58 protein-coding genes (2 of these 58 cut by a window edge) are annotated in these 56,723 nt (G+C 55.8%); 27 read left to right on the forward strand and 31 right to left on the reverse strand.

The window, feature by feature from the left end; genetic code table 11:
- From FQ179_RS18795 to FQ179_RS18810, 4 genes are all read right to left on the reverse strand, one after another.
- Positions 1-567: the 5' portion of a 1-acyl-sn-glycerol-3-phosphate acyltransferase gene (locus FQ179_RS18795; protein ID WP_149398860.1), read on the reverse strand. The gene continues 207 nt to the left of window position 1, outside the view; the window shows 567 of its 774 coding nt (coding positions 1-567); the start codon lies at positions 565-567; the stop codon falls past the left edge of the window.
- On the reverse strand, positions 564-986 hold the full coding sequence (gene ruvX, locus FQ179_RS18800) for a Holliday junction resolvase RuvX (protein WP_149398861.1): 423 nt from the start codon (positions 984-986) through the stop codon (positions 564-566). The genes FQ179_RS18795 and ruvX overlap by 4 nt, the downstream gene beginning before the upstream one ends.
- Complete coding sequence (locus FQ179_RS18805) at positions 979-1,545, reverse strand: YqgE/AlgH family protein (RefSeq protein WP_149399427.1); 567 nt, start codon at positions 1,543-1,545, stop codon at positions 979-981. Before FQ179_RS18805 ends, ruvX begins: the two co-directional genes overlap by 8 nt.
- 67 nt (positions 1,546-1,612) lie before the next feature.
- Complete coding sequence (locus FQ179_RS18810) at positions 1,613-1,777, reverse strand: rubredoxin (RefSeq protein ID WP_137237571.1); 165 nt, start codon at positions 1,775-1,777, stop codon at positions 1,613-1,615.
- Positions 1,778-1,921: 144 nt separating this feature from the next.
- Here FQ179_RS18810 and FQ179_RS18815 point away from each other — a divergent pair, with 144 nt between their 5' ends.
- The 3 genes from FQ179_RS18815 (at position 1,922) to hemL (ending at position 4,893) form a co-directional block, all read left to right on the forward strand.
- Complete coding sequence (locus tag FQ179_RS18815) at positions 1,922-2,728, forward strand: bifunctional hydroxymethylpyrimidine kinase/phosphomethylpyrimidine kinase (protein WP_149398862.1); 807 nt, start codon at positions 1,922-1,924, stop codon at positions 2,726-2,728.
- Positions 2,725-3,471 (forward strand): thiamine phosphate synthase, encoded by a 747-nt coding sequence (locus FQ179_RS18820; protein WP_149398863.1) that lies wholly within the window; start codon positions 2,725-2,727, stop codon positions 3,469-3,471. Before FQ179_RS18815 ends, FQ179_RS18820 begins: the two co-directional genes overlap by 4 nt.
- A gap of 141 nt (positions 3,472-3,612) precedes the next feature.
- Entirely contained in the window at positions 3,613-4,893 is a 1,281-nt protein-coding gene (hemL, locus tag FQ179_RS18825) for a glutamate-1-semialdehyde 2,1-aminomutase (protein ID WP_149398864.1), read from the forward strand.
- A 62-nt stretch (positions 4,894-4,955) separates the two neighbouring features.
- Here hemL and FQ179_RS18830 read toward each other — a convergent pair whose 3' ends face one another.
- The 6 genes from FQ179_RS18830 to FQ179_RS18855 all read right to left on the reverse strand — a co-directional run bounded on the left by FQ179_RS18830 (position 4,956) and on the right by FQ179_RS18855 (position 12,355).
- Complete coding sequence (locus FQ179_RS18830) at positions 4,956-5,357, reverse strand: RidA family protein (RefSeq protein WP_149398865.1); 402 nt, start codon at positions 5,355-5,357, stop codon at positions 4,956-4,958.
- 10 nt (positions 5,358-5,367) lie between these two features.
- Positions 5,368-7,017, reverse strand: a complete 1,650-nt coding sequence (locus tag FQ179_RS18835; protein ID WP_149398866.1) for an AMP-binding protein — start codon at positions 7,015-7,017, stop codon at positions 5,368-5,370.
- 35 nt (positions 7,018-7,052) lie between these two features.
- Positions 7,053-7,904, reverse strand: a complete 852-nt coding sequence (locus tag FQ179_RS18840) for an enoyl-CoA hydratase family protein (protein WP_149398867.1) — start codon at positions 7,902-7,904, stop codon at positions 7,053-7,055.
- 33 nt (positions 7,905-7,937) lie between these two features.
- Complete coding sequence (locus FQ179_RS18845; RefSeq protein ID WP_149398868.1) at positions 7,938-8,717, reverse strand: SDR family NAD(P)-dependent oxidoreductase; 780 nt, start codon at positions 8,715-8,717, stop codon at positions 7,938-7,940.
- Positions 8,717-11,056, reverse strand: a complete 2,340-nt coding sequence (locus tag FQ179_RS18850; protein ID WP_149398869.1) for a bifunctional salicylyl-CoA 5-hydroxylase/oxidoreductase — start codon at positions 11,054-11,056, stop codon at positions 8,717-8,719. Before FQ179_RS18850 ends, FQ179_RS18845 begins: the two co-directional genes overlap by 1 nt.
- 213 nt (positions 11,057-11,269) lie before the next feature.
- Complete coding sequence (locus FQ179_RS18855) at positions 11,270-12,355, reverse strand: M14 family metallopeptidase (RefSeq protein WP_149398870.1); 1,086 nt, start codon at positions 12,353-12,355, stop codon at positions 11,270-11,272.
- 189 nt (positions 12,356-12,544) lie between these two features.
- Here FQ179_RS18855 and FQ179_RS18860 point away from each other — a divergent pair, with 189 nt between their 5' ends.
- The 6 genes from FQ179_RS18860 to proB all read left to right on the forward strand — a co-directional run bounded on the left by FQ179_RS18860 (position 12,545) and on the right by proB (position 18,009).
- Positions 12,545-13,063, forward strand: a complete 519-nt coding sequence (locus FQ179_RS18860; RefSeq protein WP_255475068.1) for a MarR family winged helix-turn-helix transcriptional regulator — start codon at positions 12,545-12,547, stop codon at positions 13,061-13,063.
- Between the two features lie 348 nt (positions 13,064-13,411).
- Entirely contained in the window at positions 13,412-14,638 is a 1,227-nt protein-coding gene (argJ, locus tag FQ179_RS18865; RefSeq protein ID WP_149398871.1) for a bifunctional glutamate N-acetyltransferase/amino-acid acetyltransferase ArgJ, read from the forward strand.
- A 358-nt stretch (positions 14,639-14,996) separates the two neighbouring features.
- Positions 14,997-15,308 (forward strand): 50S ribosomal protein L21, encoded by a 312-nt coding sequence (gene rplU, locus FQ179_RS18870; protein WP_149398872.1) that lies wholly within the window; start codon positions 14,997-14,999, stop codon positions 15,306-15,308.
- Between the two features lie 37 nt (positions 15,309-15,345).
- Entirely contained in the window at positions 15,346-15,606 is a 261-nt protein-coding gene (gene rpmA / locus FQ179_RS18875) for a 50S ribosomal protein L27 (RefSeq protein WP_149398873.1), read from the forward strand.
- 106 nt (positions 15,607-15,712) lie between these two features.
- Positions 15,713-16,819, forward strand: a complete 1,107-nt coding sequence (gene obgE, locus FQ179_RS18880; RefSeq protein ID WP_149398874.1) for a GTPase ObgE — start codon at positions 15,713-15,715, stop codon at positions 16,817-16,819.
- A 53-nt stretch (positions 16,820-16,872) separates the two neighbouring features.
- Positions 16,873-18,009, forward strand: a complete 1,137-nt coding sequence (gene proB / locus FQ179_RS18885; protein ID WP_370459900.1) for a glutamate 5-kinase — start codon at positions 16,873-16,875, stop codon at positions 18,007-18,009.
- Positions 18,010-18,166: 157 nt separating this feature from the next.
- On the opposite strand, the gene FQ179_RS18890 is transcribed toward proB, so the two are convergent.
- Complete coding sequence (locus tag FQ179_RS18890) at positions 18,167-18,655, reverse strand: Lrp/AsnC ligand binding domain-containing protein (protein ID WP_149399431.1); 489 nt, start codon at positions 18,653-18,655, stop codon at positions 18,167-18,169.
- 249 nt (positions 18,656-18,904) lie between these two features.
- Here FQ179_RS18890 and FQ179_RS18895 point away from each other — a divergent pair, with 249 nt between their 5' ends.
- The gene (locus FQ179_RS18895; RefSeq protein WP_149398876.1) at positions 18,905-20,158 is read left to right on the forward strand and encodes a D-amino acid dehydrogenase; all 1,254 of its coding nucleotides are present in this window, start codon (positions 18,905-18,907) and stop codon (positions 20,156-20,158) included.
- Between the two features lie 34 nt (positions 20,159-20,192).
- On the opposite strand, the gene FQ179_RS18900 is transcribed toward FQ179_RS18895, so the two are convergent.
- Positions 20,193-20,951, reverse strand: a complete 759-nt coding sequence (locus FQ179_RS18900) for a winged helix-turn-helix domain-containing protein (RefSeq protein WP_149398877.1) — start codon at positions 20,949-20,951, stop codon at positions 20,193-20,195.
- A gap of 154 nt (positions 20,952-21,105) precedes the next feature.
- Here FQ179_RS18900 and FQ179_RS18905 point away from each other — a divergent pair, with 154 nt between their 5' ends.
- The gene (locus FQ179_RS18905) at positions 21,106-21,501 is read left to right on the forward strand and encodes a helix-turn-helix domain-containing protein (RefSeq protein ID WP_149398878.1); all 396 of its coding nucleotides are present in this window, start codon (positions 21,106-21,108) and stop codon (positions 21,499-21,501) included.
- A 257-nt stretch (positions 21,502-21,758) separates the two neighbouring features.
- Here FQ179_RS18905 and FQ179_RS18910 read toward each other — a convergent pair whose 3' ends face one another.
- The 6 genes from FQ179_RS18910 to FQ179_RS18935 form a co-directional block, all read right to left on the reverse strand.
- On the reverse strand, positions 21,759-22,418 hold the full coding sequence (locus FQ179_RS18910) for an OmpA family protein (RefSeq protein WP_188074661.1): 660 nt from the start codon (positions 22,416-22,418) through the stop codon (positions 21,759-21,761).
- 130 nt (positions 22,419-22,548) lie between these two features.
- Complete coding sequence (locus FQ179_RS18915; protein ID WP_149398879.1) at positions 22,549-23,559, reverse strand: tripartite tricarboxylate transporter substrate binding protein; 1,011 nt, start codon at positions 23,557-23,559, stop codon at positions 22,549-22,551.
- Between the two features lie 67 nt (positions 23,560-23,626).
- A complete protein-coding gene (locus tag FQ179_RS18920) occupies positions 23,627-24,367 on the reverse strand; it encodes an amino acid ABC transporter ATP-binding protein (RefSeq protein WP_149398880.1) in 741 nt (246 codons plus the stop codon).
- A 54-nt stretch (positions 24,368-24,421) separates the two neighbouring features.
- Positions 24,422-25,450, reverse strand: a complete 1,029-nt coding sequence (locus FQ179_RS18925) for an amino acid ABC transporter permease (protein WP_370459917.1) — start codon at positions 25,448-25,450, stop codon at positions 24,422-24,424.
- Between the two features lie 71 nt (positions 25,451-25,521).
- Positions 25,522-26,706 carry an amino acid ABC transporter permease gene (locus tag FQ179_RS18930; protein ID WP_149398881.1) on the reverse strand — a complete coding sequence of 395 codons (1,185 nt, stop codon included), beginning with the start codon at positions 26,704-26,706 and terminating at the stop codon, positions 25,522-25,524.
- Between the two features lie 236 nt (positions 26,707-26,942).
- On the reverse strand, positions 26,943-27,959 hold the full coding sequence (locus tag FQ179_RS18935) for an amino acid ABC transporter substrate-binding protein (RefSeq protein WP_149398882.1): 1,017 nt from the start codon (positions 27,957-27,959) through the stop codon (positions 26,943-26,945).
- Positions 27,960-28,167: 208 nt separating this feature from the next.
- Between FQ179_RS18935 and FQ179_RS18940 the strand changes: the two genes are divergently transcribed.
- Genes FQ179_RS18940 through mutY form a run of 3 tightly spaced genes read left to right on the forward strand, consistent with a single transcriptional unit; the run spans position 28,168 to position 31,006 of the window.
- Complete coding sequence (locus tag FQ179_RS18940; protein ID WP_149398883.1) at positions 28,168-28,842, forward strand: cell division ATP-binding protein FtsE; 675 nt, start codon at positions 28,168-28,170, stop codon at positions 28,840-28,842.
- A complete protein-coding gene (locus FQ179_RS18945) occupies positions 28,839-29,753 on the forward strand; it encodes an ABC transporter permease (RefSeq protein ID WP_149398884.1) in 915 nt (304 codons plus the stop codon). The genes FQ179_RS18940 and FQ179_RS18945 overlap by 4 nt, the downstream gene beginning before the upstream one ends.
- Entirely contained in the window at positions 29,753-31,006 is a 1,254-nt protein-coding gene (gene mutY / locus FQ179_RS18950; RefSeq protein WP_149398885.1) for an A/G-specific adenine glycosylase, read from the forward strand. The genes FQ179_RS18945 and mutY overlap by 1 nt, the downstream gene beginning before the upstream one ends.
- Here the strand turns inward: mutY and rodA are convergent.
- From rodA to FQ179_RS18975, 5 genes are all read right to left on the reverse strand, one after another.
- On the reverse strand, positions 30,985-32,121 hold the full coding sequence (gene rodA, locus FQ179_RS18955) for a rod shape-determining protein RodA (RefSeq protein ID WP_149398886.1): 1,137 nt from the start codon (positions 32,119-32,121) through the stop codon (positions 30,985-30,987). The two genes, mutY and rodA, sit on opposite strands and share 22 nt — an antisense overlap.
- Entirely contained in the window at positions 32,118-34,181 is a 2,064-nt protein-coding gene (mrdA, locus tag FQ179_RS18960; RefSeq protein WP_255475069.1) for a penicillin-binding protein 2, read from the reverse strand. Before mrdA ends, rodA begins: the two co-directional genes overlap by 4 nt.
- 16 nt (positions 34,182-34,197) lie before the next feature.
- A complete protein-coding gene (gene mreD, locus FQ179_RS18965; RefSeq protein WP_149398887.1) occupies positions 34,198-34,776 on the reverse strand; it encodes a rod shape-determining protein MreD in 579 nt (192 codons plus the stop codon).
- Complete coding sequence (gene mreC / locus FQ179_RS18970) at positions 34,754-35,644, reverse strand: rod shape-determining protein MreC (protein ID WP_149398888.1); 891 nt, start codon at positions 35,642-35,644, stop codon at positions 34,754-34,756. Before mreC ends, mreD begins: the two co-directional genes overlap by 23 nt.
- An 89-nt stretch (positions 35,645-35,733) precedes the next feature.
- Positions 35,734-36,777, reverse strand: coding sequence for a rod shape-determining protein (locus tag FQ179_RS18975; protein ID WP_149398889.1), 1,044 nt, complete (start codon positions 36,775-36,777; stop codon positions 35,734-35,736).
- Between the two features lie 229 nt (positions 36,778-37,006).
- On the opposite strand from FQ179_RS18975, the gene gatC reads away from it, so the two are divergent.
- The 5 genes from gatC (at position 37,007) to FQ179_RS19000 (ending at position 42,804) form a co-directional block, all read left to right on the forward strand.
- The gene (gene gatC, locus FQ179_RS18980; protein ID WP_149398890.1) at positions 37,007-37,315 is read left to right on the forward strand and encodes an Asp-tRNA(Asn)/Glu-tRNA(Gln) amidotransferase subunit GatC; all 309 of its coding nucleotides are present in this window, start codon (positions 37,007-37,009) and stop codon (positions 37,313-37,315) included.
- A 12-nt stretch (positions 37,316-37,327) separates the two neighbouring features.
- Positions 37,328-38,854: an Asp-tRNA(Asn)/Glu-tRNA(Gln) amidotransferase subunit GatA gene (gene gatA, locus FQ179_RS18985; protein WP_149398891.1), complete on the forward strand. Its 1,527-nt coding sequence runs from the start codon at positions 37,328-37,330 to the stop codon at positions 38,852-38,854.
- Positions 38,854-40,308, forward strand: coding sequence for an Asp-tRNA(Asn)/Glu-tRNA(Gln) amidotransferase subunit GatB (gene gatB, locus FQ179_RS18990; RefSeq protein WP_149398892.1), 1,455 nt, complete (start codon positions 38,854-38,856; stop codon positions 40,306-40,308). Before gatA ends, gatB begins: the two co-directional genes overlap by 1 nt.
- 460 nt (positions 40,309-40,768) lie before the next feature.
- Positions 40,769-42,430 carry a hypothetical protein gene (locus tag FQ179_RS18995; RefSeq protein ID WP_149398893.1) on the forward strand — a complete coding sequence of 554 codons (1,662 nt, stop codon included), beginning with the start codon at positions 40,769-40,771 and terminating at the stop codon, positions 42,428-42,430.
- A complete protein-coding gene (locus FQ179_RS19000; RefSeq protein ID WP_149398894.1) occupies positions 42,418-42,804 on the forward strand; it encodes a hypothetical protein in 387 nt (128 codons plus the stop codon). The genes FQ179_RS18995 and FQ179_RS19000 overlap by 13 nt, the downstream gene beginning before the upstream one ends.
- Positions 42,805-43,124: 320 nt before the next feature.
- Here the strand turns inward: FQ179_RS19000 and FQ179_RS19005 are convergent, their stop codons facing one another.
- From FQ179_RS19005 to pyrE, 4 genes are all read right to left on the reverse strand, one after another.
- A complete protein-coding gene (locus FQ179_RS19005) occupies positions 43,125-43,847 on the reverse strand; it encodes an rRNA pseudouridine synthase (protein WP_149398895.1) in 723 nt (240 codons plus the stop codon).
- 185 nt (positions 43,848-44,032) lie between these two features.
- A complete protein-coding gene (locus FQ179_RS19010) occupies positions 44,033-44,437 on the reverse strand; it encodes a GNAT family N-acetyltransferase (protein ID WP_149398896.1) in 405 nt (134 codons plus the stop codon).
- Positions 44,438-44,480: 43 nt separating this feature from the next.
- Positions 44,481-44,810, reverse strand: coding sequence for a hypothetical protein (locus FQ179_RS19015; protein ID WP_149398897.1), 330 nt, complete (start codon positions 44,808-44,810; stop codon positions 44,481-44,483).
- Positions 44,811-45,087: 277 nt separating this feature from the next.
- Positions 45,088-45,759 (reverse strand): orotate phosphoribosyltransferase, encoded by a 672-nt coding sequence (gene pyrE / locus FQ179_RS19020; RefSeq protein ID WP_149398898.1) that lies wholly within the window; start codon positions 45,757-45,759, stop codon positions 45,088-45,090.
- 241 nt (positions 45,760-46,000) lie between these two features.
- Here pyrE and FQ179_RS19025 point away from each other — a divergent pair, with 241 nt between their 5' ends.
- The 6 genes from FQ179_RS19025 to FQ179_RS19050 all read left to right on the forward strand — a co-directional run bounded on the left by FQ179_RS19025 (position 46,001) and on the right by FQ179_RS19050 (position 51,312).
- A complete protein-coding gene (locus tag FQ179_RS19025; RefSeq protein ID WP_188074662.1) occupies positions 46,001-46,408 on the forward strand; it encodes a DoxX family protein in 408 nt (135 codons plus the stop codon).
- Positions 46,409-46,473: 65 nt separating this feature from the next.
- Positions 46,474-47,286 carry a class III extradiol ring-cleavage dioxygenase gene (locus tag FQ179_RS19030; RefSeq protein WP_188074663.1) on the forward strand — a complete coding sequence of 271 codons (813 nt, stop codon included), beginning with the start codon at positions 46,474-46,476 and terminating at the stop codon, positions 47,284-47,286.
- A 20-nt stretch (positions 47,287-47,306) separates the two neighbouring features.
- A complete protein-coding gene (locus FQ179_RS19035; RefSeq protein WP_149398900.1) occupies positions 47,307-48,095 on the forward strand; it encodes an exodeoxyribonuclease III in 789 nt (262 codons plus the stop codon).
- Between the two features lie 86 nt (positions 48,096-48,181).
- Positions 48,182-50,179 carry a choline BCCT transporter BetT gene (locus FQ179_RS19040; protein ID WP_149398901.1) on the forward strand — a complete coding sequence of 666 codons (1,998 nt, stop codon included), beginning with the start codon at positions 48,182-48,184 and terminating at the stop codon, positions 50,177-50,179.
- Between the two features lie 75 nt (positions 50,180-50,254).
- Positions 50,255-50,587, forward strand: coding sequence for a YnfA family protein (locus FQ179_RS19045; RefSeq protein WP_149398902.1), 333 nt, complete (start codon positions 50,255-50,257; stop codon positions 50,585-50,587).
- Positions 50,588-50,607: 20 nt separating this feature from the next.
- On the forward strand, positions 50,608-51,312 hold the full coding sequence (locus FQ179_RS19050; RefSeq protein WP_149398903.1) for a glutathione S-transferase N-terminal domain-containing protein: 705 nt from the start codon (positions 50,608-50,610) through the stop codon (positions 51,310-51,312).
- 164 nt (positions 51,313-51,476) lie between these two features.
- Here FQ179_RS19050 and FQ179_RS19055 read toward each other — a convergent pair whose 3' ends face one another.
- Genes FQ179_RS19055 through FQ179_RS19065 form a run of 3 tightly spaced genes read right to left on the reverse strand, consistent with a single transcriptional unit; the run spans position 51,477 to position 54,633 of the window.
- Positions 51,477-52,724: a muropeptide transporter gene (locus tag FQ179_RS19055; protein WP_149398904.1), complete on the reverse strand. Its 1,248-nt coding sequence runs from the start codon at positions 52,722-52,724 to the stop codon at positions 51,477-51,479.
- A 2-nt stretch (positions 52,725-52,726) separates the two neighbouring features.
- Positions 52,727-53,395, reverse strand: a complete 669-nt coding sequence (metW, locus tag FQ179_RS19060; RefSeq protein ID WP_149398905.1) for a methionine biosynthesis protein MetW — start codon at positions 53,393-53,395, stop codon at positions 52,727-52,729.
- Positions 53,392-54,633 (reverse strand): homoserine O-acetyltransferase, encoded by a 1,242-nt coding sequence (locus FQ179_RS19065; protein WP_149398906.1) that lies wholly within the window; start codon positions 54,631-54,633, stop codon positions 53,392-53,394. The genes metW and FQ179_RS19065 overlap by 4 nt, the downstream gene beginning before the upstream one ends.
- Positions 54,634-54,916: 283 nt before the next feature.
- On the opposite strand from FQ179_RS19065, the gene FQ179_RS19070 reads away from it, so the two are divergent.
- Complete coding sequence (locus FQ179_RS19070) at positions 54,917-55,150, forward strand: LuxR C-terminal-related transcriptional regulator (protein WP_255475091.1); 234 nt, start codon at positions 54,917-54,919, stop codon at positions 55,148-55,150.
- On the opposite strand, the gene FQ179_RS19075 is transcribed toward FQ179_RS19070, so the two are convergent.
- Positions 55,077-55,487 carry a hypothetical protein gene (locus FQ179_RS19075; RefSeq protein ID WP_149398908.1) on the reverse strand — a complete coding sequence of 137 codons (411 nt, stop codon included), beginning with the start codon at positions 55,485-55,487 and terminating at the stop codon, positions 55,077-55,079. The two genes, FQ179_RS19070 and FQ179_RS19075, sit on opposite strands and share 74 nt — an antisense overlap.
- A 165-nt stretch (positions 55,488-55,652) precedes the next feature.
- Here FQ179_RS19075 and gshA point away from each other — a divergent pair, with 165 nt between their 5' ends.
- Positions 55,653-56,723: the 5' portion of a glutamate--cysteine ligase gene (gene gshA / locus FQ179_RS19080; RefSeq protein ID WP_149398909.1), read on the forward strand. Its footprint extends 588 nt past the window's final position; the window shows 1,071 of its 1,659 coding nt (coding positions 1-1,071); the start codon lies at positions 55,653-55,655; the stop codon falls past the right edge of the window.

Below are 56,723 nucleotides of genomic sequence, written 5' to 3' on the forward strand. Positions count from 1 at the left end.
CGATACATAATCACTACGTTCGCCACCGTGCAAAAATCGCAATGCGACAGGTTGAATATCGATGCCAGCTTCAATCGCCACCTGAAACAGGCTGGAATGAAACGGCCCGACATCAAAGCCTGGCGACGTCGTGCCTTCTGGAAACAGCCCTACGACATGGCCGCGCTCCAACCGTTCTTTGATCTGATTGCTGGCTTTGCTGAGCGCGCTACGCATGCCACGTTGAATAAACACCGTGCCGGTTCCAGCCGCCAGCCAGCCCAACAATGGCCAGCGCCGAATTTCACTTTTGGCGACGAATGACGTGGGGCATACGCTGTTAACGACAAAAATATCGACCCAGGACACATGATTAGCAACCAGCATGAAAGGCTGACTGGTACAGGGATCACCCTTGACGACGACACGTATGCCGCAAAACCGCATAAGTGCACGCGACCAGCCCTGGGTCACGCTGGCGCGCAAACGCTGGGAAACCAGCGGAAACACAGCGAGCACCCATAACAACGCGGTAACTATCCATAAAATTAACAGTACCAGCCTGGGGACGAAACGCAACAAACTCAACGCTGACCTTCTGGTTCTGCAGACTGGCCCAATGCGTCGAAGTATCGCTGCAATATCACGGCTGCCGCCAAGGCGTCATCAGGCTGGCTATTACCTAGAATTTCCTGAGCTTCGACGCTGGATCCGCGTTCGTCCACCAGCACGACGTCAACACCAAAGCGCCCATGCAACTGATTAGCAAAACGCCGGCACCGCAGGCTGTGATATTGCTCGCCACCCTCTGTGGTCAGTGGCAGACCAACGATGATACGGTCGGGCGCCCAAGCTTGCAGCAGTTTTTCGATTTGCTCAAAACGCTGCACCCGGGTGTGCGGTGTGAGCACCTCGAGAGGCCGCGCATAACAGGTAAGTGTGTTGCCGATGGCAACACCAATTTTTTTCAAACCATAGTCAAACGCCAGTAAGGTCTGGTCAGGCATGGCCAGCTTCGCCTGCCAGCATCAGCGGGTCTATGCCCAACTGACTGAGCGCTATCTGATAACGGTTTTCGGCAGGTGTTTCGAACAAAATATGATTGGTACTGGCGACATTCAGCCAGGCGTTTTGGGACATTTCGCTTTCAAGCTGGCCAGCTCCCCAGCCTGCATAGCCTAGCGTAATTAACAGATGCAGCGGCCCTTTACCCACGGCCACGTCTTGCAAGATATCGCGCGACGTCGTCAGCGCGACATCGCCCAGCACAATGCTTGAGCTGTAGCCACCAATTGGCGCATGGAGCACAAAACCCCGATCGGTTTGCACCGGGCCACCAAAAAACACAGGGGTGCTCTGCACATCGCCGGTTTCTTCGGTGAGATCGAGGTCGATGCGCCTGAGCAGGTCTCCGACCGTGATGTCAGTAGGGCGATTGATAACCAGCCCCAACGCGCCATCAGGTGTATGTTCACATACAAAAATAACGGAATTGGCCAGATCACCCGATACCTGACCGGGCATGGCCAGCAGCAACTGACGCGACAGGTTTACGGTAGAACCCATGTCAGTATGTTTAGCGGAAGAGGTCAAGAACTCTCCTGGGCCCCGTCGGGGCAGTCAAATGCAACAATTAAACTTCGATCAGCTCAAAATCTTCTTTTCGGGCACCGCACTCAGGACAAACCCAGTTAGGGGGGACATCTTCCCAGCGCGTGCCCGGAGCAATCCCTTCTTCGGGCAAGCCCGATTCTTCGTCGTATATCCAGCCACAAATCAAACACATCCACGTACGCATCTTTTGTTACTCTCTGAAATTTGCCAGCTCCTGACACAACAGGCCCGGAGCGCTTCTATTAGAATGGGGGCATAGCTGTAAAACCCAATAGCTTTAGCCTGATATTAACCAAAGTTACTTTCACCACTACGCAGCCCAGGTATCGTGCACGCAACCAACCCGCCACTTGTCTTAATTTTCGGCCCATTCGACCCTAGCGGGTCGGGTAGCCTACCCGCCGATGCGGTTACTCTTGCCGCATTGGGTTGCCATGCGCTCAGTGTATTAACTGCCGTGCAGGTGCACGATACGGCAGATATTGAGAGCATTGAGCTGCTGTCACCCGAAATTATCGACGACCAGGCACGATGCATGCTCGAAGATATGACGGTACAGGCCTTTAAGGTGGGGCCGCTGTACACCACGGAAGCCGTAAGTGTACTCGCTCAGATCGCGGCCGATTATAGCCATGTCCCACTGGTACTGCAGTTGTCGGCGGCACCCACCGAGTCGCTGCTCGAAGACACGGACGCCGAAGATGTACACATGGCCATTTGCGAGCTGTTACTGCCGCAAACCGACATCGTGGTCGCCGATCACATGCTGCTTGAGCGCATGCAGTCTCAAGGCCTGCTTGCAGGCGCTCGCGGCACCAATGGTAGCCCGGCCAAAGCATTGCTCAATTTCGGTGCGGCATGGGTGCTCAGCACCGGCGCACCGCTGCGTCCAGGCCAGCAAGGCTATGTGCTGCAGGGCCAGCAACGCGAAACGTCAAACTGGCCATGGACTGCGCCGGCTGCGCGCACGGCTGATGCAGATGGCCCGCTAGCCTGCGCCATAACCACCCAACTCGCCAGAGGCGTGCCTGTTGTCCAGGCTGTTGATGCCGCCATTGCTCTGGCAGGGCCGCTTTCCCGGCGCGTGTTTCAGCCCGGCATGGGCCAACGTCTTATCAATCGGTGCGCTTCATGACAACCACACTCCGCCTGCCCCGCGGGCTCTACGGCATAACCCCCGAGTGGGATGACACTGAGAAACTACTCAAGGCCATCAGTGCCGCTGTGGCTGGCGGCATGGCCGTGCTGCAATGGCGACGTAAAACCATTGCCAATGAAGAACGTGTCGCCCAGGCTCGCCGGGTGGTGGAGCATTGCCGATCTCTGGGCATACCCTGCATCATCAATGACGATTGGCGGCTGGCGGCACTGGTCAACGCCGACGGCGCACATATCGGGCGTGAAGACGGCCAGTATGCCGAAGCCCGCATGGCGCTGGGCGCCGATCGCATTATTGGCTGCTCTTGTTACAACCAACCGTCGCTGGCCAGCCAAGCCCTCAAGGCAGGCGCCGACTACGTCGCGTTCGGCGCCATGTACCCATCCATCATCAAGCCTGAAGCCGTACAGGCCACACTTGAAGACATCGAGCAAGGGCGCATGCTGGCCGAGGCTCACCGTACGCCAGCGGGCCAGCCAGCCAGGCAAGAACAGGCATCGGCCCTGGGCCAACGCAACACCACAAACGATACCGAGTATTCATCCCAAAACGGCCAACAGTGGCAGCGACCGACCGTCGTCGCCATAGGTGGCATTACCGTCGACAATGCCCTGCCTCTTTTACACGCGGGGGCCGACTCCCTGGCCGTCATCAGCGGTCTGTTTGAGAGCCACGACATCAAGGCCACCGCCCAGCGGTTCTCGGCATTGTTTTTCTAGCTTGGTATCCTATAGTGTGTGCGCTGTACGATAATGAGCAGCGCTTTTCCAGGTTGTCGCGCAGCGTCTGGGGCCATTTTCGCAAAAACTGGCCGGGCAGCCTGTCGATTTCTCATCCCTGTTTATATAGAGTCCTGATACATGTCCCGCAATTCTGAACTATTCGAACGTGCCTGCAAGACGATTCCCGGTGGCGTCAATTCGCCCGTGCGGGCATTCCGCTCGGTGGGCGGTGCACCCCGTTTTATCGAGCGTGCCAACGGCGCGTACGTATGGGATGCCGACGGTACCCGCTATATTGATTATGTTGGTTCATGGGGCCCGGCAATTCTTGGCCACGCCCACCCTGAGGTGGTGCGCGCCGTACAAGAAGCCGCTGTGGGTGGCCTGTCATTCGGTGCCCCGACCGAAGGTGAAATCGAAATCGCTGAAGCCCTGGTAGCGCGCATTCCCTCCATTGAAAAAGTACGCCTGGTCAGCTCAGGCACAGAGGCCACCATGTCGGCCATCCGGCTGGCACGCGGCGCCACCGGCCGCTCCAAAATCATCAAGTTCGAAGGCTGTTATCACGGGCATGCCGACAGCCTGCTGGTCAAGGCAGGCTCAGGCATGCTGACCTTTGGCAATCCCACCTCGGCAGGCGTGCCGGCCGAGTTTATTCAGCACACCCTGGTGCTTGACTTCAACGACAACGAGGCCGTCGAGGCTGCGTTCAGGCAGCATGGTGCCGAAATCGCCTGCGTCATCGTCGAGCCCATTGCCGGCAACATGAATCTGATCAAACCACAGCCAGGCTTTCTCGAAGGGCTGCGCTCGCTGTGTACGCAGCATGGTGCACTGCTTATTTTCGACGAAGTCATGACGGGTTTTCGTGCGGGGCCACAAGGGGTTCAGGGGCTTACAGGCATCACGCCTGACCTCACTACGCTGGCCAAGGTTATTGGCGGCGGCATGCCTGTGGGCGCATTCGGTGGTCGCGCCGATGTCATGGAACATATCGCCCCGCTGGGCGCGGTGTATCAGGCTGGTACGTTGTCGGGCAACCCCGTTGCCGTCGCGGCAGGGCTGGTTACGCTACGTCTGCTTGCCGAGCCCGGGTTTTATGAACACCTGTCCGAGCAAACCCGCAAGCTGTCAGAGGGCCTGGCGGCAGCCGCCAAAAAAGCAGGCGTGGCCGCCAGCACCGATTATGTTGGCGGAATGTTCGGGCTTTATTTTGCAGAATCAGTGCCCACTACGTTCGCCGAGGTCTCGCGCTGCAACGTGGATCACTTCAAGCAGTTCTTCCACGAAATGCTGAACCGAGGTGTGTATCTTGCGCCTTCGGCTTTCGAGGCCGGGTTTGTGTCGGCTGCTCATGATGACGCCATTATTGACGCTACCCTGGTTGCTGCTGAAGAAGCCTTCGCCGCACTAAAGTAAACGCAACGCCCACCTAGCTCTTGAATGCCTGCCCGATTTGTTACGGGCAGGCCCTACCACTATTAGGGCACCACTGCCGTCACCTCGATTTCTACCTTGGCCCGATCTTCAATCAGGTCAGCCACTTCTACCGCAGTCATGGCAGGAAAATGCCGGCCTATGGTATCGCGGTAGTGTTGGCCAATATCACGCATGGCACTGGCATACTCTTTCTTGTCGCACACATACCAGGTCATGCGGGTAATGTGCTCGGGCCCCGCCCCGCCCTCAGCCAAAATGGCGACAATGTTTTCAAGCGTTTGCTTTACCTGACCGGCAAAGTCATCGGTCTCGAACTCTTGCTGCGCATTCCAGCCAACCTGACCGCCCACAAACAGCAGCCGGCTTCCCGCTTTCATCTCAGTCATAATGCCATTGGCATAGCCACGGGGTTCGCGCCAGTGCGAGGGTTGCAGTATCTGCATGCTGTTTTCCTTATTCACGTGCTTTCTGCCTTAATACAAAGCGTTGCAGCTTGCCGGTTTCGGTACGCGGCAGACTGTCTACGAATTCAACTTCACGGGGGTATTTGTAGGGTGCAATGGCCGTCTTGACGAAATCCTGCAAACGTTTGGCCATTTCAGGCCCTGCGTCGTGCCCTTGCTTAAGCACCACAAACGCCTTGACCACATTGCCCCGTTCGTCATCCGGCTTGGCCACAACCCCGCATTCGGCTACTACCTCATGGGTCAGCAGCACGTTTTCGACTTCGGGGCCGGCCACGTTGTAGCCGGCAGTAATAATCATGTCGTCATTACGTGCCTGATAATAAAAATAGCCGTCTTCATCCATGGCAAATGAATCTCCGGGCAGATTCCAGCCATGCTGCACAAAAGTATGTTGACGCTCATCCGCAAGGTAACGGCAGCCTGTCGGGCCTTTTACCGCCAGCCTGCCCACCTCGCCATAGGGCAGCGGCATAAAGTCTTCGTCCACAACCTGCGCCACGTAGCCTGGCACGACTTTGCCTATAGCCCCGCGCCGCACTTCAGAGGGCGGGCTTGAGACATACACGTGAATCATTTCGGTGCCACCTATGCCATCGATCATCTCAATGCCTGTCGCCTTTTTCCACAACTGGCGGGTGGCATCAGGCAACGCCTCGCCTGCCGACACAGAATTCTTCAGCGTGGAGAGATCGTAATTGCCGACCAGGCTGGCCATCCTGCGATAAAACGTCGGTGCAGTAAACGTCATGGTTACGCCGAAGTCCTGAATGGTTGCCAGCAGGCCATCAGGCGTCAGCCTTTCTTCAAGCACGGTAGACGCGCCGACACGCAATGGAAAGCAAAGCAAACCGCCCAGCCCAAAGGTAAATGCCAGCGGTGGCGTACCGCAGACGATTTCATCGGCATTCATGCTTAGCGTATAACGGGAAAACGTATCGCACATGGCCAACACATCGCGGTGGAAGTGCATGCAACCCTTGGGCTTGCCCGTGGTGCCGCTGGTAAAGGCAATGAGGCACACATCGTCAACGGCGGTATCGCATGACACGAATGTGTCAGTCTGGGCTGCTGCCAGCGTGTCCAGGCTGTCAGGGCCGTCGTCATGAAAATAACGAACCTGCTTAAGCGTGGGGCAGAACGACGGATGGTCTGGGGCGAGACAATATTCCAGCTCTTCAGCCAAACGGCTGTCACACAGCGCGGCTTGCACCTCTGCTTTGTCTATGGCTTTTTTGAGCTCGGCCGCTCGCAGCAACGGCATGGTAGGCACCGTAATCAACCCGGCCTTGATCGCACCCAGCCAGGAAGCCGCCATCATGACGTTGTTGGGGCCCCGTAGCAGAATACGATTACCGGGCACCAGCCCCATATCGTCAACCAGCACACCCGCGATGCGATTGGTAAGCGTCATCAAGGCCTGGTAGGTCATGCTGCGCAACGTGTCACCATCGCGCCAGCGCAGCGCAACACGATCACCGTGTCCCTGCAAGACCATGTTATCAACCAGCATCTGCGCACAATTGATACGAGCGGGGTAATCCACATCAGGATTGCCCTCGAGCAATAGCTCCGGCCAATCTTGCTGTGGCGGCAAGTGGTCACGTGCAAAGCTGTCTTTATGAGCAGATACTTCCATGGTCTCCTCCTGGTTGCCGATGAGCGAGTTTCGCTTCAATCACCTTCAAACACCGGCTTGGTCTTGCCGGCGAAGGCCTCGTAGGCACGTCTGAAATCTTTGGTCTGCATGCATATGGCCTGTGCCTCGGCCTCGGCCTCGATGGCCTCGTCAAGCCCCATGTTCCACTCTTGATGCAGCAGTTTTTTGGTCATGCCGTGGGCGAATGTTGGCCCGTCAGCAAGCTGGCGCGCCAGAATCTGGGCGGCAGACAACATGTCATCCGGCTCGGCCAGGCTGCTGAAAAACCCCCAGTTCAAGCCCTCATCGGCAGTCATGGAGCGACCTGTGTACAGCAACTCTGATGCGCGGCCCTGCCCTATCATGCGCGGCAATAAGGTGCAGGCCCCCATGTCAGCCCCGGCCAAGCCTACGCGGGTAAACAGAAATGCAGTCTTGGCGCGTGCCGTGCCGACACGCATGTCTGAAGCCAGTGCGATCATGGCGCCCGCCCCCGCACATATGCCATCAACGGCTGCAATAATTGGCTGCGGGCAGGCACGCATGGCTTTGATTAAATCGCCGGTCATACGGGTAAAGGCCAGCAGCCCGGGCATATCCATTTGCGTTAACGGGCCAATGATTTCATGCACATCTCCGCCCGAGCAAAAGTTGCCCCCAGCGCCTGTGATCACCACCACTTTGACATCTGACGCATAGCAAAGATCACGGAATAGATCACGCAATTCGGCATATGAATCAAACGTCAGCGGGTTCTTGCGTTCGGGCCGATTCAGTGTGACTGTGGCCACTTTTCCGTCTTCGCTGGTTTCCCATAGAAAATTGCAAGCCGTATAGCCTCTGAATGGGCGCTGATGATGCGCCATGGTATGAACCTGCTGCTGCATGAAAACCCTCCTGATGTAGCCTGGCCTTACGGTTCAGGCCAGTTCGCCGCCGTCCACCGGCACGGCTTGTCCATTAATGGCGCCCGAGGCCGGCAAACATAGCCACGCCACGGCCGACGCCACTTCTTCAGGCTGTACCAGCCTGCCCTGCGGGTTGCCCCTGGCCAGCGTCGCGCGAGCCTCGTCCAGCGTTACGCCGGTTTTACTGCTGATGTTGGAGACGGCATCACGCACAAGGTCGGTCTCGGTATACCCCGGGCACACTGCATTGACCGTTACCCCCTTGCTACCCACTTCTTGCGCCAGCGCTCGTGTTAACCCGACAACGCCATGTTTGGCCGCACAATACGCACTTACATAGGGGTATCCGCTCAGCCCTGCCGTGCTTGCTACGTTGACCACCCGCCCCCAAGACTGCACGAGCATGCCGGGCAACGCCACCTGAGTGCAATGAAACGTGCCGGTTAGGTTAACCGCCAGCATCTGATGCCATACGGCCTCTTCCATGCGATCGAAACGCTCACTGAGCGCTTGCCCGGCATTGTTCACCAGTATGTCCGCCGGGCCGAAACGCACCCGGGCCTGAGAAAACGCCTGCTCAACCGACGTGCGCTGAGCAACATCAACCACCATGCCGGCTACGTCGCCATGCTTTTGCAATGCCGCAACAGCGACATCCAGTGCCGCCGCATCGCGCCCCATAATGCTGACCCGTGCCCCCATATCCAGCAGAGCCTGAGCGATGGCCAGCCCGATGCCGCGCGACCCGCCCGTAACAATCGCGTGACGCTTATGTAAAGGTGCTGTAGCCATTATTTACCTCCCGCCTGCGCATCCGCCGCCGCCCGCTCAAAATTGGTTTCAAGCTGTCGTTTAGCGGGAAGGTATTGCTGCGGCCACGCGATGTCGGTGCAACCAATGCGGGCAGACTCGCGCAATGTCCACGATGGGTCGGCCAGATGCGGCCGGGCAATGGCGCACAGGTCGGCACGCCCGGAAGCAATAATGCTGTTGACATGATCAGCTTCAAAAATGGCGCCCACAGCCATCGTAGGAATATGCGCTTCATTGCGCACGCGGTCAGAGAACGGGGTCTGATACATGCGCCCATAAACGGGCTGCTGGTCTGCACTAACCTGACCCGACGAACAGTCAACCAGATCGACACCCGCATCACGCAGGCGGCAGGCAATCTGGACGGCGTCATCGGCCGTGATGCCGCCTTCTACCCAGTCGTGTGCAGAGATGCGCACAGAGATAGGCAGCGTTTCAGGCCATACCTGGCGTATCGCCCCAAACACTTCCAGTGGATAGCGCAGACGATTGTCCAGCGTGCCACCATATTCGTCGTTACGTGTGTTGGTCAGCGGCGAAATAAAGCTGGACAGCAGGTAGCCATGTGCACAGTGCAGCTCAAGCCAGTCAAAACCAGCATGTGCGGCACGACGGGCAGCCTGCACAAACTGCTCTCGCACCTCATCCATCTGCTCTCGCGTCATGGCCTGTGGAACCTGTGAAACGCCTTCAAAGTAAGGCAGCGCCGAGGCGGAGATGATCGGCCAGTTGCCTTCGGCCAGCGGCATGTCGCCACCCTCCCACCCCACACGTGTTGAACCTTTTCTGCCCGCGTGGCCTAGCTGTATGCCAATACGCGCGTCGGTGTTCTGGTGCACAAAATCAACAATGCGTTTGAATGCCTGCATCTGCGCGTCATTCCACAGGCCCGGGCACCCGGGCGTTATACGGCCTTCGGGCGATACACACGTCATTTCGACCATAACCAGCCCCGCACCGCCCATGGCGCGGCTACCCAGATGCACAAGATGAAAATCGCCCGGCACGCCGTCCACGCACGAGTACATGGCCATGGGCGACACCACGATACGATTTTTAAGTGTAATGCTGCGCAACTGAAAAGGCGTAAGCATGGGAGGCAACGGACGGCCCTGCGGGTGGTCAACACCCGAACGTACCGATAGCCATTGTTCATAGCCTTGAAGCCATTTATCATCGCGCACTCGCAGGTTTTCGTGCGAAATTCGCTGGGATCTGGTCAGCAAAGAATACGCAAACTGCTCAGGCTCAAACTCAGCGTAACGCGCCACGTTTTCAAACCACTCGGTGGAGTTGCGCGCTGCGTTCTGGATCTTGAGCACTTCAACACTGCGCACATCTTGGTAATGCTGCAGCCCCGCCGCCAGATCCTCTGGATAGGCCTGCATGGATCGGTGCAGTTCGATCGCATCTTCAAGCGCAAGCTTGGTGCCCGAACCAATGGAAAAATGCGCCGTATGCGCGGCATCGCCCATAAGCACCACGGGCACATGCCGGCCATCAGGCAGCGCCTGATCGCGTACCCAGGTATCACATACAACACGCGGAAACTGTATCCAGATTGAGGAGCCACGCATGTGGCCAGCGTTACTGATTAATGGATTGCCGTCCAGCCAGGGCGCAAACAGCTTTTCACAATAGGCAATGCCTTCTTCCTGGGACATATTCTCAAGGCCCGAGGCCTTCCAGGTTTCATTACGTGTTTCGACAATAAACGTCGACATGCCCGGCTCGAACTGATAAGCATGGGCCTGAAACCAGCCATGCTCGGTCTGTACAAACGCAAAGGTAAATGCGTCAAATGTTTTTTTAGTGCCCAGCCATACAAAACGGCACTGCCGCACGTCTATGTCAGGTTTGAACGTATCGGCATAGCGGGTACGCACACGGCTGTTCAGCCCATCAGACGCAATCACCAGATCGGCGTCATACGCGCTGGCAACCTGAATGTCGTCGGACACATCCGTTTCAAAAACTAACTGCACCCCTACCTGCTCACAACGCGCCTGCAGAATATTGAGCAATTTTTTACGGCCGATACCGATAAAACCATGGCCGCTGCTGCGCACGCTACGCCCTTTGAAATGGATTTCGATATCGTCCCAATGATTGAACGCCGCACTAATCTGCTCAGCCGACACTGGATCGGCAATTTTCAGGTTTTCAAGGGTTGCATCCGAAAACACAACACCCCAGCCAAACGTGTCATAGGGCCGGTTGCGTTCGATAACGGTTACGTTGTTGCGGGGATTGGCCAGCTTCATCAATAGGCCAAAATACAGACCAGCTGGCCCTCCGCCTATGCACACTATGTTCATGCCGTCTCCGCGTAGTACCTTTTATGAATTGCCTGCAACAAACATACTCACCACATATAGTTTAAGCTTAAACTATATAAGCAATAAAAAAGGGGTGCAAGCGATTTTTTGCTCTCCCCTCGCTGACTCGATGCGTGACACGCTCTGACGTTCAGACCAGAGAGTGTCTCAATGTATCAGAGCACGTTGACGCGTGCGGTAACCTGCAAAGCCTTATTGCTCCGACAGCCCAATAATGGCCTGCAGCAGGCTGACACGCGACTGCCCCAGCACAGCACCACGCCAGTCATCATGATCGGGATAAAACGCATCTCGATGCTGTTGCTTCAGAGCTTGGCGCACCTCATCGCCAGTATCGGGCCGGGCGGCCAGCCAGCGATCGGCCCGTAACGCCAGCGCAACCTGATCCAGCGGCACAGTGCCGTATTCCATGGCCATAAAGGTCAATTCAGGCACGTCAGGGCATTCTTCGAACAGTGCCTGCCAAAGCGTTCCGTCAATGTCGACCGTGCTGGACCCCGGGTCTGAAACCGCCGTAACGTCCTGCCCCCACCACGATAGCGCGCGCTCAAACGCAGCACGGTCATCTTGCACAAAGATTTTTTCGCCATGACCATAAGGACCCAGACCTGTGTGGTAGTCGATCCAGCCTATGCGGCGGCGACCTTGCCCGTACCCCGAAATAATGCTGCGCAGCGTAACATTACTCCAGGCCGGTGCACGGCCACCGTAGAAAAGCCCATCGGGATGGGTATGCTGCCCCTGCATAAGACCAACCCGATAAGCCCGCTCGCCTTCTCGTTGCACGAAGGCCTTGATGGCCGCCTCGTTCTCAGCAGAAGGTGGCCAGACATCAGGCACCAGCAAAGGGTGCAAGTCACCATAGTGGGGGTTGTCACGCAAAGACCTGCTGAAATCGCAGAAATTGCGATTCAGGTCGATGTTGTCTTCATTGGTGCGGTGTCCCCACGAGAAACCAAAGGGGTTGACGGCATGAATGACCAGTATGGCCACGCTACCCGCTGCCGCCCTGTCGAGCAACGCCTCATCCTCGAGCAGCGCAATCTGGCAACCTGAACCGCAGTATCCTTCCTCGCCGTGTACGCCCGAGGTCATTACAAGAAGGGCTGGGGCCGATGTATCTCCGACAAACGCCACATCCATGCACAAGTCCTCACCGTGCCGGCCTGGCCCCGCCGGGTTGATCAATGACTGAACCTGGCCGCCCACCCGGCCTGCTGCTTCAAGGAAACGCTGCCGTGCTGCAGCGTAATCAGAAGAAAAGAGACGCTGATACATGGTTACCCTCTCCGATTTAAAAAAGTTTAGATCTCGACGATTTAGGCCATTACTAGGCATATATCAAAGACAGCACACATACATGTCCCTAAACTATCCTTGAACTGAACTGTTTTGTGCAGACAATTTACCACCCACATGTAATTGAAGATTAAAATATCTTCGCCATTGTCCGGATTGACAAAGACCATGAACGAAAACACCTCACTGACATTCGCCATGCCTGACACGCCTGACACACCCGACCTCGAAAGCAGCGCGCTACCCGATGATCATCTCGATCTGCGACTCTGGCTGCGCATGCTCACATGCTGCAACCTGATCGAAGGCGAGATCCGCAGCCGTCTGCGCACCGAATACAACACCACGCTGCCCCGTTTCGATCTTATGGCCCAGTTGCTGCGCGCCCCGGCGGGCATGAAAATGAGCGACCTCTCGCGCCGCATGATGGTCACCAATGGCAATATCACCGGCATTACCGACCAGCTCGAAAAAGAAGGCCTGGTCGAACGCACCAAGGTGGCCAGCGATCGACGCAGCTCGCTTGTCAAGCTTACTGCCAAAGGCAAGCGTGTATTTCGCAAAATGGCCCAGGCGCACGAACAATGGATACAGTCGCTATTCAGCGGCCTGTCTGATGAAAGCCGCAACGCGCTGTTCGAGTCGCTGGCCGAACTAAAAGCCGTCGCCCGACCGCTCGCTTCCTGACCTCTTCTTTCAGGCGGGCACTGTTTCAGTGTCCGCAGGCATAATTACACCTGTCGAAAGGCGGGCGGGTTTTGTGTAGCAGCCCGCGAAACAATTCCCGCCTCTTCCCGTTGCCGTCTACAGCCGGTCGCTGCGCGTCCCAGTCAGCCGCAGCATGTCGCAGTTGGTCACAGCACCTCGTAGCTGCTCGCAGCCCGTCGCAGTCAGTTGCAGTCGGACGCTGCCCCTGGCTCGCACCTACTGCCCCCATCAGGGCCAGCCCCTTGTCGGCATTGTGTGCGGCAAAGCGCTGGCCCTGATAGAATTTCCTTTTCCTGTCCTTCCTCTCTGTCTTGTTGAGTCAATGCCATGGCCGTTAATCTGCACATCCCGCCCGAGTCGAGCATCTTCCCCGTCAAGGGCCTGGAGATCGGCATCGCCGAAGCCGGCATCCGCAAGGCGGGTCGACGCGATCTAACGGTGTTCAAGCTTGACGCAGGCAGTAGTGTCGCCGGGGTATTCACGCTAAACCGGTTTCGTGCCGCCCCCGTGCAAGTGTGCGAGACGCACCTGGCCACAGGCATCGACATTCGTGCGCTGGTCATTAACACAGGCAATGCCAACGCCGGTACCGGCGAAACAGGCCTGCAAGCGGCCAAGCAAACCTGCGTCGCGCTGGCAGAGCAAATGGGCATTAAGCCCCAGCAGGTACTGCCATTTTCCACTGGCGTCATTCTCGAGCCGCTGCCGCTCGACCGTCTGGTCGCTGCGTTGCCCACTGCTGTCAGCGACTGTGCCGCCGACCACTGGTTCGCCGCTGCCCACAGCATCATGACCACTGACACCCAGCCCAAAATCGTGTCACAACATATACAACTTGGTGCCGACACCATCACCGTTACGGGCATCAGTAAGGGCGCGGGCATGATCAGGCCTAATATGGCGACCATGCTGGGCTTTCTGGCCACCGACGCCAGTGTCGAACCCAGCCTGCTCAAAGAAATGACCCGGGCCATTGCCAACCTATCATTCAACCGCATTACGGTTGACGGCGACACATCCACCAACGACTCGTTCATCATTATGGCTACTGGCAAGGTGGGTGAGCCCATCGATTCGGTTGCCGACCCTCGTTATAACGCCCTGTATGGTGCACTGGCCAACGCTGCACGCGAACTGGCACAAAAAATTGTGCGTGACGCCGAAGGCGCCACCAAATTCATGACCGTACGCGTCGAGCAGGCCAAAACCCCTGAAGAGGCCCTTAAAGTAGCCTACTCGGTGGCTCAGTCACCGCTGGTCAAAACGGCCTTTTATGCCTCAGACCCCAATCTGGGTCGCATTCTGTGCGCCATCGGTTATGCAGGCATCGACGACCTGGACGTTAACGGCGTTAACCTGTGGCTGGGCGACGTAAAAGTTGCAAGCGAGGGCGGTCGCCACCCCGACTACCAAGAAGAAGACGGTCAGCGCGTCATGCAGCAGCCCGAAATTGAAATGCGCATCGCGCTGGGCCGAGGCGAAGCCTGCGAAACGGTTTACACCTGCGACTTTTCACACGAATACGTCACCATTAACGCCGATTACCGTTCTTGATCGGCGTTATCGTTACACAGGCACCCGGCCAACAGCCATACCACAGACGGGGCGGGTGTCATCCCTTAACTGACCTGGCACTGGCCACGCTGGCGTGGCTAATTACATACAGTGTGTGGCAGCCCAAACCGTCAGCACATCACAGGGCAACCGGCAATGGCTGCCAGGCATACTGCCCACACCTTAGGCAAACAGGCCCCAACAGAGCGATATCGCCATAAACCACACTGTTGCGCCTTGCACAAAATCGGTCATTGCCAACTGGCGCTAATAAGCTAAGGGCTTGACCTGATTGCTATATTTTCGTTAGAATGGCGAGCTTGGCATTTTGTCAAGTTTTCAGATTAGGGAAATCCACATGTACGCGGTCATAAAAACCGGTGGCAAGCAGTATCGCGTTGCCGCAGGTCAAAAATTGAAGATAGAACAGATACCGGCAGACATTGGGCAAGAAATTTCGCTAGACCAGGTTTTATCGGTAGGCGAAGGCGACCAGTTGCAAATTGGCACGCCTTTGGTAGCTGGTGCTCTGGTCACGGCAACCGTTCTTGCACAAGGCCGTCACGACAAAGTAAAGATTTTCAAGATGCGTCGTCGCAAGCATTATCAAAAGCGTCAGGGCCATCGTCAAAACTATACCGAAGTTCGCATTGACGCCATCACGGCCTAAATTTGCAATTAACGGTTTTGTATAGCAGGAGCTAAACATGGCACAGAAAAAAGGCGGCGGCTCTACGCGTAACGGCCGCGACTCAGAATCGAAACGACTGGGCGTAAAAACATACGGCGGCCAGCTTATTTCAGCAGGTTCCATTATTGTGCGCCAGCGTGGCACACAATTTCACCCAGGCGTTAATGTGGGTATGGGCAAAGACCACACCTTGTTCTCACTGATTGAGGGCAAAGTAAAGTTTGCGATCAAGGGCGCGCTCAACAAGCGCACCGTGTCGGTAATCGCTGCCGAATAATCCCCGGCCAGCGTCGTCACCGAAAGCCCTGCCATCTCAAGTGGCGGGGCTTTTTGCTTTAGAATAGCCGCATAGGGTTAGCCCTCATTTTTTATAAGCAGTTACCATGAAATTCGTAGACGAAGCAACCATCGAAGTCGTTGCAGGCAAAGGCGGCAATGGCGCGGCGAGCTTTCGCCGCGAAAAATTCATACCCAAGGGCGGCCCCGATGGCGGCGATGGTGGGCGTGGCGGCAGCATTTATGCCATTGCCGACCGCAACATCAATACACTGATCGACTTTCGTTACGCCCGGCTGCATCGCGGAAAAAATGGCGAAAATGGTCGCGGCTCTGATCAATATGGCGCTGCTGCGCCCGATATCATACTTCGGGTTCCCGTCGGCACCACCATTTTTGACGCTGAAACCGGCGAACAGCTTTTCGACCTCGACCGCCACCAAGACAAGGTAACCCTGGCAGCAGGCGGCGACGGCGGCATGGGCAATTTGCACTTCAAGTCCAGCACCAATCGGGCACCGCGGCAATTTACCCCCGGCTCAGAAGGCCAGCAGCGCAAGCTGCGCCTCGAGCTCAAAGTTCTGGCCGATGTAGGCCTTCTGGGCATGCCCAATGCAGGTAAATCTACATTTATCAGCAAGGTGTCCAACGCCAAGCCCAAGGTGGCTGACTACCCCTTCACCACGCTGCACCCCAACCTGGGCGTTGTGCGCACCTCTCCCGCTCACAGTTTCGTCGTTGCAGACATCCCTGGCCTGATCGAAGGCGCCTCAGAAGGCGCCGGCCTTGGGCACCTGTTTTTGCGCCATCTTTCGCGCACACGTGTGCTGCTTCACCTGCTTGACATGTCGTCACACGACCCAGACGTCGATGTTGTTGCCAAAGCTGCCAGTGACGCGCGGGCCATTGTTGAAGAGCTTCGTCTTTACGATCCCACTTTGTACGAAAAGCCCCGTTGGCTGGTGCTGAACAAACTCGATATGGTCGATGACCCCGAGGGCACCCAGCAACGCCTCTGCGAAGCCCTGCAATGGGAAGGCCCGGTTTTTGGCATTTCGGCCCTTACGGGCGAAGGCACCCAAAACCTGACCCTCAAGCTGCAGTCCTGGCTCGATGCCGAGCGCGAGAAAGCCAATATTGCCCTCGACAAGGCCGAAGGCACACACGTGTCCGAAGACCCCCGTTTCGACGAAGACCGGTCAACGCCCAATTAATTTACGCTTTTTGTTTCCGGTAACCACGCTGCGCAATGTCCGCTAACCACATCATGACCTCAGCTGTAGCCTCGGCAAAGCGCCTGGTCGTCAAAGTAGGCTCCTCACTCGTCACCAACGAGGGTAAAGGTATTGACAACCAGGCTGTTTCAGAATGGGCTGCACAAATCGCCAGCCTGCATGCTGGCGGCAAACAAATGGTGCTGGTGTCCAGCGGCGCCATTGCCGAGGGCATGGCCAGGCTAGGGTGGCCGCGCAGGCCCAACGCCATGCATGAGCTACAGGCGGCGGCGGCCGTTGGCCAAATGGGCCTCATACAGGCTTACGAGGTGGCATTCGCACAGCATGGCATCCGTACTGCCCAAATTTTGCTTACGCACGAAGACTTGGCCGACCGGCGTCGCTACCTGAACGCGCGCAGTACGCTGTACACACTGCTGGGCCTGGGTGTAGTACCCATTGTCAACGAAAACGATACCGTGGTTACCGATGAAATACGCCTTGGCGACAACGATACATTGGGCGCACTGGTAACCAACCTGATCGAAGCAGAAGCACTCGTCATTCTTACGGATCAAACCGGCCTTTACGACGCAGACCCGCGCAAAAACCCCGATGCCACGCTCATTACCCTGGGCCAGGCGGGCGACCCCGCTCTCGAAGCCATGGCCGGCGGCTCGGGCAGCAACATTGGTACAGGCGGCATGCTCACCAAAGTGTTAGCCGCCAGGCGGGCCGCCAACAGCGGTGGTCACACTGTCATTGCATCAGGTCGCGAACCCAATGTGCTGCTGCGGTTGGCTGCGGGCGAATCCATAGGCACAGAATTGCGTGCCAGCCTGCCGGTCAGGTCCGCTCGCCAGCGCTGGCTGGCCAATCATCTGCGTCTGCGCGGTCGCATTACTCTAGACCAAGGTGCGGTCAGTGCGCTTACACAAGGCCACAAAAGCCTGCTCGCCATAGGCGTTACGGCTGTCGAAGGCAACTTTCAGCGCGGCGACGTCGTCGCCTGTCTTGACCCCGATGGCAACGAATGCGGCCGCGGCCTCATCAATTATTCTGCCCGCGACACCCGCCGCATCATGCGTCAGCCAAGCAGTCGCATCGCTGAAATTTTAGGCAGCATGTCTGATCCCGAACTCATGCATCGCGACAATATGGTTTTTGTACGCGGCGTGCCAGCTAAATAAAACTGCAGCGGCTGCCCATGCCGCCGCTTAGTACTGCCCCCGACTTGCCGCCGCTCGCACCTGGCATACGCTACTTAGTAAACATCGCCGTGCAATAGCACACAGCACCCACCTGCCTTGGGCCATTTACGTGATGGCGCTTGCGCTCTGCGAGCACTCATTTGCTGGCCGGTATATACAGCGTCTCTTTAATTTCTTCCATGACAACCAGGCTTTTGGTTTGCGTTACCCCTGGCAGGCGCAACAGGATGTCACCCAACAACACACGGTACTGGCTGATTTCCTTGATGCGGGCTTTGACCAGATAGTCAAAATCACCCGACACCAGATGGCATTCTTGTACATAAGGAATACACAGAATCTCTCGCCTGAACTCTTCAAAGCTACGCTCTGACTTGCTGGTAATGGATATTTCAACAAACACCAGCAGACTGGCGTCCAACGCGCCCGGCGCGACCCGTGCGTGATAACCCGTGATAACGCCTTCGCGTTCGAGACGCTTTACGCGCTCAATACAGGGCGTGACCGTAAGGCCAACATTGTCGGCCAGATCAGTCATAGACATACGGCCATCACGCTGCAACAAATCGAGAATATGACGGTCGAGCTTATCCAGGGTTGCCGTGGGACTGCGTTTGATTCGCACCATTTCCTCCTCAAAATAACGATCAGCAGACGTATTTTTATATGGCCAGAGTCTAAGGCATTTTGAATAGCATAAGGGCGGAATATGCCCTTCAGACAGGTCTATTTCCGCCTGTACCACCTCGCTGCATTTGTCGCAGGTAATTATTGCTGAAAACCACCCCTATACGCCCCACAGTTCAGGCAAATTTCATGAAAAGCCAAATTTTTCAGTAAAAAACACTATCATGCTTGGCTTACCATCTTTAGCATGAGAATCATTGTCTTGGGCGCTGGAGTCGTCGGCGTAACCACCGCTTATTATCTTGCACGCGAGGGGCATGACGTAACCGTCATAGACCGCCTGGCGGGGCCTGCGCTCGAAACCAGCTTTGCCAACGCAGGGCAGATTTCGTTTGGCTACTCTTCGCCATGGGCGGCGCCGGGTATACCGCTAAAAGCCGTTAAATGGCTATTCGCCAAACATCCACCGCTGTCTTTCAAGCCGGACGGCAGCCTGTATCAATTGCAATGGATGTACCAGATGTGGCGCAACTGCACGCCCGAACGTTACGCCATCAACAAAGAGCGAATGATCAGGGTGTCAGAGTACTCACGGGCCTGCCTGCATAACTTGCGAGACGATATTGGCATTGAATATGAAGGCCGCGCGCAAGGCACCCTGCAGGTATTTCGCTCTCAAGAGCAGCTCGACCATGTAGGTGCCGACATCGAGGTACTGCGCGAGGCAGGGGTAGAGTTTGAGTTGCTGTCGAGCATGGAACTGCCCAAGGCCGAGCCCGCCTTGGCTTACACACGAGACAAGCTGACTGGCGGCCTTCGACTGCCCGGCGACGAAACCGGGGACTGCAATCTGTTTACCACGCGTCTGGCAGCAGAAGCCGAAAAGTTGGGCGTGAAGTTTCGCTACAACACGCCGATTGACCGCTTGTGTATAACTGGGTCGACGATAGCAGGTGTGCAATGTGGCCCTGAACGCCTGACCGCAGACGCCTATGTTGTGGCGTTGGGCGCATGGTCACGTGTATTGATGGGCGGCATAGAGCGCTTACCCATTTACCCTATGAAAGGGTATTCAATTACGGTGCCCATTGCCGACGAAAGCCGTGCGCCGGTGTCAACATTGCTGGACGAAACTTACAAAATTGCCATTACCCGATTTGACCAGCGTATACGCGTTGGGGGCATGGCAGAGATCAAAGGTTTTGACACCTCACTGGACCCGCGACGGCAATATACGCTGGAAATGGTACTGGATGATTTGTTTCCCGGCAGTCGGATCGAAAACGATGTAACTTTTTGGAGTGGGCTGCGACCCAAGACACCGGACAGCACCCCAATTATTGGTGCCACGCGCATCCCAGGCTTGTACCTGAACACGGGCCACGGCACGCTGGGCTGGACGATGTCGTGTGGCAGCGGAAAGCTGCTGGCAGACATTGTGTCGGGCAAGCCCACCGACATACCTTGCAATGATCTGGCGGTGGGCCGTTACCAGCACTAAGCCGACTACCACGCTGCAGCAACCTGGCTGACGGCTAGAGCAAACCCGTAAACATATAACCCCAATTATGTACCGACTTGACCGGCAACCGCGCACCATACTCGGAGCATTTACGCCGCAAACGGCTAACCAGCACACTGAGACGGCTTTGCATGGCGCCGCTGGCATCGCCTGCATAGGCCTCATTGACGGCATCGGTAAGCTGGGCATGCGAAGCACGCTGATTGGGTGCCGTCATAAGTGCAAGAAGAAAGGCGCGCTCACCCGTAGTAAGCGGAATGCGCTGACTGTTTGGGCTGGAGAGTATCCACCCCTGTTCGGACAAAGCCCAAACCGGGGTGTTTTGCCCAGCCGAACGTATTGCGGTCGCTATATCGAGGCGCCACAGCAAGCGGAACAGCATTGCCGCCATTAGTGGTGCAGAGGCATCTGTGGGGACGACTGCGTCAGCCCCGCTTTGCAGCAATTGAATGGACGTGATTTCGGCCTGGGAATCAGCCATGGCAAGTATGCCTATGGCCGGATGCAACATACGCAAATGTGCAGAAACCGTGCAGCTTTCTGCATGCGGCGCGGCCAGAACAACCACAACGACGGCCGACTGGTTGAGCTCATTTTTTGCAGCCAGATACAAAGCGGGCACATCAGTACATTGTCGTATCTGGAACCCGTGAGATTCGAGCTCAGTGGCACGTGCCTTGGCAGCAAATGCAACGCCAGACAATGATCGGGGTGCATACAACACCACGACAGAAGGAAAAGCATTGGCTTTATGAGGGGCGGAGTCGTTCAAGAGAGCCTCGTCAGAAAGTGGAAATACAAGGGTGCGCGCAAAAACAGCGGATTTTACTTTATGTTTTATAACTTACTTAATTTTACAACTAGCCATCACGATTGTAATTGGAATTATTACCAATGTGTTTAAGTATAGTCGTCCAATCACATTCGTGAAGCTATTTTCTGATCGACTTCGACACATCCGCACTCTGCGTGGGCTCAGCCAGGCTGAATTGGCGCGCGCTGCCAAGCTTTCCCAGAGCGCCATATCAAACTACGAAAACGGTAGCCGTCGTGACTCGCGGGCGCTGTTCGAGCTCGCCGCCATATTGAAGGTCAATGCGGTGTGGCTTGCCCAGGGAATAGGCCCTGTGGACGCGCCTGAAGATCAGCCCTTAGATACCCTGCGACCTGCAGCAGGCGTAGTGTCTGAACAAAGCATGTGGCCTTTCCACACGGTGACACCGTCTGACTACTGGGCACTGACGCCGGCTGCCCGCACGACCATCGAAGACGCCGTATCAAGCCTGGTGCGTTCACTCAGCAAAAAAAACCAGCACCGCTGAGGAGAGCACTCCTTACCTTCTGGCATCTTGACATGTACAGCTTTGGTCGCTGCAGCGGGCCCAGCAATACTGTTCAAAGACAAAGATCTACGATTTTCAAGAGTAAACATTGACCTGCACTTCCCGGGCCAAGGGCGCCGCAGTTGCCGTGATACCTGACGCATACCACCCTAAAAACAAATGGCGACCCCGAAGGATCGCCATTTGGTCTGCCAGCTTCAGGCGGTTCGGGCTAGCGCCGTCACCGCCTTACAGGGTTACTGAACTGCGTAAAGATACAACTCTACGCGACGGTTCATAGCCCTTCCCTCTACAGTGGCGTTGTCGCCAATAGGATTGCTGGGGCCGCGGCCTTCAGCCGTGAGCTTGCCAAGCTGAACGCCTTGGCGGGAGAGATAGTTGGTAACTGCGCTGGCCCGATTATTCGACAGTGTCTGGTTGGTGGCAGCCGAACCGGTGCTGTCTGTGTACCCGATAGACTTTGCACGAAGCTCAGGGTGCTGAATAAGCGCGCGCGCTACGCTGTCAAGCACAGGCAGCAACGCTGGCTTGAGCTGGTATTTGCCCGTATCGAACGACACATTGCTCGGAATGTTGACGCGTAGTGTGCCATCAGGCATTTCCGTAACGTCTACACCAAGGCTTCGTGCGCCAGACTGTTCGACGTCATTTTTGACGCCTGACCAGTTATAGCCAGCAATACTGCCAGCCACAGCGCCTATACCGGCACCAATGAGCGCTGCCTTGCTGCTGTCACCAATGAGTGCTCCCAGACCAGCGCCAACAGCGGCGCCAGCTCCGGCGCCCACTGCGGTCTTGCCGCCCCGGCCCATATTGTCCATATTGGCGCAGCCTGCCATCAGGGCGATGATTGCAACGCCTGAGGCATAACGAGCCGTTCGCATGGAAACTTTCATTTTATTCTCCTTATTTAATTCTGGCGGTGAATATATCGCCGACTGATTATGCTAGCCCGGCCATCGCCCTGCTGTTGTTACATTGTTAAACAATCGAGGCCGATTTTACTGTTGTTAACATATGGCCGGCTTAGAACAGCTTGGCACCGGATGTTTCTACCACCTCTTTGTACTTCGCCAGATCATGTTTTACAAGCTCTGCGAAGTCTTCAGATGTACCTGGTTCGGCATCCGAGCCCATAACAAGCAACGTTTTGCGTACATCAGGGTCCTTCAGCGCCTTTACATACGCGGCATTAAGCTTTTCAACAATGGCCTTGGGGGTACCGCCCGTGGCGAGCACACCAAACCAGGTCCCAAGGTCGAAGTTATCAACGCCAGATTCTTGCATGGTCGGCAGATCGGGGTAAATATTGGAGCGTTCAGTTGTTGTCACAGCAAGCGCTTTGACTTTACCGTCGTTGATCAATGACGACGCCGAAGCCAAGTTGTCAAACATAAAATTGACCTGGCCCGCAAGCAGTGCCAGCTTGGCGGGCGCGGCACCTGCATACGGTACATGTACGGTTTTAATGTTGCTGCGCACGTTGAGCAGTTCACCCGCCAGATGACCGGCGCTGCCATTGCCACCCGACGCAAAGTTGAGTTCACCTTTGTGATCGGCCGCGTAGGCAATCAGAGATTTAACGCTGTCGATTTTATTGGTTTTGGCAAAATCGCTGTTCAGAATAAGTACGTTGGGCACCGAAGCCACCAAAACGACCGGCTCGAAACTTTTGACCGGATCAAACGGCAACTCGCTGTATAGCCAGGGGTTAATGGCGTTGATGGCCACCGCCCCCATTACCAGCGTATAGCCATCGGGCGCAGCCTTGGCAGCAAGGCCGGCACCAATGTTTCCACCCGCTCCTGGCTTGTTCTCGACGATCACGGTACCGAGGTCACCCTTGACCTTTTCGGCGAGCAAGCGCGCTACACCGTCCAGTGGCCCACCCGCTGAATAAGGCACAATAAACTGAATGGGGCGGGAAGGAAACGCCTGCGCCGCCTGCGCTGCGGCATCGGCAGCCATGGCAGGAAGCGCCAGAATACTGGCCGACACCAGGGTTGCCGAGCAAAAAAACTTCAAACGGGAGAACATAACGCAGTACCTAAAAAACAATAAAAGAAAATAGTTCGGACACGCTGCGGCTCCAGGCCATGGCGTTTCAATGAAGAATCTGGCTGAGAAAAAGTTTGGTGCGCTCGTTCTGCGGGTTATCAAAGAACGTATCAGGCGTGTTCTCTTCAATGATTTCACCGCCGTCCATAAAGATGACGCGGTCGGCCACTTTGCGGGCAAACCCCATTTCGTGGGTGACACACAGCATGGTCATGCCGGTTTCTTCAGCCAGACCTACCATGACGTCGAGCACTTCTTTAACCATTTCGGGGTCAAGCGCCGAGGTCGGCTCATCAAAAAGCATAATCTTGGGGTTCATGCAGAGTGAGCGCGCAATCGCCACACGTTGCTGCTGCCCCCCCGAAAGCTGACCAGGAAATTTAGTGGCCTGCTCTGGTATGCGCACGCGCTCGAGGTACTTCATGGCAGTCGCCTCGGCCTCGGCCTTGGTTTTCTTGAGCACCCATACCGGCCCCAGCGTCAGGTTTTCTAAGACCGTAAGATGAGGAAAGAGGTTGAAATGCTGAAACACCATGCCCACATCGCGCCGTATCGTCTCGATCTGCTTAAGGTTATTGGTAAGTTCAACCCCATCGACAATAATATCGCCCTGTTGATGCTCTTCAAGCCGGTTAATGCAGCGGATTAACGTCGACTTGCCCGACCCTGAAGGGCCGCAAATAACGATGCGCTCACTTGGCGCAACGTTCAGGTTTATATTGCGCAACACATGGAACTGACCGTACCATTTGTTGACGTTTTCCATCTGGATAATGGCATCAGACATGCCCGTACTCCCTCGTGATGCGCGCTCGCCCGCCATGGCTCATAGCCGGGGTTCTCAACGCTGATGCCCCGTCTCGAGATGCCGTTCCAGTGATTGGCTGTAGCGGGAAATCGAAAAACAAAAAATAAAATAAATAAACGCGATAAACAGGTAAGCCTCGGTGCTGAAGCCGCGCCATGCGGCATCGGCCACCGCCGTTTTGGCGGCCTGGGTAAGATCGAAAATACCGATAATAACCACCAGCGACGTATCTTTGAACAGCGAAATAAAAATACCGACCAGAGGCGGAATTACCACCCGCAACGCCTGGGGCAGTATGATTTTTCGCATTTGCTGCCAGTAGCTTAGCCCCAGCGAGTCAGCCCCCTCGTATTGCCCTTTCGGTATGGCCTGCAGACCACCACGCACGGTTTCCGCAATATAGGCCGCCGCAAACATGATGAGGGCAATCTGGGCACGCAATAGTTTATCTATGCTGAAGCCCTCGGGCAAAAACAGGGGCAGCATGACCGACGACATAAACAGCAGGCTGATCAAGGGCACGCCGCGAATGAGCTCGATGTAGATAATGCTGATCGCTTTAATGGCCGGCATGTTTGAGCGTCGGCCAAGCGCCAGCAGCAACCCCAGCGGAAACGCAAAGGCAATGCCGAACGTGGACAGTATCAAGGTAAGGGGCAGGCCACCCCATTTGTCGTTTTCAACGTAGCGCATCCCAAACACGCCACCCCACATCAGTACTGCAACCGCAGTCAGCGCGACCAGCCATATCAGACCGAGATAGGGCTTCCAGAAACGACGGATGCAGCTGCAGACGATGACGCCAATTAAAATAACGGTCGCCAGCAGCGGGCGCCATTGTTCATCATAGGGGTAGAGCCCGAACAGTATGAGGCGATGTTTCTCTCTGATGAAGGCCCAGCAGGCGCCGCCCGAGGCACGGCACTCTTGGGCGGTGGTTGCATCAAAATTGGCGCGAATGAACAGCCATTCGACAATCGCCGGAATAAACATGAGCAGCAACCATGCGATCAGCACAGTCAGCATCGTATTCAGTGGCGATGAAAACAAACGGGCCCTCATCCAGCCGATAACACCTATTTGATTTCGGGGGGGACCGCTCTCAGGCAGCGTAGGAGCAAGATTTTGGTCCATCATCGCTCCACCAGCGCAATGCGCTTGTTATACCAGTTCATAAATATGGAAATCGACAAACTGACTGTGAGGTAAGCCGCCATAATGATCAAAATACCTTCAATCGCCTGCCCGGTCTGGTTCAGCGTGGTGTTCACCACCGAAACAATGTCTGGGTAGCCAATGGCGACGGCCAGCGAGCTGTTTTTAGTCAGGTTCAGGTATTGGCTGGTCATGGGTGGCACGATTACGCGCAAGGCCTGCGGCAATATCACCAGATTCAGCACGCGCCCCCGTGGCAAGCCTAGCGATTCTGCCGCCTCCCATTGTCCGCGGTTGACAGCCTGTATGCCTGATCGCACCACCTCAGCGACAAAAGCCGTGGTGTAAATAACCAGCCCCGCCAGCAACGCTGCAAACTCGGGCGAAATCGAAATGCCGCCGCTGAAGTTAAAGCCTTTGAATACCGGATACTCCACAGCCAGCGACGCACCGCCTGCCAACCACCCTGCCACTGGAAAAATGACAAAAAGGGCCAGACTTGCGCGACCCAACGGAAAAATACGACCGGTGCTCTCTTGTCGCTTGCGTGCCCAGCGCGCTAAAAACGGTATGGCAATTAGGGCCAGGGCAAAACCGCCAAGTATCCAGTCAATCGCATCGCCCTGAAGGGTCGGCAGTTTAAGCCCCCTGTTGGACAGAAACACGCCTGGCACCGGATTAAGGGCATCGCGAGGCCCTGGCATTACCTCTGTAATGATGGCGTACCAGAAGAACAGCTGGAGCAACAATGGGATGTTGCGCATGAGTTCGATGTAGGCGCCCGCGACCCGTGATAGCAGCCAGTTCTTGGAAAGGCGCGCCATGCCCAACAAGGTTCCAAAAAAAGTGGCGAGAATAATGCCGACAATCGAGACCCGCAGGGTGTTGAGAATGCCGACCCAGATGGCTCGCCCGTAGGTATCGGCGGGGCTGTATGCAATCACGCTCTCGCCGATGGCAAACCCGGCCTCACGGTGCAGAAACCCGAAGCCGGTAGAAATATTACGCACTGACAAATTGTGCAACGTATTCGAAACCAGATACCAGACGCAAAAGCCTACCAGCCCCACCACCAGAATTTGATACACGACAGACCGCACGCCAGGATCGTTCCACGACATACTTCTTTTGGGCGCGGGAGGTGCAGATGCTTTATTTACCATGCGTATCTGGCTTTGAGTAATTACAGGTGAAAAAATTTGGCATGGTGGCCGAAGATGCTTTCCCATGAGTCAGGGAAGCCCTTATGGCTCCGAAAATTACCGCCTGGCGCGGCGTTGTTTTAAAAAACTGAGCCAGCGCCAGACGCTTGCTTAATTTGGCAACCCCGCACATGGCGAGGTTGCACTGCCGGGTCGGCACGATAGCGCCAACCTGGCAGAGATGAAACACGCAGAGTTTAACGGATAGGCCAGGCATACATGACGCCGCCGTCCTTCCATTGCGCGTTCAGGCCACGCTCGAGTTTCATGGCAGAACCCATGCCAATGTTGCGCTCAAACGATTCGCCGTAGTTGCCAACCTGTTTGATCAGGTTATAGCCCCATTTATTATCGATGCCCAGACCTTTGCCCATTTCGCCGGTTACGCCAAGAATGCGCTGAATATTGGGGTTATCGCTTTTAAGCATTTCATCAACGTTTTTGGACGTAATGCCGTACTCTTCAGCTTCCAGCATGGCATTGAGCACCCAGCGTGCAACCATAAACCACTGGTCATCACCCTGGCGTACCATGGGGCCCAAAGGCTCCTTGGAAAAATCTTCAGGAAGAATGATGTTGTTGTCTGGCTCGGCCAGCGTAGTACGTATGGTTGCCAGCCCCGATTTGTCAGTTGTATAGGCATCGCAACGCCCGGCTACGTATGAACGCATTGCCTCATCAGGGCTGTTGATGACCACAGGTTTGAACTCAAGCTTGTGCGACCTGAACCAGTCTGCCAGGTTCAGCTCGGTAGTGGTACCCGGCTGCACGCAAATGGCGGCACCGCTTAGCTCTTTGGCACTTTTTACGCCCAGCGCCTTGTTAACCATGATGCCCTGGCTGTCATAATAGTTAATGCCAGAGCTCATCAAGCCGAGCGTGGTGTCACGTGTGAGTGTGGCCGTGGTATTGCGCGTGAGCACGTCGATTTCACCTGACTGCAGTGCGGTAAATCGCTGCTGTGTGGTAACCGGCGTCGCCTTGTACTTGGTATCATCACCAAACATCATGACAGCGATGCCGCGGCAGATGTCCACATCAATACCCGACCATTCGCCTTTACTGTCGGCAATCGAAAAACCCGGTAAACCTGTGTGGAACCCGCACTGAACAAACCCTTTCTGCTTGACCTTGTCAAAGGTCTCGCCAGCCTGTGAAACGGCAGAGAATGCCAATATTGAAGCGCCCAGTACCGCTGCATTTAACAATTTCATACTTGCCCCTACTTGTAAGTTGTATTTGACACACCCGGCATACAATAATGACGGTTGCCGAAGTTGTATGGAATCGTAGCTGTTGGATACGGCTAAAAACATGGGGGATATCCCTGCGATCCTTCCCCTGTTACGCTAATAAAAGCCAAGTTTCAGCCCTAATCTCTTAATACCCAGCTCTCACCCAGGCTTCACCTTCAAGCTCACCATGATCGAATTCCAGCATGTATTCAAATCGTATGGACGCGGACGCAATATTCTGGCCGACATCAACTTCAGTGTTGAGCCGGGCGAGTTCGTTTTCGTTTCAGGCCCTTCCGGGGCCGGCAAATCGACACTGCTAAGGCTGATCGGCGGCCTTGAACCGCCCAGTCGCGGCTCAGTCCATGTCAATGGGCATCGTATTGACAAAATGCCGTCACGAGCCAGGCCGTATCTGCGCCGGGCTGTCGGCGTTATTTTGCAGGACATGCATTTGCTCTACGATCGCAACGCCATTTCCAATGTCATGTTGCCGCTTTCCGTTGCAGGACTGCAGTCCAGCCTGGCCATCACACGCGCTCGCGCGGCCATGGAAAAAGTGGGCCTGTCCGGCAAGGAGCAGCTCAATCCGGTGGAAATGTCAGGGGGTGAACAGCAGCGTCTGGCCATCGCCCGCGCCATTGTCAACCGGCCTGCCATTCTGATTGCTGATGAACCCACGGCCAATCTCGACGAGGAAAGCGCCCGCCGCATCATGGAAGTATTTCGCGATTTCAATCGCGTCGGGGTCACAACCCTGATCGCCTCTCACGACCGGCAACTTATGGCCACGTACGCCAAACGCACCCTGCGCATCGACGCGGCTGGCCGTTTTGCCGATATCCCGGGGGTCGAATCATGAAGCGTTGGTTACGTCAGCACCGCTACGCGCTCTGGGTTGCCGTACGGCGGCTGTTAGCACACCCGTTCTCTTCGGTGTCCAATATTCTGGTCATCAGTCTGGCCCTCACCGTACCTATTCTGGCTGCATCCGTACTGGTGTCTGCCGAGCCCATCGTGCGCGAGATTCCGGTGTCGCCCGAACTTACCCTGTTTCTCAACCCGGCCGCGCCCGAACAGGCTGCCAACACATTGGGCGAAACGCTGCGGCGCGATTATGATGACGAAATTCTAGCTGTCAGGGTGGTTACCCGGGCCCAGGCACTTGCCCGTCTTAAGTCCAACCCATCGTGGCAGGCGGCCCTTTCGGTACTGCCCGACAACCCCTTGCCCGATGCGGTGGTCGTAACACTACGCCAGCCTGAAGGGCAAGAGCTGCATCGTCTGGCAGACTCCCTGGCCCAGCAATGGCGCACTATTGAGCATGTCGATACGGTACAACTCGACAGCGAATGGGTGCGCCGACTTGAAGCCATTATGCGCTTTACGCGACTTTGCCTTGCACTGCTGGCTGTGGGTGTTGCGCTTGTCGTTCTGGCAACCGTGTTCAACACGGTACGCATGCAAGCCTTGACGCAGCGAGAAGAAATTGGCGTGGCACGCCTGGTGGGGGCCACTGAATCATTTGTGCGGCGGCCTTTCCTGTACTTGGGTGCGCTTACAGGCTTTATTTCAAGCGCTGTTGCGGTGGGCCTGGCACTGGCCGCGCTGTACCCCATCAACACAGCACTCATGAAGCTGGCGGCCAGCTACGGCACTCAGTTTGCACTGCAACTGCCTGACTTCCTGAGCCTGCTGATGTCCGCCGTTGTAGTCGCCATCATGGGTGCGCTGTCAGCGCGCTGGTCTGTCACTCGCAACACCCGGTTCTGATGCCAGATCAAGATATCACCACGCCGGCCGGTGTCCACGGCACCGATGCTGGTTTTAACAAAGCCGAGGCCGGTTTTAACAAAACGGATGCTGGTTTTAACAAAACCGGCCTCGGCTTTAACGAAACCGGTACCGGCTTTAACGAAACCGAGCCCGGTTTTAACGATACCGGTCTCGGCTTTGCCGAAACCGTCGTAGCCTGGCAGTTGCAGCACGGTCGCAGTCACCTACCCTGGCAGGGAACGCGTGATCCATACAGGATCTGGCTTTCTGAAATCATGCTTCAACAAACCCAGGTTGCCACGGTCATTGGCTATTACCAGCGCTTTCTTGACCGCTTCCCCACCGTGCAGGCACTGGCAGCCGCCAGCCAGCAAGAGGTCATGCCGTACTGGGCAGGGCTGGGCTACTATGCCCGAGCGCGCAATCTGCATCTGTGCGCCCAAGTGCTATGTGAGCACTGGGCCGGTGCATTCCCGCACTCATCAACCGAAATCGCTACACTGCCCGGAATCGGGCGCTCAACGGCCGCTGCCATTGCCGCATTCAGTTACGGCGAGCGCTGCCCCATCATGGACGGCAACGTCAAGCGTGTATTTACCCGTTATTTTGGCATTTACGGTATTACCACCGAGCGGGCCACTGAAAAAGCCCTGTGGGAAAAAGCCGAAGCCATGCTACAGGCTGCACCGCCTGAGCTGGACATGGCCGCCTATACGCAAGGCCTGATGGACCTGGGCTCTCAATGCTGCACGCGCTCACGCCCCGATTGCGCCAACTGCCCGCTGGCAGATGGATGCCATGCGCGCATTCATGCCTGTCAAAGCGCATTACCCACGCCTCGTAAAAAAAAGGTCATACCCGAGCGGGAGTGCGTCATGCTGGTAATGCGGCAGAAAAACCATGTGTTGCTGGAGCAGCAGCCATCTCCAGGCATCTGGGGTGGCCTTTGGAGTTTCCCTCGCTTTGATGACGCTCAGGCCATGCAACTAGCCTGTAGTCATTTAGGTGCCAGAGGTGATGGCGCTCAAAAAATGGCGGGCCTGGTACATGTGTTTTCGCACTTTAAGCTGCACATAGAGCCATGGTATGTGCAAAAAGACACGCTCTCGTTGATGTCGCCCCAACCGGGGCAAGCATGGGTGGCCATCGACGAGCTAGCTCAAACAGCCCTGCCCGCACCGGTTCGAAAGATTGCAGACGGCCTGTTCGGGGACGGACGGCAAACGCTCTACTGCCGCACCGGCCGATAATGACTAATACTCATGAGCAGGCCGCACGCAATACCCAGTGTCATCAGCGCCGTGCCACCGTAGCTCATAAACGGCAAGGGCACCCCGACGACAGGCAAAATGCCAGTTACCATGCCGATATTTACGAACACATAAGCAAAAAGCATCATCGACATCGCCCCGGCAAGCAATCGCCCAAACTGAGTATGCGCCTTCACGGCAATCGCCAGGCCGCGAACTACCATTAACATATAGATAACAAGCAGCATGATGCCGCCATACAGGCCGAACTCTTCGGCATATACGGCAAAGATGAAGTCGGTAGTGCGCTCAGGGATGAAATCAAGATGGGCCTGCGTGCCTTTCATGTACCCCTTGCCGTACACCCCTCCTGACCCAACCGCAATCATGGACTGAATGGTATGGAAGCCCTTGCCGAGCGGGTCTGAACTAGGGTCCAGAAGAGTACACACGCGGTACTTCTGGTAATCATGCAACAGAACCCAGTTAACATCGGGCTGGCAGATTTCTTTTTCGTGATACACCAGCGTGCCCAGGCCCATGGCGCAAATTACCACGATAGGGGCAAGCAGCTTGAACGAAAGCCCACCAAAATAAATAACGCAAAAGCCCGACGCAAACACCAGCAGCGCAGTGCCCAGGTCGGGCTGCATCACGATAAGCGTAAACGGCACAGCCAACAGCAAGCCAGCCACCAGAAAGTCGGCAATCCGCAATTTGCCTTGATTGCGATGAAAATACCAGGCAAGCATCATGGGCGCGGCAATTTTCAGCATTTCGGAAGGTTGCAGGCGCACTACGCCCAGATCAAGCCATCGCGTGGCACCCTTGCTGGTTTCCCCAAAAAGCTCGACGCCTACCAGCAATACAACGCCCATCACGTAGAAAAACGGCGCCACGCGCATCAACGTTGGAGGCGGTACCATGGCCGCTGCCCACATGACCACAAAGGCAATCAAGAAGTTGCGAGACTGGTCTGCAAACCGCCAGTCAGTGCCCCCCACGGCAGAGTGCATAATGGTGAGCCCCAACACACTCATTAAAAGCAACAGGGCCAGCAAGGGTGGGTCAAAAGCGGTAAACGCTCGATTGAGCCAGTACATGATGCGTTTCATTTACGCCCTCTTTGCGGCTGCTGAGCCATGGCCTGCTCCCGGCCCGGTACATCAGGGTTGTTTTTTGATTTATTAAGGCCAAGTGCGGGTGGCGACGCCTCTTGTAACGAGTTGGCTTCGTCGTGCCTTACGGTGGTTGTGTCGCCACTTTCGATAAGGCCTGGCCCTATGCCGGGTTCGGCTGATAGCGCAGCCTGCAGACGTGCCTGCATGCGCTCTGGATCAAGCCAATAGTCAAAAACCTGTCGGGCCATAGGCGCGGCGACGGTTGCACCCCAGCCCCCGTTCTCGACGATGAGCGCCAGTGCGATCTGCGGGTTGTCGGCGGGTGCATAGGCCATGAACAGCGAGTGATCACGCATGCGCTCTTTAACTTCTTTGGCATTGTATTTGGAACCGCGCAAGCTGAACACCTGTGCCGTACCCGTTTTGCCAGCAGCCTGATACGAAGCGCCCACAAAAGCCCGACGCGCCGTGCCCGAGCGTATGACATCCACCAGCGCATCTTTGATAACCTTTACATTGGCGGGCTTTAGCGGGATGGTGTACTGGGGAGCGGTCACGGTTTTGGTTACCCGCCCGGTACCAGCGTCTTGAATAAGGCGGACCAGATGCGGCTTCATGTAGGCGCCGCCATTAGCCAGAACCGCAGTGCCCTGGGCAAGCTGCAACAGGGTAAACGAGTTATACCCCTGCCCAACGGCCACTGACACGGTCTCGCCTGCATACCATCGCTGTTGTTCTGGCTTTTTGTAAGCGGTTCGTTTCCATTCGGTGGAAGGTAATATCCCCTTGCGTTCGCCATCGAGGTCTATGCCTGTTATTTGACCGAACCCAAATTGCTTGCTGAAATCATGCAGGGCATTGACGCCAATTTCTGGCCCCAACGAATAAAAATACGTATCAGAAGACTTGACCAACGCCCGATGCATGTCGGTGGGGCCGTAAGCGGCACCACCTGCATTGCGAAAGCGCTGCCCTCCCAGCTCAAAATAGCCAGGGTCGGAGATACGCTGTGTAGCGCTGCGCGCCCCCAGCTCAAGTGCGGCCAGGGCCACAAAAGGCTTGTATGTCGACCCTATGGGGTAAGTGCCGTAAAGCGGCCGGTTGATCAGAGGATGATCGGGTGATTCGTTGAGCCTGCGCCAGCTTTCGACATCAATGCCGTCTATGAACAGGTTGGGATCGAAGGACGGCGCCGACACAAAAGCCAGTACTTCGCCCGTGCGCGGGTCTATGGCAACCAGCGCACCACGACGCCCAGCAAACTCGGCCTCAGCCATTTTCTGCAGGCCAATATCAATAGACAGATGCAGATCAGCTCCCGGCACCGGGTCGACACGGCTAAGGGTTCGAACAGGTCGTCCCGTGGCAGTTACCTCGACCTCTTCAATGCCCGTCTGGCCATGCAAGGTGGATTCCCAGGTTTTTTCAATGCCTTTCTTGCCGATAATATCGCTACCGCGATAATTGCCAAGACGCCCTTCCTCTTCAAGCGTAACAAGGTCTTCTTCTGAGATGCGGCCTACATATCCAAGAACGTGGGCTGCCGCCTCACCTTCGGGATATTCTCGCACCCAGCGGGCACGCAGTTCGACCCCCGGAAACTCATACGCATGTGCGGCAAACCATGCTGCTTCGGTTTCATTGAGACTGTTACGCAAAAGAATGGACGTGTAGCGGCCACTTTGGTTTACGTTTTGGACAAATCGCCGGCGATCCCCTGCGCTGATGTACACCAGCTCACCCAACTGGTCGAGCATTTCGTCCAAGGGGCGCCCGACGTGGGCCGGTATGACCGACAAGGTGTAATCACGGTAATTGCGGGCCAGAACCGCGCCATTGCGATCGAGTATCTCACCCCGCCTGGGGGGTACGGGAACCACCGCAATGCGATTGCGATCAGCGCGGGCGGCCAGGCCCTCGTAACGCACTACCTGCAAATACCACAGGCGACTTGCCAGCCCCAAAAAACAAAGCAGGGCGAACCCCCCCGCGACCAGTGCGCGTACTCGTATGCGCCGCCTCTGGTGCTGAGTAGTTTTTTTGAATTCGAACATGCCTGTGCCGTTCCGCCTATACCGAACCGGCGTCGGCGTCGTCAAGCCAGCGCTGCGGCAGCAGCAACAGGATATCAGCCAATGGCCATAGCACTGCCGTGAATATGGCCGACCACAGCCACTGCCAGCCCGACCATTCACCAGCGGCCCAGGCATAGGCGATATGACCCAGCCCTGCAGCCAGTACAAACACGGGCAACATATGCACAGCCTGCACCAGCGCATTAAAATGCAGAAGACGGCGGCGCAGGGCCAATGCCCCATATACCGTCATCACATAAACCAGCGCATGCCCCCCAAGCAGGCCACTGTCATGCACGTCAAGAAGCAGGCCAAACATAAAGGCAGTCAAAAGACCTACCCGTTGAGGCTCGTGCATGCACCAGAAGGCGAGAAACAGCAGAAGAAGATCAGGTGCAGGTAACCACAGACGCCACGGAAGCAGTGACAGCAGCCAGACAAGCACAATTGTTAGCCAGACGAACAACCCACTGGAAGGCCGCTTGAACGGCGAGGCGTCAACAGGCTCAAGCGCAGACAGAGACGATACGCCGCGCCGTGAAACCGGCGGCCTAGTCTGCTGTTTTTGAACCATGACTCAAACTCTCTTGATCAAGATCTTCGGGCGAAACGTCTACAAGCAATACCAGAAAGTGTCGATGACGCTCTGGGTGCGACAAGGGTGTGGCTTCTGCCACGGCAAAACCGGAAGCCGGGTCGGGCGTAATACGATCGACGACCGCCACCGAAAGCCCTGCGGGGAACAACCCACCGATACCGCTGGTGATCAGTGTGTCGCCTGGCACGATATCGACATTATCAGTCAGATAACGCACCTCGACCTTGCCTGAAACATTGCCACCAAAGGCGATGACACGCAGGCCATTGCGCAGAACCTGCACCGGAATCGACACGCGGTCGTCTGTCAGTAGCGCGCCTTCAGCCGTAAAGGGTGTAACCCGAACAATCTGACCAACAATACCACCCTCATCAATAACCGGCATGCCGGGCCGTATACCACTGGACGAGCCCTTGTTGAAGATGAGGTGGTGAGCAAAGGCATTGGCGGGTTCATAAAGAACCTCGACGGCAACGGATGGCTGGGTGACCTCGTCGGCCACATTGAGCAACCGCCTGAGCTGCTCGTTTTCGGTGGCAAGTTGCGCAGCGTGAGTCGAGAGCTGAGCCAGCTCAATGCGCTGACGCTGAAGCGCTTCTTTTTCGGAACGAGCCAGCTTGGCCGCGTCGGTCCAGTCATTGAAGAACTCTACCGCGTCACGCGGCGCAAGCATGAGGCGCTGAAACGGATATAAGGTTACCGATATGGCCTGCCGCGCCGGCTCAAAAACCGAGAAACGTGCATCAACAACGAGCAGGCACAAGGCCAGCGCGGCAAAGACCACCAAACGCAGTTCGGCGGTAGGGCCTCTTTTGAAGAGCCTGATTGTGCCGGTTTCTTGCATAGAAAAAGAACGCCTGCGCCATGATTGATTGACGCAACTCCATAATTGCCTGCCGCCACACTACGTAGAGGCAAGCTGATGGAGCTACATCAGTCGTAAATAAACACGGTACCGAGACGCTCAAGATGCTCAAGCGCCTCACCGCAACCACGCACCACGCAGGTGAGTGGGTCGTCGGCCACCACAACGGGTAGGCCGGTTTCTTCCTGGAGCAGTCGGTCAAGGTCATGCAGCAGTGCGCCACCACCCGTCAGGGCAATGCCTTTTTCGGTAATATCGGCCCCCAACTCGGGCGGCGTCTGCTCAAGCGCCGTTTTGACGGCGGAGACAATCTGGTTGAGCGGATCGGTGAGCGACTCAAGGATTTCGTTTGAAGAAACTGTGAAACTACGGGGCACCCCTTCTGAGAGATTACGCCCTTTTACCTCGATTTCGCGGATCTCGGAGCCCGGAAATGCAGAGCCGATTTCTTTTTTGATGCGTTCGGCAGTAGGCTCACCGATAAGCATGCCGTAGTTGCGGCGGATGTAATTGATGATGGATTCGTCGAATTTGTCACCACCAACCCGCACCGAGCCTTTATAAACCATGCCGCCCAGCGAGATGATGGCTACTTCAGTGGTGCCGCCGCCGATATCAACCACCATGGAGCCGCTGGCATCGGACACATTAAGACCAGCGCCTATGGCGGCGGCCATGGGTTCTTCGATGAGAAACACCTGGCTTGCACCCGCACCCAGGGCAGACTCGCGGATAGCGCGGCGCTCGACCTGCGTGGAGCCGCAGGGAACACACACGATAATGCGCGGGCTGGGCGCAAACATGCTGCGTGGATGCACCATGCGAATAAACTGCCGAAGCATTTGCTCGGTAACGGTAAAGTCGGCGATGACGCCGTCTTTCATGGGCCTGATGGCCTCGATGTTTCCGGGCACACGACCCAGCATCTGCTTGGCCTCACGACCTACAGCCTGAATTATTTTTTTGCCGTTGGGGCCGCCATCGTGGCGTATGGCCACAACCGAAGGCTCGTCAAGCACAATACCCTTACCACGCACGTAAATGAGGGTATTGGCGGTACCGAGGTCGATCGCCATATCAGTGGAGAAATAACTGCGTAGGAATCCGAACATGGGCGCTCAGTGATATCAAAAATGTAAGAAAAACTCGTCAGCGCCGTGCTACCCGCAAGCGCAGAAAGAGGCGCCATGCTTGTCTAACGAATCAAACCAGCAATGATAACTTATAATTGAAGCTTGATTAGGCCGGATTGCGGCATATTATTGTATGTGACCCGCAAATTTGTCAGCGTTGTTACACACTTAGCGGGCCGGCTCCAACCTCTATTCAGCAAAACATACCATGGCAATCACCGAACAAGACGTCGACCGCATTGCGCGCCTGGCGCGAATTGAACTTTCGGCCGACCAGACCACGCGTGCCCAGTCGGAGCTTAACGGCATCCTCGCACTGATCGCACAACTGCAGGCGGTCGACACGTCAGGCGTCGAGCCCATGGCGCACCCGCTTTCGGCACATCAAGACATCAGTCTGCGGTTACGCCCTGATGTCGCCTGCCCGGCCAGCACGCTCCAAGAGCGCAAAGCCCTCATGGCCAACTCTCCGGCCAGGCATGAAAGCCTGTTCCTGGTTCCCACGGTTATCGAATAAGCGTCGCCCAGCATGTCCCTACATCAAGAATTCGACAGTATCGCATCCTTGCGCAAAGCGCTTGAGGCGCGAAAAATCAGCGCGCGCGAGCTCGCTGACAGCGCACTCTCTGCCATTCAGGCGCGCACTGACCTCAATGCCTTTCTTCACGTTGATCCGGCGCTGACCCAGGCTCAGGCCGATGTGGTCGACCGCCTGCTGGCTCAGGATCAGGCCGCGCCAGCGCTGGCCGGCGTGCCCATTGGCCACAAAGATGTCTTTGTCACTCAAGGCTGGCGCACCACGGCCTCCAGCAAAATGCTGGGTCAATATGTCAGCCCCTTTGACGCCACCGTCGTCAGCCGGCTTCAGAACGCCGGCGCAGTTTGCCTGGGCAAGCTCAACTGTGACGAGTTCGCCATGGGCTCGGGCAACGAAAACTCGGCCTTCGGTCCCGTTCGCAACCCATGGGACACCAACGCCGTGCCTGGCGGTTCGTCGGGCGGCTCTGCGGCCGCTGTGGCGGCCGGTCTCATCATGGCTGCAACCGGCACTGACACGGGCGGCTCCGTGCGGCAACCCGCTGCCTTGTGTGGTGTCAGCGGCATCAAGCCCACATATGGCACAGTTTCACGCTACGGCATGATCGCCTATGGCTCCAGCCTCGACCAGGCTGGCCCCATTGCTCGCCACGCACGTGACCTGCTTGAACTGCTCGACCCCATGAGCGGGTTTGACCCACGCGACGCCACCAGCCTCGAAACCTGCGACGAACAGGCTAACGAGCCTGGCCGTATCCGTGCGCAATTCGATGCCGCAGTGCAGGTGCAGCAGGCAGCAGGCAGTCAGCCGCTCAAAGGGTTGCGCATAGGCGTACCCGCCGAATTCTTCGGGGCTGGCCTGGCACCCGATGTGGCTGCTGCTGTCGAAACGGCGCTACGCCAGTTCGAGGCGCTGGGGGCTCAACGGGTCGAAATTTCACTGCCCCGCACTGAGCTTTCCATCCCCACTTACTATGTCATTGCACCGGCCGAAGCATCCAGCAACCTGTCCCGTTACGATGGCGTCCGCTACGGCCACCGCGCTGCCGAGTATGGTGATATCCAGCAAATGACCAGCCGGTCGCGCACCGAGGGGTTTGGCCCCGAGGTCTTGCGCCGTATCATGGTGGGTACTTATGTGCTTTCTCATGGCTATTACGACGCCTATTATTTACAGGCGCAGCGCGTACGTCGCCTTATCGTCAATGATTTCCAGCAGGCGTTCTCACAGCATTGCGATGTCATCATGGGGCCGGTTACACCCAGCGTTGCCAAGCAAATCGGCGAAAACCGCGATGATCCGGTCGCAGACTGGCTGTCTGACATCTACACCCTGGGCGTAAGCCTGGCAGGCCTGCCAGCCATGTCCATCCCCTGCGGCTTTGGCGGTGCTCGCGGCAACCTGCCCATAGGGCTACAGCTTATCGGCAACTACTTTAGCGAAGGCTCGCTCCTGGCACTGGCCGACCAGTTTCAGCAACATACCGACTGGCATCAACGCAAACCGGAACACGCATAATGCAATGGGAAACCGTCATCGGGCTTGAGGTGCACACACAGCTTCGCACCCAGTCAAAAATATTTTCTGACAGCAGCACACGTTTTGGGGCTGAGCCAAACACACACGCCAATGAAGTCGATATGGCGCTGCCCGGAAGCTTGCCCGTGCTAAACAAAACCGTCGTCGAGCGGGCTATACAGCTGGGCTTGGCCGTCGGCGCCCATATCGCGCCACGCTCAATTTTTGCACGCAAAAACTATTTCTACCCCGACTCACCCAAAAACTACCAGATCACTCAGTTTGAGATCCCCGTCGTGCAGGGTGGTTCGATTACGTTCTTTCTTGATGGCGAAGAAAAAACGATAAACCTTACGCGAGCCCACCTCGAAGAAGATGCGGGCAAATCGCTGCATGAAAACTTCACCGGCCCTCACGGCGAATCTTCAACCGGCATTGACCTCAACCGGGCCGGCACACCGCTGCTAGAAATTGTTTCTGAACCTGAAATGCGCTCTGCTGCCGAAGCAGTCGCCTTTGCACGCGCTTTGCACAGCCTCGTGGTCTGGTTGGGCGTCTGCGATGGCAACATGCAAGAAGGCTCGTTTCGCGTCGACGCCAACGTTTCCGTGCGCCCCAAGGGCCAGGCCGAATTCGGCACACGCTGCGAAATCAAAAACCTTAACTCCTTCCGCTTCATGGAGCGGGCCATTCAGTACGAAGTGCGGCGCCAAACCGAGCTAATCGAAGACGGCGGCACTGTTGTTCAGGAAACCCGGCTGTATGACTCTGACCGCGACGAAACCCGCAGTATGCGCAGCAAAGAAGATGCGCACGATTACCGTTATTTTCCTGACCCTGACCTGCCACCCCTGATCATTGCGCCAGAATGGATAGAGCGGGTTCGCGCCACCATGCCAGAGCTGCCTGCCCACAAGCAAGCACGGTTTACCACAGAGCTCGGGCTCACCGCCTACGATGCAGCCCAGCTCACCAACGACCGCGCCACCTCTGATTACTTCGAATCTACCGCCGCCCTGCTACCCGCCGATCAGGCCAAACTGGCCGCCAACTGGGTATTGGGCGAAGTATCTGCCGCGCTTAACCGCGAAGAGCTCGAGTTAGCCCAGTGCCCCGTCAAACCGACCGCACTGGCTGGGCTGATCCAGCGCATTATTGATGGCACCATCTCAAACAAGATGGGGCGTGAAGTGTTTGCCGCCATGTGGGCCGGCGAACACAATGGCAATGCCGATGCCATCATCGACGCACGTGGGCTCAAGCAAATTAGCGACTCAGGGGCTATCGGCACGCTTATCGATGAGGTCCTGGCTGCGCATCCTGCCATAGTTGAAGAATACCGGGCAGGCAGGCAGAAGGCATTTAACTCTCTGGTCGGCCAGATCATGAAAGCAGCCAAAGGCAAGGCAAACCCACAGCAGGTTAACCAGTTACTTAAAGAAAAACTGGGCTAAACACACTCTTGTTTAGCTAACAGAAACCTCGTCAGGCTTTTTCATTGGCTGCACGAGGGCAAAGGCGGCAGCGCTGGGTATCACCAGCATCGCCGCCAGCACGGCGTTCATAAGTTCGAAATACTTAGACGAAACCGGGCAGTGAATGTTACTGTTTGCACCATATAGTCTTCTGCCGGCCATGGCAGATGATCTGGCGCCTCGATGACAGCGCAAGGAGCATCCATGAACTCCGCCACACGCAAAGTGCTAGCCGCCAATCTGACCGGGCCCAACGATAACGCCCACTGGCGCATAAAAAAGGCCGGGCCTTAGTCGTCTCAACATGCCCTAGCCAGGGCCAGCCTTCAAGTTTTTTACACACCCAAAGCCAGGCGCCACGTGCTCACGCCCCATATCGTAGCGTGACTATTACCCCAGCCTGAGCAAAGCGCGGTCAGTACGACTCTGGAGCAGGACCATGAAATTCAAGCATTTTTTGAGCTGGGTAATCGCGCTGGCTTCATGCTCACTTGTGGCTGGTTGCAGCACCAGCGACAGCAGTGACTCGGCCACCTCTGACGATCAATATTCTTCACGAATCCATGTGATCGCCTCAAAAAACGGCAGGATCGTACCCGCTCAGCCGGGGAGCACAGACTCCTGGATACTTACGCTGGACAACCCCGAACCTACAGCGCTGTGGTATACCGACCGCCCTAGCCAAGAGGTCGGGTCCACGCCGATTGAAGACTACATTAATGCAGCGTTCTGGCGCAGCGCCTACGGCGACGTCAACCCCAACGCCACCGTTTCATTTCAACGGACTGGAAGCGATGAGCTCGATGGGTTGTATGTATCTTTGTCCAAGCCTTCCTACAATGAAAAGTCTAAGACGATAACGTTCGATGTGAAGATTTTGAACGATACCTTCGATCAAGTGAGCGCTGACACCTTGGCTTTCACCAACGTCACGATCAACGTCCTGAACAATGCAGTGGACGACAAATCGGTGTCTTCGTACATTCAATACGCCAGTCAGGCTGTTTTGCAGCCTACGGCCGTGTCGGATCAGTACAAAGTTGTGATGAGCGATGCCGGCCCTGACATGATCTGGGTAGACAATGCACCGGGGCAGTATTCAGACAGCAGGCCAATGTCTTACTTTTTCCCGCAGTGGCCTTACGTTTTTAAAGACTCACCACCCAATGCAGCATTGTTCGGAACCACAGCCACCGGCAAATTAAAGCTGTATTTTCTGACGCTAACTGATCCGGTATATGACGAAGCCTCGAATCAAGTCAGCTATACAACCAAGTTGTTGGGCCAGACATCTGGCGCTCTCGAAATACTAAACCAGGCTGTACTAAGTATTGATTCAGGGGCGTTTTCCCGCTTTCCGGTGCCGGGCAAGGGCACTGGCTACCAGGCCTTTGGTCAGGGCTACGACCCGTCTACCGCCAACAACACCTATATTTATTTTGGTAGCGACATCGCCCGCAAACAAACCGGATCGTTGTGGGGAACCCAGTCGTATCTATCGCAAAGCTGCGAGCCAAGCTGTCGCAACGATCTTAAAACAATGAAGAGCCTTGGCATTAACCTTATACGGCTCTATGACTGGGATCCGCGAAACGATCACAGCCAGTTTCTGGATTACGCCGACAGCCTTAACATTAAAGTGGTCGTACCCATCAGCAACTGGCTGCCAACTCAGAGCCCAAGCGTATGGAACGAGCAGGTTCCGAGCTATTTTAAACCTGGCAACTTCAGCAACAAAAACGGGACGGATTGGCATCCGGCCGTAGCCGGTGTGATCATATCCAACGAGCTGGATAGGGAAAATGGTGGCCAGTACTACGGTAACGTCATCGGCCTGGTTGCGCGTTTTATTCAGGAGGCTGACAAACGGGGCTTTAGCAAAAACGTTCCGGTAGGCGTACCCGTTACCTTTGTGCCACAGGGTGCGCCGTTCGGGCCGGGCGGGCAAAACATGCCGAGCTGGAAGCAATTTAACCAGTTGCTGACCGACCCACGAACTGCCCCCTACAAAGATAGGCTTATGCTGTGCCCAAATACCTATAACAGCAAAGAATACCTCTTCGAAAATGCCGAAAGCACGGGCCAGGGTTGGTTCAGCTAACTTACAAGCAGTTTGGCGTTCCCATTCTGTTTACCGAGATAGGCTTAAGCCGCGCTGAAAGTTACTTCACGCCAGCCTTTGTACGGGATCAACTACAGGGTGCGCTCGCCTACCAAAAGGCCAACCCGCAACAGATACTCGGGGCCATGCACTTTCAGTTTGATGACAAAGTCTGGAAGCAAACACCCAACGATACAGATACGGAAGGCGCGTATGGGATGTACCACCATGGCGCAATAGTGAAACAGATCCAGACAGTAAAAGGCTATTACAACTTCTATGTGGATGAGGCCAAAGGCGGTTATGGCGTTCTTACCCTCGACAAACTGGATCCTACGCGCACCTACGCCCCAATGGTAGAGGCGTATAAATAGCGTTGCATAGCACTCAGCCTGTCGATACCGGCGACGGGCCGAGTGCAATCATACCCACATCGTAGTTCGATGTTCGGTCTGCGGTATTTGGCATTCGGTCTGCAGTCTGCAGTCTGCTGTGTTGGGCTTTTAGTCTTTGGCTTTCGGCTTTCGGCTTTCGGCTTTCGGCTTTCGGCTTTCGGCTTTCGGCTTTCACCAAACCATACTCCAGTTACCGTACATGATTGCGAACTTGAATAGCGTGCGAATAGTCAGTGCTTGCTACAAACGCATGAACATAATGGAACACGTCGCCACACTCACATACCTCAGCGGCTAGGTCAGAAACGTTCGCTGTCAGTCAGATAGCGCCATTGGCCCGTCGCAAGCTTAGCCATGGGAACACGCCCGATTCGAATGCGCTTGATGCCCGTTAACGTCAGGCCTACTTGACGACACATATCGGCAATCATGTCGACAGTTGGGTTCTTCAGGGCAAAGCGCAGACGCGTTTCGTTCTGCCAACTGACCTTTGCCGGAGGCAACGGAGCGCCCTGCCAAAGCAAACCATGGTTCAGTCGAGCCAGGCCGTCGGGCAACAATTCGCCTTCAACGTCTGCCACGTATTCGTGCTCGATCCGGACGGCATCTTTGAGCAGCTTGCGCGCAATAACAGGATTTTGTGTAAAAACAATTAGCCCGCTGGCTTGAGGGGCTAGCGGCATCGGAACAATAAGCCCCTTCAAGTCTCTTTTCAGAAACGGCCGCCCCGAGGGGTCGTCAGAGGCATGGTTCGCCGACACGATCAAGTCATGCGGGTAACCTGCATCATCCAGAACGTACCCGGCAGGCTTGTTCAGCAAAATGGTGGCGGGTCGATGCTCGTCGCCGTGTGCATTTTCGGCCAGTTCGACCTTTTGTTGTGGACCGACTCGAAACCCGGGCTCTTCGATTACCTGCCCATCGACGCTGACGTAGCCGCTTTCAATATAATTTTCAGCCTGGCTGCGCGAACAGGAATAATGGTCTACCAAATATTTATTTAGCCGAAGTGATTCACTCATAGGACGTTGCGCCCGCACGATAAACGCCGGGCCTTGTAAGCAAGCATGTAATACAGCACACCGACCGCTACTCGTCGAATAGCGTCGGCACATTTTCGATTGTGTTCAGAGCACATTTGGCGCGATAGTGCGATTAATGACCCCACAGAAACAACCCATAAGAAGCGCGATGGGGATGCCCCTCATCAAGCAAGAACCGTAGCGTCGTTGATCTGAACCATTTCATCGTTACAAGACCGGGCACCGCGTCGTGTCAGTCGCTCGTAAAAACCCGGCGTCATGTTGGTGACGAAGACTTCATAACCGTGTGCTTTAGCGCTTATATAGATTTCTTTGATTAACCTTTTTCCCAAGCCCAGGCCCTTCATAATGCCCGGCGTATTGAGACGGGTAATCTGCAACTGCTTTTGGTCGTGATCGACGCTGATTTGCAGGATAGTCGCGTCGGTAACGTCACTGTCATCCTGTTGGCAAATTACTTCGATGAAGCCAGGCCGCACATCAAATTTATGATTTTTTGACTGCTCCAGATACGGGACCAACAACGGCTTTATGGCGTTTAAGATTTCGGCTTCGAATTTGTCAGTCATGGTAGGTATAACCTCTTTATCGCTAAATCGTCTTAGGGTCAGTTTATTGTGCCAACAGCCAGATTATCACCACAATGCCCACCGCAACCGCCCCTAAACACAAAATGACCAAACGTCGCAACATCGTAATTTGCTGTTGCATCGCAGCCATTCCGGCATCGGCGTCTTTGATGATTTCTTTCATCTGAACGGCAAGGCCTTGTACGGTTTCGGCATTTTGGGTAACTGCAGCTTGAAGTTCTGCTATTTGCTCGGGTACTACGTCATCAGCTTTCCCATTTACCGGTCTGGACGTAAACGCCGGGATGGCTGCCGCGACAGCCTGGGTTATGTACGGAAGCGCTATCTTTAATGCGGGAAGAAAAACTGCCATGCAAGAGCCTCGTTACGCCGGTGTGCAAACTGGAAATTGAGTCTAACACTGCCCGCCGTATGGGCCAGGCGAAAGATTACACCGTCGATACTGACTTATACCACCAAGCGCACCACTCTCGCATGACGGCCCGCAACAGTGCGGCGGGCATGTCCAACCTCATCGGCCCCACAAGCTTAACGAGCGATACAGAGCTGTATTGTCGATTGCCAGTGGCTGTGCTGCTGACCGGTACGAACAGGGCTTGCACTGATGAAACGCAACCCTCTGCCAGGTGTCAGACGCCGTACCTGCCTCGATATGCCGCCACGGCGTCACGATGCTCGGCCAGGCCGGCATCATCGCGCAGTACGCTCATAATGTCATCGAGCGAGGCAATGCTGATCACCGGCATGTCGTAGCGGCTGGCGACTTCTTGCACCGCCGAATGCGGCGACAACGCATCGTCTGCACCGGCCCTTTCCATGCGGTCAAGCGCAATTAAAACGGCGGCTGGCTCGGCACCGGCCTGACGTATGATTTCTACCGACTCGCGCACCGACGTGCCTGCAGTAATGACATCGTCAATAATGACTACCCGGCCGTGCAGCGGGGCACCTACTAAAGTGCCCCCCTCGCCATGATCTTTTGCCTCTTTTCGATTGAAGGAAAACGGCACGTCGCGCCCTTTCAACCCCGGGTGCCCGGCCAATGCCACCGCCGTCGCCGTGGACAACGGAATGCCCTTGTAGGCAGGCCCGAACAGCATGTCGAACTCAAGCCCAGAGTCAACCAGCGCCTGCGCGTAAAACTGGGCCAGCCGCCCAACCGTGCTGCCAGTATTGAACAGACCAGCGTTGAAAAAATAGGGGCTGATACGACCAGACTTTACCTTGAAGCTACCAAAGCGAAGGACGCCCTGCTCCAGCGAAAAACGGACGAAATCGGCGCGATTATGTGAGTCGCTCATGATTCAGAGAGTTAAAAATAAAACGCTATTATCGTTCATACACGATGGGCCCATGAAAACGGCCAGCACACCTCGATTGCAGATATATTTTTTGCGCTGCGTCAATTACACTATTACGGGCATTCATCTGGGTTAAGAATTTCATAATATTCCCTGGCTTCTTGCATTGCGCCAGCGCAACTCATTGCCTGGTCTCAGAAAACTTCCGACCTTGTCGGGCCGCACTTTCAGGGAGATCACCATGACATCTACCGCCTGCGCCACTTGGGCCCCGCGCGTACTAAGTGCATTGCGTATCGTCAGCGGCTATTTGTTGTTAATTCATGGCACAGCCAAACTGTTTGGCGCGCCAGATATTGGCATGTCCAGCACCCTACACCTCGCCTCGCTCGGTGGCGCCGCCGCCATCATAGAACTGGTTTTTGGCGCGCTGCTTCTTGTTGGCCTGTTTACACGGTTTGCCGCCTTTATTGCCTCGGGCTTTACCGCCGCTGCTTATTTTATAGGGCATGTCGCCGGCAAGGGCGCGCTGTTGCTGCCCGTACTTAATGGCGGCGACGCGGCAGTGCTATTTTGCTTTGTCTTTCTTTATATCTGGGCAGCGGGCGCCGGGCCGTGGAGCATCGACGCACTGCGTCATAAAACCTAGGCCTGCCTACTGCCACAAACCTAATCTGCCCGGCTCAGGCCGGGCATTTGTGTTTCAATCAAACCATGATACTCCCCACATACTTTATCTCCCATGGCGGCGGCCCCTGGCCTTATATGCCCGAGATGCAGTCCGCTAACGCGCTGCTGGCCCAGTCATTGGCCGATATCCCCCGGCAGTTGGTCACCAGGCCCAAAGCCATACTGATGGTGTCGGCACACTGGGTTAGTCAGGACGGGTTCAAGGTAATGGCCTGTGCCCAGCCCCCCATGCTGTATGACTATCATGGGTTTCCTGAGCATACTTACCAGATCAGCTACCCCGCCCCCGGAGCCCCTTGGCTTGCAGATCGGGTCAGCCAGTTGCTTAACGGCGCCAGCCTGCACGTTCAGTCAGATGAAACGCGAGGCTTTGATCATGGCGCGTTTGTGCCGGCCAGCATCATGTACCCGGACGCCGACGTCCCCATTACCCAGCTATCCATCAATGCCGGCTACGACCCCGCACTGCATCTGAGCCTGGGGCGTGCACTGGCACCACTACGCAAAGAAGGCGTACTCATTGTCGGCAGCGGGCTCAGTTATCACAATCTGCGCGAAATATACCGAGGCGGTTCAGAGGCCTCAGCGCAATTTGATGCCTGGCTGCAGCACGTCATGCTTGCACTGCCACCTCAGGAACGCGAAAAAGCGCTTATCCAGTGGCAGACAGCCCCCTGTGCACGGCAGGCCCACCCAGAAGAAGACCATTTGATCCCGCTAATGGTCGCCACGGGGGCTGCCGAAGACGAGCCTGTCACCTGTGTTTATCATGAAAAAACCGCATTTGCCAACATTACCGTCTCCAGCTTCCGGTTCGGTGCAGGCAACCACGATTAACCATTTTCAAGACTGACACCATGACCCGAATAATTTCCGTCAATCTCAACGGCATCCGCTCTGCAGTCAGAAAAGGTTTTCTCGACTGGCTACCGAACCAGCAGGCCGAGTTTGTCTGCATGCAAGAACTCAAAGCGCAGGCCGACAACATGACTGATGTGATGCTTAACCCGCCCGGCTATTTCGGCTACTTTCATTATGCAGAAAAAAAGGGCTACAGCGGCGTTGGCATTTACGCGCGCACCGAGCCGCTGCAGGTCATTGAAGGTCTGGGCGTGCCCGAAATCGACTGTGAAGGGCGCTATCTTGAGCTGGTCTATGACAAGTTGTCGATTATCTCGCTGTATCTGCCCTCCGGCTCCAGTGGCGACCACCGCCAGGACGTCAAGTATGTCTTCCTCGATCATTTCTTCGACCACCTGCGCACACTGATTGCGTGCGGGCGCGACGTCGTTATTTGCGGCGACTGGAACATTGCACACCAGGAAATAGACCTGAAGAACTGGAAGGGCAACAAGAAGAACAGCGGTTTCCTGCCCGAAGAGCGGGCATGGATGACGCGTATCTTTGAGGAAATTGGCTGGGTTGACGTATACCGCAGCCTATACCCCGAAACCACAGGCGAAGCTTATACGTGGTGGAGCAACCGAGGTCAGGCCTGGGCAAATAACGTCGGGTGGCGTATCGATTATCAGGTTGCCAGCAAAGACATCGCAGCCACAGCCAAGTCTGCATTCGTTTATAAAGAAGAGCGGTTCAGCGACCATGCGCCGCTGATAATTGACTACGAATATTCAGTTCAGCCTTAATATTATGCAGTGGCTGTGCCGCACATTGGTGCAGTTACTGCATGAGCTTTACCCGCCTTGTCCGGTAATCGTCCAGGAGAGTATGCGTGAAATTCCTAAAAAAAAGCACGATTAACCCACCCGTTTTTCTAACGGCCTCCGCCTTTATTTTTGTGCTGGTGGCCTTTGCCATTCTCGCACCCAAGCGAGCACAGGCGTTGTTCAGTGCCACGCAGGCCTGGATTCTCGGCAACGCCAGTTGGTTTTACATTCTCACCGTGGCCATTATTTTGCTGGCCGTTATATTTTTGGCAGTAAGCCGGTACGGGGACATCAAGCTGGGCCCCGACCACAGCCAGCCTGATTTTCGCGATATTACCTGGTTTGCCATGCTGTTTTCGGCCGGTATGGGTATAGGCCTGATGTTTTTTGGTGTGGCCGAACCCGTGATGCACTTTATTGACCCGCCGGTGGGCGTAGGCGGAGACTTTGAAGCCGCGCGCAACGCCATGAAGATTACATTCTTCCACTGGGGACTGCATGCCTGGTCAATTTATGCAATTGTTGGTCTGATTCTCGCCTTTTTCAGCTACCGCCACGGGCTTCCGCTTACCTTGCGGTCAGCACTGTACCCCCTGATCGGTGATCGCATTTATGGCCCTATCGGTCATGCCGTCGACATCTTTGCCATTATCGGCACCGTCCTGGGCATCGCCACCTCACTGGGCCTGGGCGTTGCACAAATCAACAGTGGTCTGCATCACCTGTTCGGCCTTCCCGTCAGCGTTCCCGTTCAAATCGTTCTCATCGTGATCGCTTGTGGCCTTGCAACCATTTCCGTTGCCAGCGGGCTTGATCGGGGCATACGCATACTGTCCGAGACCAACCTGGCGCTTGCTGCCTTGTTGCTGATTTTTGTGCTGGTGCTCGGCCCTACTGTGTTTCTCCTGCAGACCTTTGTGCAGAACACCGGCTCTTATTTGTCTGACCTGGTCAACATTACCTTCAATCTTTATGCCTACGAACCCAACGACTGGATCGGCGGTTGGACACTGTTCTACTGGGGCTGGTGGATAGCATGGTCTCCATTCGTGGGGCTGTTTATTGCACGCATTTCGCGCGGCCGCACCATACGTGAATTCGTGCGAGGCGTGCTGCTGGTACCTGCAGGCTTCACGCTATTGTGGATGACGGTATTTGGCGACACCGCCATCCATTTCATACTGATCGATGGTCTCAAAGGGTTTGCCGAAACGGTCAGCCAGGACAGCTCACTGGCCTTGTTCGCATTTCTTGAACATTTACCCTTGTCCAGCATTACATCGATGATCGCCATCATCATGGTTATCGTCTTCTTCGTCACTTCTGCTGACTCGGGCGCACTGGTCGTCGACCTGCTGGCTTCGGGCGGTGCCGAAGAGTCACCCGTATGGCAGCGCATATTCTGGTCGTCACTCATGGGAGTGGTAGCCATCGCCCTGTTGCTGGCCGATGGTCTGGAGGCCTTGCAGACCGCAACCATTGCCAGTGCCCTGCCCTTCTCCATTATTTTGCTTCTGGCCTTATGGGGGTTGTTCAAGGCACTGAAACTAGACGCCACCAAGCGTCGTATCCGTTACCAGACGGTTACGCGATCCGCTCCTTTGGGCAACAATCAGCCCTGGCAGCGGCGCCTGCGCAATATGATTCTGATGCCGCGCCGTGAGCATGTGCTGCGATTCATGAATGATGTGGTGCAACCGGCCATGCAGGCGGTCGCGAGCGAACTGCAGCGTCAGGGGTATGAGGTGGTTGTCGGTGAAACCGGCGAGCATGGAGAAATGACGTTGGAGGTAAAGCATCACGGCCAATATATGGACTTTTCTTATGCCGTCCATCCGCTGGAGCAGATGCGACCCAGCCTTACTCCCGACAAAGAAGACAATGAAGAAGAGCGTCGCTACTTCCGTGCCGAGGTCCATCTGCGCGAAGGCGGGCAAGATTACGACATTATGGGCTGGAGCCACGATGACGTAATCGGCGACATACTTGATCAGTATGAACGCCACCGTCAGTACCTGCACATGATTCATCCGCCCACTGTGCCCCAGGCGGCGCAAAGCTGAAGCTACCCGGCGCAGAGGCAGACAATATGATGCACTCATGGCACAATGTTTCGGCAACTTAACAGGTAGTTTGGTTTGGATTTTTTTCGCATTACCTTTTTATTTGCTGTCACCGCCATATTTGAAATCGTCGGCTGCTATCTTCCCTGGCTGGTCATCCGGCAGGAGAAAAGCCTGTGGCTGCTCGTACCGGCAGCGGTATCGATGGCATTGTTTGTGTGGCTGCTTACACTGCACCCCGCTGCAGCGGGCCGCACGTATGCGGCATATGGGGGAATGTACATTACGATGGCACTGGCATGGCTGCGTATCGTCGAGGGTGTGCCACTCACTCGGTGGGATATCGCCGGCGTGTTAATGGCCCTGGCGGGCATGGCAATTATCGCCCTTCAGCCGGACTCTGCATAATCTATAACAAGGAAAACCACATGACCGAAATCTCAGACTTTCTCATCACCCAGAAATGGCCCGCCCAACACCCTGACCGTATCCAGCTGTACACGCGGAACACGCCGAACGGCGTAAAGGTGTCCATCATGCTGGAAGAAACCGGCCTGCCATACGAGGTGCATAACGTACGTTTTGACACCAACGATCAGCGCACGCCCGAGTTTCTTTCGATCAGCCCCAATAACAAAATACCCGTCATCATCGACCCTAATGGGCCGGGCGCAGAACCCTTTGCGTTGTTCGAGTCAGGCGCAATTCTGCTCTACCTGGCCGATAAAACCGGGCAGTTCATCCCTGCTGACCCCACGGGGCGTTACGAAACACTGCAATGGCTAATGTTTCAGATGGGTGGCGTAGGACCCATGTTCGGCCAGCTCGGCTTCTTCCACAAGTTTGCTGGCAAAGATTACGAAGACAAGCGCCCCCGCGACCGCTACGTTAAAGAGTCACGGCGCCTTCTTGATGTGCTCGACAAGCAGCTGCAAGACCAGCAGTGGATCATGGGCGATACCTACACCATTGCCGATATCGCTACGTTTCCGTGGGTACGCAATCTGGTAGGCTTTTACGACGCTGGCGATCTGGTGGGTTTTAGCGACTTCAAGAATGTGCAGCGCACGCTTGAAGCGTTTGTGGCTCGACCAGCCGTTGCAAAAGGCCTGATTACTCCGCCACGAGACTGAGCCGTTCGCCCGGAGCCGTAACAGGCCGTATGCTGCGTGCCATAAGTATGCAGAAGCCCGGCCTGTCGGCCGGCATTTCTGCACCCCCTTGTACGACGGCGTCAGGTAGCAGTAAACACCACCCGTCTTGCCCTCGAAACGAAAGCCCACTCTGACGCACCAAATTAGTGCTCAGGCGCGTTGTCGAGCTGCTGAATTTCAGCTCGCCGCAAGCGCAACAATATCAAGCCGGGCAAGGCGATCAGTACCGTCAGAACAAAAAAGCCCGGCCACCCCATGGACTCGACCAAGGGAGGCGTAAGTGGGCCGGCCAGATAGGTGCGCCCTACTGCCGACAGCGCCGATAACAAGGCAAATTGCGTCGCCGAAAACTCCCGCCGGCAAAGCGCCATAAGCAGGGCTACAAACCCAGCAGTGCCCAGCCCCCCGCACAGGTTTTCAATGGCCACCACCAGTGCCATAGAATACAAATGTGGCGGCGTAACAGCCAACACCCAGTAACCAAAATTGGACACAGCCTGCAGTATCCCGAACAGCATCAGCGAACGGTACAGCCCCAGCCGGGCCATAATGGAACCACCTGCCAGCGCACCGACAATCGTGGCAGCCAGGCCAAAAATCTTGTTAATGGTGCCCACTTCAGAAACCGTGAAGCCTGCGCCACGCAGCAAGAACGTGGTCGACAGTGCCCCCGCGAAAGCATCACCCAACTTGTACAGCACAATCAGCAGTAATACCGTCAGCGCACCTTTGCGACTGAAAAACTCAGCCAGCGGTTCGATAACAGCATTGCGCAGCGACGAAGGCGCTTTGGCTACCACTTCGGGCTCGGGAGCCAGCACAGTGGCGATCGCGCACACCCCCATAAAGCCGCCCATGAGAAAGTACATGTTTTGCCATCCCAGCCACTGGTCGGCCAGCACCAGCGCCAGCCCACCCGACACAATCATGGCGAGGCGATAACCCAGCACCTTGACCGCGGCCCCCGCCGCACGCTCTTCGTTGCGCAGTACGTCGGTGCTGTAAGCATCAAAGGCGATATCCTGAGTAGCTGACAGAAACGCGACCAATACAGCCAATATTGCAAGTGCGGCCAGATTGCCAGATGGCGACATAAGGCCCATGCCGGCAATGCTAAACGCCAGCAAAATCTGCGAGAAAAACACCCAGCTACGGCGACGGCCCAGCACCGGCGGCGCATAGCGATCTACCAACGGTGCCCACAAAAACTTAATGGTGTACGCGGTGCCGATGAGCGTAAGAAAGCCAATGTTCTGCAGCGAAACGCCCTCTACCGTAGCCCAGGCCTGCAGCGTGCCGCTGGTCAGTGCCAGAGGCAACCCGCTGGCAAACCCCAGCACCAGCAATGGGATAACTCGCGGGCTGGAATAAACACTGGAGGACGGAAAAATAGCTAGGCCTCTTCGGATAATCGGGGAGATTCGAATCGATAGACAGCCAGCGTGCTGCGCCAGCCAGGCAAAAGTTTAACTTCTTTCTTGCCATTAAATGTAGCCAGGTGCGTAATGCGCAACTGCAGCGCAAGTGCAAGGTCTTCAAAGTCGCTCAGGGTACACAAGTGAATATTGGGCGTGTCAAACCACTGAAATGGCATCTCGCCGGTAACCGGCATGCGTCCGCGCAAAATTGACCAACCGTGGGGCCAGTACCCGAAATTGGGAAACGACACGATGCCATAGCGTGCCACACGGGCCATCTCGCGAAGAATGTGCTCGGTGTTGTGCATGGACTGCAGCGTGCGTGACAGCACGACAGTGTCAAACTGCTGGTCGTCAAACAGGGCCAGCCCATCTTCCAGGTTTTGCTGAATAACACACACGCCACGCCTTACCGCCGCGATCACCTGTTTGTCATCAAGCTCGACCCCTACACCGGTAACCTGTTTGGTTTTATGCAGATAGGCCAGTAGCGCGCCATCTGCGCAGCCAAGGTCAAGCACACGGCTACCGGGTTCGATCCAGCTGGCGATACGCGCGAGATCAGCACGTACATGCTGTGGCGCGACAGGTTCGCCAGAGCCAGGCGCCTGATCCTGCAAGCGTGTAACTTTTCGGGCGATCATTTCAACACCCCTGTTGTGCGGCTGCGCTCAGGCAAGCCCAGCCTGGCCGCAATACGGTCGTAATACCCCTGAACAATGGCATGATAACGGGCATCATCGAGCAGAAAGGCGTCATGCCCATGCGGTGCATTAATCTCTGCGTACGTAACGGGCAGCTTGTTCTTGACCAATGCCTTGACGATTTCATGAGACCGCTCAGGCGGAAAACGCCAGTCTGTCGTGAACGAAATAAGCAGGAAGTCAGATTTTGCAGGCTCCAGTGCTTTGACCAGATCGCCCCCAAAACAGCGGGACGGGTCAAAATAGTCTAGAGCGCGCGTTATCAGCAGGTAGGTGTTGGCATCAAAATAGCGTGAAAATTTTTCACCCTGATAGCGCAGATACGACTCGACTTCAAACTCGACGCCATAACCATAATGAAATTCGCCATTGTCGCCAGGCTCGCGCTGCGCTCTGCCAAATTTTGCGGCCATGTCTTCATCTGACAGATAAGTAATATGCCCAACCATACGGGCCACCGACAGGCCATGCGCAGGGACGGTGCCGTGAGCGTAATAGTCGCCCCCGTGAAAGTCGGGGTCACTGATAATAGAACGGCGCGCCACTTCGTTAAACCCGATATTTTGCGCCGAAAGCCTGGGCGTGCTGGCAATAACGATACAGTCACCGATACGCTCAGGGCAGGTAATAGCCCAGCTCAACGCCTGCATTCCGCCCAGCGAACCGCCCATGACAGCGGCAAGCTTTTCTATGCCAAAGTAATCAGCCAGCCTGGCCTGAGCCAACACCCAGTCTTCAACCGTTAGCATCGGAAAGGCTGCCCCCCATGGTTTGCCCGTGGCGGGGTTAATGCTGGCTGGCCCGGTGGAGCCAAAACACGACCCGATGTTGTTGACGCCAATGACGAAAAAACGATCGGTGTCGAGCGCTTTGCCCGGCCCCACCATGTTGTCCCACCAGCCTATGTCGTTGGGGTTGGCAGCAGAGATGCCAGCAACGTGATGCGAGGCGTTCAGGGCATGGCAGACAAGCACGGCATTGCTTCGTGCGGCGTTTAGCGTGCCGTAGGTTTCAACAGCCAGTTCATACGAGGGCAAAACCTGCCCGCTGGCCAAGGGCAATGGCTCGTTAAAGCTGATGATTTGGGGGGCGACCACGCCTACCGAACCGGGTGGAACCGGGATATCAGGGGCTGTCGTAGAAACAGATGGAGTACGCGTTGCGGAAGATTCGGTCATGAGGACCTCTTTAGCTGGATTTATGAGGCGCCCGCAAGCAGATCAAGCAAATCGGCGCGCTACGAGATGGTTATGTGGCAGATAGTTTATCACTAGCCCCGGTAACACTCGTACTTAGCCCCCTCAACCAACAGAAGATTGGCCTACTCTTGGCATCTATTTCTTCTATTAATTTACGATAAATTTTGATACATTTAGCATCGTTTTAATGGGTCAGAAATTCAGGCTGCTCATCATGAAACCTCTCTCACAAAAAGAACTGGCCTGCCTGCAGTGGGCATCCATGGGTAAAACCAGCTGGGAAGTTGGAAAGATTCTTGGCATTTCTGAAAGAACCGTCAATTTTCATATCCAGACCGCCTGCCGAAAACTGGGTGTTCACCGTCGCCAGGCCGCCATTACGGCCCTCTTGCAGGCCGGTTTGTTGCACACGGCCAGCCCGCCTATTCAGCCGGCTTTATGCCACGCAGAAACTCATCTGCCTCAGCCTGCGGAAATGACGACGCCGGCCCCATGATCAAACCTTCGGCCAACACATACTCAGTAAGCCACACACTGGCCTGTAGCCGCACTGGCTCGCTTTGTGGCGTTCCTTCCACGACAAATGCCTTGCCGTACGCTGGCAAGCCATCTGGCACAGGCTGACCAAGATTCTGGTACAACGATGTTATAACCGACTGCGCAAAACGCTGACGCAAGTCGACGTCCTTACGCATGGCGTCGGGTAGCGGCGCATGCGCTACCGCAAACAGCGTGTCGCCGACAGAAACACTGGTCATTGAAAACGACAGCTCATGACCGTCAAATGACATACTGCGCACTTCAGACTGCGGCTTGTCTGGGAAAAGGGCCATAACTGCGCCGTCGCCCACCGAGACGCTGCGCCAGTTATATTGTGGGGAGCATGCTGCCAACATACAGGACAGCAGCAATACCAAGCCTAAACGCCTCAATGCATCACCTCAGTTAAAATAATCGTCAGCACTCTTACCCTCAGTTTATTAAGAAGATTCCGCCTAATGACTCCAAGCAATCCAGGCTATAACACCCTAAGCCGTCACCTGCCTGTGCTGAAAGGCATATTACGCGGTATCGAAAAAGAAAGCCTACGGGTTACCGAAGATGGCGTACTGGCGCAAACGCCTCACCCGCAGGCCCTGGGCTCGGCACTTACCCACCCTCGCATCACCACAGATTACTCCGAGTCGTTGCTTGAGCTCATCACTGCAACCCATCACTCAGCCGACAGCCTGCTTGCCGAACTGGCGCAAACCCATGCCTATGTGGCACGCCAACTGCAAGACGAGCTGATGTGGAATCAATCCATGCCGGCGCACCTTCCCGCTGACGCCGACATCCCCATCGCTTGGTACGGCACATCAAACAGCGGCATGCTCAAGCATGTGTATCGACGCGGTCTGGCGGTTCGCTATGGCAAGGCTATGCAGTGCATTGCGGGTGTGCATTACAACTTTTCACTGCCCGATGCGTTCTGGGATCTCTTCGATCCGCATGACAAGCACGACTCGCCCAAAAAAGTGGCAAGCGACACTACTCATCACTCAGGCTGCACCACTGTCAGTGACATTATTCAGACATGCTCCAAGGTCGACAGCCTTACGCAGCGCCGATCCCAAGGCTACCTGGCACTCATCCGCAACTTCACGCGCTACTCATGGTTCTTAATGTACCTCTTCGGTGCAGCGCCCGCAGTTTCAAGCTGTTTTTTACGTGGCAACCTGGCGGGGCTGGAGCGGCTCGATGATCAAACACTTTATCTGCCATACGCCACCAGCCTGCGCATGAGCGATCTCGGATACCAGAGCAACAAGGCGCAGTCCGAACTGCAGCTTTGTTATAACGACCTCGAAACCTTTCTGGCGCGCATCTATACCGCATCCACCACGCCCTGGCCCGACTATGAAGCCATAGGCACACATAAAAACGGTGAATGGGTGCAGCTCAATACCAATATTATCCAGATCGAAAACGAGTACTACTCCAGCATACGGCCCAAGCGCACCACTGATCGCGGCGAGCGGCCCGTTACGGCATTGGCCCAACGCGGCGTTGAGTATATTGAAGTGCGT

Source organism: Pusillimonas sp. ANT_WB101, assembly GCF_008369125.1.
In the GTDB taxonomy this organism is placed as follows: Bacteria; Pseudomonadota; Gammaproteobacteria; order Burkholderiales; family Burkholderiaceae_B; genus Allopusillimonas.

What these genes read in the sequence shown, in the direction of transcription:
- ruvX (WP_149398861.1), bottom strand. Translation starts at nt 986, where the DNA reads ATGCCTGACCAGACCTTACTGGCGTTTGACTATGGTTTGAAAAAAATT.
- FQ179_RS18805 (WP_149399427.1), bottom strand. Translation starts at nt 1,545, where the DNA reads ATGGGTTCTACCGTAAACCTGTCGCGTCAGTTGCTGCTGGCCATGCCC.
- FQ179_RS18810 (WP_137237571.1), bottom strand. Translation starts at nt 1,777, where the DNA reads ATGCGTACGTGGATGTGTTTGATTTGTGGCTGGATATACGACGAAGAA.
- FQ179_RS18820 (WP_149398863.1), top strand. Translation starts at nt 2,725, where the DNA reads ATGACAACCACACTCCGCCTGCCCCGCGGGCTCTACGGCATAACCCCC.
- hemL (WP_149398864.1), top strand. Translation starts at nt 3,613, where the DNA reads ATGTCCCGCAATTCTGAACTATTCGAACGTGCCTGCAAGACGATTCCC.
- FQ179_RS18830 (WP_149398865.1), bottom strand. Translation starts at nt 5,357, where the DNA reads ATGCAGATACTGCAACCCTCGCACTGGCGCGAACCCCGTGGCTATGCC.
- FQ179_RS18835 (WP_149398866.1), bottom strand. Translation starts at nt 7,017, where the DNA reads ATGGAAGTATCTGCTCATAAAGACAGCTTTGCACGTGACCACTTGCCG.
- FQ179_RS18840 (WP_149398867.1), bottom strand. Translation starts at nt 7,904, where the DNA reads ATGCAGCAGCAGGTTCATACCATGGCGCATCATCAGCGCCCATTCAGA.
- FQ179_RS18845 (WP_149398868.1), bottom strand. Translation starts at nt 8,717, where the DNA reads ATGGCTACAGCACCTTTACATAAGCGTCACGCGATTGTTACGGGCGGG.
- FQ179_RS18850 (WP_149398869.1), bottom strand. Translation starts at nt 11,056, where the DNA reads ATGAACATAGTGTGCATAGGCGGAGGGCCAGCTGGTCTGTATTTTGGC.
- FQ179_RS18855 (WP_149398870.1), bottom strand. Translation starts at nt 12,355, where the DNA reads ATGTATCAGCGTCTCTTTTCTTCTGATTACGCTGCAGCACGGCAGCGT.
- FQ179_RS18860 (WP_255475068.1), top strand. Translation starts at nt 12,545, where the DNA reads ATGAACGAAAACACCTCACTGACATTCGCCATGCCTGACACGCCTGAC.
- argJ (WP_149398871.1), top strand. Translation starts at nt 13,412, where the DNA reads ATGGCCGTTAATCTGCACATCCCGCCCGAGTCGAGCATCTTCCCCGTC.
- rplU (WP_149398872.1), top strand. Translation starts at nt 14,997, where the DNA reads ATGTACGCGGTCATAAAAACCGGTGGCAAGCAGTATCGCGTTGCCGCA.
- rpmA (WP_149398873.1), top strand. Translation starts at nt 15,346, where the DNA reads ATGGCACAGAAAAAAGGCGGCGGCTCTACGCGTAACGGCCGCGACTCA.
- obgE (WP_149398874.1), top strand. Translation starts at nt 15,713, where the DNA reads ATGAAATTCGTAGACGAAGCAACCATCGAAGTCGTTGCAGGCAAAGGC.
- proB (WP_370459900.1), top strand. Translation starts at nt 16,873, where the DNA reads ATGACCTCAGCTGTAGCCTCGGCAAAGCGCCTGGTCGTCAAAGTAGGC.
- FQ179_RS18895 (WP_149398876.1), top strand. Translation starts at nt 18,905, where the DNA reads ATGAGAATCATTGTCTTGGGCGCTGGAGTCGTCGGCGTAACCACCGCT.
- FQ179_RS18910 (WP_188074661.1), bottom strand. Translation starts at nt 22,418, where the DNA reads ATGAAAGTTTCCATGCGAACGGCTCGTTATGCCTCAGGCGTTGCAATC.
- FQ179_RS18915 (WP_149398879.1), bottom strand. Translation starts at nt 23,559, where the DNA reads ATGTTCTCCCGTTTGAAGTTTTTTTGCTCGGCAACCCTGGTGTCGGCC.
- FQ179_RS18920 (WP_149398880.1), bottom strand. Translation starts at nt 24,367, where the DNA reads ATGTCTGATGCCATTATCCAGATGGAAAACGTCAACAAATGGTACGGT.
- FQ179_RS18925 (WP_370459917.1), bottom strand. Translation starts at nt 25,450, where the DNA reads ATGAGGGCCCGTTTGTTTTCATCGCCACTGAATACGATGCTGACTGTG.
- FQ179_RS18930 (WP_149398881.1), bottom strand. Translation starts at nt 26,706, where the DNA reads ATGGTAAATAAAGCATCTGCACCTCCCGCGCCCAAAAGAAGTATGTCG.
- FQ179_RS18935 (WP_149398882.1), bottom strand. Translation starts at nt 27,959, where the DNA reads ATGAAATTGTTAAATGCAGCGGTACTGGGCGCTTCAATATTGGCATTC.
- FQ179_RS18940 (WP_149398883.1), top strand. Translation starts at nt 28,168, where the DNA reads ATGATCGAATTCCAGCATGTATTCAAATCGTATGGACGCGGACGCAAT.
- FQ179_RS18945 (WP_149398884.1), top strand. Translation starts at nt 28,839, where the DNA reads ATGAAGCGTTGGTTACGTCAGCACCGCTACGCGCTCTGGGTTGCCGTA.
- mutY (WP_149398885.1), top strand. Translation starts at nt 29,753, where the DNA reads ATGCCAGATCAAGATATCACCACGCCGGCCGGTGTCCACGGCACCGAT.
- rodA (WP_149398886.1), bottom strand. Translation starts at nt 32,121, where the DNA reads ATGAAACGCATCATGTACTGGCTCAATCGAGCGTTTACCGCTTTTGAC.
- mrdA (WP_255475069.1), bottom strand. Translation starts at nt 34,181, where the DNA reads ATGTTCGAATTCAAAAAAACTACTCAGCACCAGAGGCGGCGCATACGA.
- mreD (WP_149398887.1), bottom strand. Translation starts at nt 34,776, where the DNA reads ATGGTTCAAAAACAGCAGACTAGGCCGCCGGTTTCACGGCGCGGCGTA.
- mreC (WP_149398888.1), bottom strand. Translation starts at nt 35,644, where the DNA reads ATGCAAGAAACCGGCACAATCAGGCTCTTCAAAAGAGGCCCTACCGCC.
- FQ179_RS18975 (WP_149398889.1), bottom strand. Translation starts at nt 36,777, where the DNA reads ATGTTCGGATTCCTACGCAGTTATTTCTCCACTGATATGGCGATCGAC.
- gatC (WP_149398890.1), top strand. Translation starts at nt 37,007, where the DNA reads ATGGCAATCACCGAACAAGACGTCGACCGCATTGCGCGCCTGGCGCGA.
- gatA (WP_149398891.1), top strand. Translation starts at nt 37,328, where the DNA reads ATGTCCCTACATCAAGAATTCGACAGTATCGCATCCTTGCGCAAAGCG.
- gatB (WP_149398892.1), top strand. Translation starts at nt 38,854, where the DNA reads ATGCAATGGGAAACCGTCATCGGGCTTGAGGTGCACACACAGCTTCGC.
- FQ179_RS18995 (WP_149398893.1), top strand. Translation starts at nt 40,769, where the DNA reads ATGAAATTCAAGCATTTTTTGAGCTGGGTAATCGCGCTGGCTTCATGC.
- FQ179_RS19005 (WP_149398895.1), bottom strand. Translation starts at nt 43,847, where the DNA reads ATGAGTGAATCACTTCGGCTAAATAAATATTTGGTAGACCATTATTCC.
- FQ179_RS19010 (WP_149398896.1), bottom strand. Translation starts at nt 44,437, where the DNA reads ATGACTGACAAATTCGAAGCCGAAATCTTAAACGCCATAAAGCCGTTG.
- FQ179_RS19015 (WP_149398897.1), bottom strand. Translation starts at nt 44,810, where the DNA reads ATGGCAGTTTTTCTTCCCGCATTAAAGATAGCGCTTCCGTACATAACC.
- pyrE (WP_149398898.1), bottom strand. Translation starts at nt 45,759, where the DNA reads ATGAGCGACTCACATAATCGCGCCGATTTCGTCCGTTTTTCGCTGGAG.
- FQ179_RS19025 (WP_188074662.1), top strand. Translation starts at nt 46,001, where the DNA reads ATGACATCTACCGCCTGCGCCACTTGGGCCCCGCGCGTACTAAGTGCA.
- FQ179_RS19030 (WP_188074663.1), top strand. Translation starts at nt 46,474, where the DNA reads ATGATACTCCCCACATACTTTATCTCCCATGGCGGCGGCCCCTGGCCT.
- FQ179_RS19035 (WP_149398900.1), top strand. Translation starts at nt 47,307, where the DNA reads ATGACCCGAATAATTTCCGTCAATCTCAACGGCATCCGCTCTGCAGTC.
- FQ179_RS19050 (WP_149398903.1), top strand. Translation starts at nt 50,608, where the DNA reads ATGACCGAAATCTCAGACTTTCTCATCACCCAGAAATGGCCCGCCCAA.
- metW (WP_149398905.1), bottom strand. Translation starts at nt 53,395, where the DNA reads ATGATCGCCCGAAAAGTTACACGCTTGCAGGATCAGGCGCCTGGCTCT.
- FQ179_RS19065 (WP_149398906.1), bottom strand. Translation starts at nt 54,633, where the DNA reads ATGACCGAATCTTCCGCAACGCGTACTCCATCTGTTTCTACGACAGCC.
- FQ179_RS19070 (WP_255475091.1), top strand. Translation starts at nt 54,917, where the DNA reads ATGGGTAAAACCAGCTGGGAAGTTGGAAAGATTCTTGGCATTTCTGAA.
- FQ179_RS19075 (WP_149398908.1), bottom strand. Translation starts at nt 55,487, where the DNA reads ATGGCCCTTTTCCCAGACAAGCCGCAGTCTGAAGTGCGCAGTATGTCA.